At 37.8% G+C, this 57,671-nt stretch carries 45 protein-coding genes (2 of these 45 only partly in view); 7 read left to right on the forward strand and 38 right to left on the reverse strand.

The window, feature by feature from the left end:
* From LY60_RS01280 to LY60_RS01305, 6 genes are all read right to left on the reverse strand, one after another.
* A protein-coding gene (locus tag LY60_RS01280; RefSeq protein WP_145078896.1) for a potassium channel family protein crosses the window boundary here: on the reverse strand, nt 1-500 show its 5' portion. 337 nt of this gene lie to the left of the window's left edge; 500 of the gene's 837 nt are visible here — the first part of the coding sequence; the start codon lies at nt 498-500; its stop codon lies beyond the left edge, outside the window.
* 269 nt (nt 501-769) lie between these two features.
* Nucleotides 770-2,896 carry a DNA gyrase subunit A gene (locus tag LY60_RS01285; RefSeq protein WP_145078899.1) on the reverse strand — a complete coding sequence of 709 codons (2,127 nt, stop codon included), beginning with the start codon at nt 2,894-2,896 and terminating at the stop codon, nt 770-772.
* Nucleotides 2,897-2,905: 9 nt separating this feature from the next.
* The gene (locus tag LY60_RS01290) at nt 2,906-4,852 is read right to left on the reverse strand and encodes a DNA gyrase/topoisomerase IV subunit B (protein WP_410176555.1); all 1,947 of its coding nucleotides are present in this window, start codon (nt 4,850-4,852) and stop codon (nt 2,906-2,908) included.
* Nucleotides 4,853-5,311: 459 nt separating this feature from the next.
* On the reverse strand, nt 5,312-5,818 hold the full coding sequence (locus LY60_RS01295) for an L-2-amino-thiazoline-4-carboxylic acid hydrolase (protein WP_019227407.1): 507 nt from the start codon (nt 5,816-5,818) through the stop codon (nt 5,312-5,314).
* 24 nt (nt 5,819-5,842) lie between these two features.
* Nucleotides 5,843-7,138: a hypothetical protein gene (locus LY60_RS01300; protein ID WP_145078905.1), complete on the reverse strand. Its 1,296-nt coding sequence runs from the start codon at nt 7,136-7,138 to the stop codon at nt 5,843-5,845.
* Nucleotides 7,139-7,482: 344 nt separating this feature from the next.
* A complete protein-coding gene (locus LY60_RS01305) occupies nt 7,483-9,243 on the reverse strand; it encodes a sigma 54-interacting transcriptional regulator (RefSeq protein ID WP_212633434.1) in 1,761 nt (586 codons plus the stop codon).
* Between the two features lie 313 nt (nt 9,244-9,556).
* Here LY60_RS01305 and LY60_RS01310 point away from each other — a divergent pair, with 313 nt between their 5' ends.
* A complete protein-coding gene (locus tag LY60_RS01310; protein WP_145078910.1) occupies nt 9,557-10,810 on the forward strand; it encodes an L-cysteine desulfidase family protein in 1,254 nt (417 codons plus the stop codon).
* 249 nt (nt 10,811-11,059) lie between these two features.
* Entirely contained in the window at nt 11,060-11,992 is a 933-nt protein-coding gene (locus LY60_RS01315) for an EamA family transporter (RefSeq protein ID WP_145078914.1), read from the forward strand.
* Between the two features lie 166 nt (nt 11,993-12,158).
* On the opposite strand, the gene LY60_RS01320 is transcribed toward LY60_RS01315, so the two are convergent.
* The 8 genes from LY60_RS01320 to LY60_RS01355 form a co-directional block, all read right to left on the reverse strand.
* A complete protein-coding gene (locus tag LY60_RS01320) occupies nt 12,159-14,075 on the reverse strand; it encodes an FAD-dependent oxidoreductase (protein ID WP_145078917.1) in 1,917 nt (638 codons plus the stop codon).
* A 200-nt stretch (nt 14,076-14,275) separates the two neighbouring features.
* Nucleotides 14,276-15,565: an MFS transporter gene (locus tag LY60_RS01325; RefSeq protein WP_145078920.1), complete on the reverse strand. Its 1,290-nt coding sequence runs from the start codon at nt 15,563-15,565 to the stop codon at nt 14,276-14,278.
* Nucleotides 15,566-15,632: 67 nt separating this feature from the next.
* Nucleotides 15,633-17,150: an FAD-dependent oxidoreductase gene (locus LY60_RS01330; RefSeq protein ID WP_145078923.1), complete on the reverse strand. Its 1,518-nt coding sequence runs from the start codon at nt 17,148-17,150 to the stop codon at nt 15,633-15,635.
* A 39-nt stretch (nt 17,151-17,189) separates the two neighbouring features.
* Complete coding sequence (locus tag LY60_RS01335) at nt 17,190-17,834, reverse strand: NADH-ubiquinone oxidoreductase-F iron-sulfur binding region domain-containing protein (protein WP_145078926.1); 645 nt, start codon at nt 17,832-17,834, stop codon at nt 17,190-17,192.
* Nucleotides 17,831-19,915 (reverse strand): FAD-dependent oxidoreductase, encoded by a 2,085-nt coding sequence (locus LY60_RS01340; protein ID WP_145078929.1) that lies wholly within the window; start codon nt 19,913-19,915, stop codon nt 17,831-17,833. Before LY60_RS01340 ends, LY60_RS01335 begins: the two co-directional genes overlap by 4 nt.
* Nucleotides 19,912-21,141, reverse strand: coding sequence for an L-lactate MFS transporter (locus LY60_RS01345; RefSeq protein WP_145078932.1), 1,230 nt, complete (start codon nt 21,139-21,141; stop codon nt 19,912-19,914). Before LY60_RS01345 ends, LY60_RS01340 begins: the two co-directional genes overlap by 4 nt.
* A gap of 41 nt (nt 21,142-21,182) precedes the next feature.
* Complete coding sequence (locus LY60_RS01350; protein ID WP_145078935.1) at nt 21,183-22,340, reverse strand: thiolase family protein; 1,158 nt, start codon at nt 22,338-22,340, stop codon at nt 21,183-21,185.
* A gap of 379 nt (nt 22,341-22,719) precedes the next feature.
* Complete coding sequence (locus LY60_RS01355) at nt 22,720-23,997, reverse strand: MFS transporter (RefSeq protein ID WP_170226067.1); 1,278 nt, start codon at nt 23,995-23,997, stop codon at nt 22,720-22,722.
* A 258-nt stretch (nt 23,998-24,255) separates the two neighbouring features.
* Between LY60_RS01355 and LY60_RS01360 the strand changes: the two genes are divergently transcribed.
* Nucleotides 24,256-25,173: a LysR family transcriptional regulator gene (locus LY60_RS01360; protein WP_145078940.1), complete on the forward strand. Its 918-nt coding sequence runs from the start codon at nt 24,256-24,258 to the stop codon at nt 25,171-25,173.
* A 12-nt stretch (nt 25,174-25,185) separates the two neighbouring features.
* On the opposite strand, the gene LY60_RS01365 is transcribed toward LY60_RS01360, so the two are convergent.
* The 4 genes from LY60_RS01365 to LY60_RS01380 all read right to left on the reverse strand — a co-directional run bounded on the left by LY60_RS01365 (nt 25,186) and on the right by LY60_RS01380 (nt 29,143).
* Nucleotides 25,186-26,088: a phosphate acyltransferase gene (locus tag LY60_RS01365; RefSeq protein WP_145078943.1), complete on the reverse strand. Its 903-nt coding sequence runs from the start codon at nt 26,086-26,088 to the stop codon at nt 25,186-25,188.
* Nucleotides 26,089-26,096: 8 nt separating this feature from the next.
* A complete protein-coding gene (locus LY60_RS01370; protein WP_145078946.1) occupies nt 26,097-26,933 on the reverse strand; it encodes a beta-keto acid cleavage family enzyme in 837 nt (278 codons plus the stop codon).
* A 42-nt stretch (nt 26,934-26,975) separates the two neighbouring features.
* The gene (gene buk / locus LY60_RS01375) at nt 26,976-28,100 is read right to left on the reverse strand and encodes a butyrate kinase (protein ID WP_145078949.1); all 1,125 of its coding nucleotides are present in this window, start codon (nt 28,098-28,100) and stop codon (nt 26,976-26,978) included.
* Nucleotides 28,101-28,252: 152 nt separating this feature from the next.
* Nucleotides 28,253-29,143, reverse strand: coding sequence for an enoyl-CoA hydratase/isomerase family protein (locus tag LY60_RS01380; RefSeq protein ID WP_170226068.1), 891 nt, complete (start codon nt 29,141-29,143; stop codon nt 28,253-28,255).
* A 175-nt stretch (nt 29,144-29,318) separates the two neighbouring features.
* On the opposite strand from LY60_RS01380, the gene htpG reads away from it, so the two are divergent.
* On the forward strand, nt 29,319-31,160 hold the full coding sequence (htpG, locus tag LY60_RS01385; protein WP_145078956.1) for a molecular chaperone HtpG: 1,842 nt from the start codon (nt 29,319-29,321) through the stop codon (nt 31,158-31,160).
* 36 nt (nt 31,161-31,196) lie between these two features.
* On the opposite strand, the gene LY60_RS01390 is transcribed toward htpG, so the two are convergent.
* Nucleotides 31,197-32,219 carry a hypothetical protein gene (locus LY60_RS01390; protein WP_145078960.1) on the reverse strand — a complete coding sequence of 341 codons (1,023 nt, stop codon included), beginning with the start codon at nt 32,217-32,219 and terminating at the stop codon, nt 31,197-31,199.
* A gap of 177 nt (nt 32,220-32,396) precedes the next feature.
* Between LY60_RS01390 and LY60_RS01395 the strand changes: the two genes are divergently transcribed.
* Nucleotides 32,397-33,158, forward strand: coding sequence for an SDR family NAD(P)-dependent oxidoreductase (locus LY60_RS01395; protein WP_145078963.1), 762 nt, complete (start codon nt 32,397-32,399; stop codon nt 33,156-33,158).
* A 333-nt stretch (nt 33,159-33,491) separates the two neighbouring features.
* Here the strand turns inward: LY60_RS01395 and LY60_RS01400 are convergent, their stop codons facing one another.
* The 6 genes from LY60_RS01400 to LY60_RS01425 all read right to left on the reverse strand — a co-directional run bounded on the left by LY60_RS01400 (nt 33,492) and on the right by LY60_RS01425 (nt 41,108).
* A complete protein-coding gene (locus tag LY60_RS01400) occupies nt 33,492-34,682 on the reverse strand; it encodes a quaternary amine ABC transporter ATP-binding protein (protein WP_246145338.1) in 1,191 nt (396 codons plus the stop codon).
* Nucleotides 34,679-35,545 carry an ABC transporter permease gene (locus LY60_RS01405; RefSeq protein ID WP_145078966.1) on the reverse strand — a complete coding sequence of 289 codons (867 nt, stop codon included), beginning with the start codon at nt 35,543-35,545 and terminating at the stop codon, nt 34,679-34,681. Before LY60_RS01405 ends, LY60_RS01400 begins: the two co-directional genes overlap by 4 nt.
* Nucleotides 35,546-35,568: 23 nt before the next feature.
* Nucleotides 35,569-36,576 carry a glycine betaine ABC transporter substrate-binding protein gene (locus LY60_RS01410; protein WP_145078968.1) on the reverse strand — a complete coding sequence of 336 codons (1,008 nt, stop codon included), beginning with the start codon at nt 36,574-36,576 and terminating at the stop codon, nt 35,569-35,571.
* A gap of 521 nt (nt 36,577-37,097) precedes the next feature.
* The gene (locus LY60_RS01415; RefSeq protein ID WP_145078971.1) at nt 37,098-37,796 is read right to left on the reverse strand and encodes an alpha/beta hydrolase; all 699 of its coding nucleotides are present in this window, start codon (nt 37,794-37,796) and stop codon (nt 37,098-37,100) included.
* 263 nt (nt 37,797-38,059) lie between these two features.
* Nucleotides 38,060-39,706 (reverse strand): N-acyl-D-amino-acid deacylase family protein, encoded by a 1,647-nt coding sequence (locus LY60_RS01420; RefSeq protein WP_145078974.1) that lies wholly within the window; start codon nt 39,704-39,706, stop codon nt 38,060-38,062.
* A gap of 22 nt (nt 39,707-39,728) precedes the next feature.
* Nucleotides 39,729-41,108, reverse strand: coding sequence for an MFS transporter (locus tag LY60_RS01425; protein WP_170226069.1), 1,380 nt, complete (start codon nt 41,106-41,108; stop codon nt 39,729-39,731).
* Between the two features lie 100 nt (nt 41,109-41,208).
* Between LY60_RS01425 and LY60_RS01430 the strand changes: the two genes are divergently transcribed.
* Nucleotides 41,209-42,129 carry a LysR family transcriptional regulator gene (locus tag LY60_RS01430; protein WP_145078980.1) on the forward strand — a complete coding sequence of 307 codons (921 nt, stop codon included), beginning with the start codon at nt 41,209-41,211 and terminating at the stop codon, nt 42,127-42,129.
* Nucleotides 42,130-42,293: 164 nt separating this feature from the next.
* On the opposite strand, the gene dapF is transcribed toward LY60_RS01430, so the two are convergent.
* The 13 genes from dapF to LY60_RS01495 form a co-directional block, all read right to left on the reverse strand.
* A complete protein-coding gene (gene dapF / locus LY60_RS01435) occupies nt 42,294-43,133 on the reverse strand; it encodes a diaminopimelate epimerase (protein WP_145078983.1) in 840 nt (279 codons plus the stop codon).
* Nucleotides 43,134-43,144: 11 nt separating this feature from the next.
* Nucleotides 43,145-44,443 carry a diaminopimelate decarboxylase gene (lysA, locus tag LY60_RS01440; protein ID WP_145078986.1) on the reverse strand — a complete coding sequence of 433 codons (1,299 nt, stop codon included), beginning with the start codon at nt 44,441-44,443 and terminating at the stop codon, nt 43,145-43,147.
* Nucleotides 44,444-44,716: 273 nt separating this feature from the next.
* The gene (locus tag LY60_RS01445; protein ID WP_145078990.1) at nt 44,717-45,631 is read right to left on the reverse strand and encodes a S66 peptidase family protein; all 915 of its coding nucleotides are present in this window, start codon (nt 45,629-45,631) and stop codon (nt 44,717-44,719) included.
* A gap of 22 nt (nt 45,632-45,653) precedes the next feature.
* A complete protein-coding gene (locus LY60_RS01450) occupies nt 45,654-46,187 on the reverse strand; it encodes a spore maturation protein (RefSeq protein WP_145078993.1) in 534 nt (177 codons plus the stop codon).
* Nucleotide 46,188: 1 nt separating this feature from the next.
* Nucleotides 46,189-46,821, reverse strand: a complete 633-nt coding sequence (locus tag LY60_RS01455) for a nucleoside recognition domain-containing protein (protein ID WP_019227391.1) — start codon at nt 46,819-46,821, stop codon at nt 46,189-46,191.
* A 366-nt stretch (nt 46,822-47,187) separates the two neighbouring features.
* Nucleotides 47,188-49,053: a sigma-54 interaction domain-containing protein gene (locus LY60_RS01460; RefSeq protein WP_145078995.1), complete on the reverse strand. Its 1,866-nt coding sequence runs from the start codon at nt 49,051-49,053 to the stop codon at nt 47,188-47,190.
* A gap of 252 nt (nt 49,054-49,305) precedes the next feature.
* Nucleotides 49,306-50,658, reverse strand: coding sequence for a transglutaminase family protein (locus LY60_RS01465; protein WP_145078998.1), 1,353 nt, complete (start codon nt 50,656-50,658; stop codon nt 49,306-49,308).
* 189 nt (nt 50,659-50,847) lie between these two features.
* Entirely contained in the window at nt 50,848-51,165 is a 318-nt protein-coding gene (locus LY60_RS01470) for a zinc-ribbon domain-containing protein (protein ID WP_145079001.1), read from the reverse strand.
* Between the two features lie 32 nt (nt 51,166-51,197).
* Nucleotides 51,198-52,472, reverse strand: a complete 1,275-nt coding sequence (locus tag LY60_RS01475; RefSeq protein ID WP_019227387.1) for a UDP-N-acetylglucosamine 1-carboxyvinyltransferase — start codon at nt 52,470-52,472, stop codon at nt 51,198-51,200.
* Nucleotides 52,473-52,664: 192 nt separating this feature from the next.
* Entirely contained in the window at nt 52,665-53,498 is an 834-nt protein-coding gene (yycI, locus tag LY60_RS01480) for a two-component system regulatory protein YycI (protein ID WP_145079004.1), read from the reverse strand.
* Nucleotides 53,499-53,514: 16 nt separating this feature from the next.
* Nucleotides 53,515-54,900 carry a hypothetical protein gene (locus LY60_RS01485; protein WP_145079007.1) on the reverse strand — a complete coding sequence of 462 codons (1,386 nt, stop codon included), beginning with the start codon at nt 54,898-54,900 and terminating at the stop codon, nt 53,515-53,517.
* Between the two features lie 14 nt (nt 54,901-54,914).
* Nucleotides 54,915-56,702 carry a HAMP domain-containing sensor histidine kinase gene (locus tag LY60_RS01490; RefSeq protein ID WP_145079010.1) on the reverse strand — a complete coding sequence of 596 codons (1,788 nt, stop codon included), beginning with the start codon at nt 56,700-56,702 and terminating at the stop codon, nt 54,915-54,917.
* Between the two features lie 36 nt (nt 56,703-56,738).
* Nucleotides 56,739-57,422, reverse strand: coding sequence for a response regulator (locus LY60_RS01495; RefSeq protein ID WP_019227383.1), 684 nt, complete (start codon nt 57,420-57,422; stop codon nt 56,739-56,741).
* A gap of 198 nt (nt 57,423-57,620) precedes the next feature.
* On the opposite strand from LY60_RS01495, the gene LY60_RS01500 reads away from it, so the two are divergent.
* Nucleotides 57,621-57,671: the 5' portion of a S8 family peptidase gene (locus LY60_RS01500; RefSeq protein WP_145079013.1), read on the forward strand. The gene runs 1,119 nt beyond the window's last position; 51 of the gene's 1,170 nt are visible here — the first part of the coding sequence; its start codon is at nt 57,621-57,623; the stop codon falls past the right edge of the window.

Raw genomic sequence — 57,671 nt, forward strand, 5'->3', positions numbered from 1 at the left:
GTTATGCTGAACACCCCCGGACTTGATTCACCGGTGTTGTGCTCTGTGACGCTGATTCTAAGCTCAGGATTGATGAGAGGTTCCTTGTTTGTGTTTATGACTCTGAAAATAAGTGTATCTGTTTCAGAATTATATATTATGCAACGGGAAAACTTAATGAGATTTCTTGGATACAGCATTTTAATGGACAATATTGAAATCATGAGAGCAAAATAAACCGCTGTTATGCCTGAATGAATTATAACCAACAGTTTGCCCAGCACAGTGAGGGGAACAAAATCACCATATCCAATGGCAAGGGATGTCACAAATGAAAAATAAACATAGTCAAAAAATGATGTTTCTGCTGCAAGCACTTGGAAAATGTAATAAAGCACTGAAAATACAAGGTTGATTAGTGTGTAATAGCAAAGCATCTTTGCAAGCACAACTGCCATGTGCTGATTTCTTATTTTGCTCACCCAACCCAGACTTGTTTTTTTAGGATATTCTTTCCTCATGTGCCACCTCACGATTTTTTAGCCTTTATATTATATCCGTAATAAAATATTTATTTCAAATATGATGTAATAAAAAAACAGCCCCTATGGACTGCGAGATTGTATTCAAACTAATATTATGCAAATTGATTAACATCGGCAATTGTCGATAAATTTGAAATCACATTTTGTAGGGGAGGACCTCGTGTCCTCCCGCATTTAATAGATCAATAAACCCGGGCGGACACAAGATCCGCCCCTACGTCTTGGTGAATACAGGTTTTATTTTGTTACAGCAATGAAATTTGTTCTTCTTCTGGGATTTCCTTGTGAACAATCTGAATAGATTCAAAGTCATCCTTGTTGGTGAATATTTTCTTGCCCTTGGCTGTTCTCTTTGAAAGGGGCATGAGGTTCTTGTAAATGTTTATTGTTTTTTCCTTGCCTCTTAACGTCTTATAAACAATTGTGTCCTTCTCGAATACTTCCTTCACAAATAAAAGTTCATTTTCTTCTGTGAGGTATGGCTTGGAGCTTCTTGAAGTTAGGAACTGCTCATAGCTTACAAGCTTTGCAAATCCGTCCTTTGTAATATACAACAGCTCTCCTTCTTTTCCCTGAATGAACACATGCATTATGTTGTTCTTGAGTGGAAGGTAATTTTCAATTGCAATTCCCTTAAACTTTGCATCTCCCAGTGTAAGAGCACCAGGTTTAATGAGGATGCTTTCGCCCAGGTTTGTTATTACAACAATTCTGTCTGTTTCCTGAAGTTCCTGGTTTATGATTCCCGGTTCAGTCATTTTGGTCCTTGTTGTCTTGATGTAGAAGTTTTCATCTACAAATACATTGTATGTCTTCTTTTCTTCAACAAAGTCCATTGTGATATCTGTAATGTGAGTCTTTCTTTCTTCAGGGAAGTCTTTTTTTATTGTCTTAAGCTGTTTCTTGATTTCGTTTAATATTTTCTTGTCTGAAGAAAGGATGTCGCTTATGCGCTCATTTTCTTTCATGAGCTTGTCGCATTCCTGCTGTATTTTCAGTGTGTTTATTTTGGAAAGCTTACGAAGCTTTGTGTCAAGAATTATGTCTGCCTGAACTTCCGTGCAGCGGAATTTTGAAATAAGCTGTTTGTCAGACTTTGATATATCATCGTAATCAGAAGTGTCCCCGTACATGAGGGCATTCATCATGTGTCTTTCTGCTTCTGCTTCAGTGTCGCCAGGTGCCTTTGTTGTTATTTCGTATATGAGTCTGAGGTTTGCCTTTCCAAACAACAGTCCGTTGTATTTTTCAACCTGCAGTTCTCCGGATGCAAGAATTTGTTTGTTCTTTTTCACATAAAGATCGTTCTGGTACTTAAGGAACACTTCAATATATTCATTCAAGTTGAATGTCTTAGGTTCCTGGTTAAGTATGGCCAGCATGAATACGGACATGTTGTCTTGCAGCTTTGTGTGCTTGAACATGTAGTTTATTACATATTTTTCGTCCGTGTCCTTTTTCAGCTCCATGACTATTCTTATTCCTTCTTTGGAGCTTTCATCTCTAACTTCTGTGATGTTCAGTTCTTTTCTTTCATTTGCCGTGTCTATTATTTTGTTCAGGAGATTTTCCTTGCTGCCGCTGACAGTATAAGGAATTTCTGTGACAACAATCTGCTTCTTGCCGTTTTTAAGTTCTTCCACATGGTACTTGCTCCTGAGTTTTACAGCGCCCTTGCCTGTGGTATAAATGTCTATGAGATCACTTTTGTTTGTGATGATGGCACCGGTTGGAAAATCAGGTCCATGGAGTATCTCTAACAGTTCAGGTATTGAGGCCTCAGGGTTTTCTATTTTATATATTATTGTATCCAGCAGCTCCGTCAAGTTGTGCGGTGGAATGTTGCTTGTCATACCTACTGCTATACCTGATGTTCCGTTAAGAAGCAATGCCGGTATCTGCACAGGAAGAACAACAGGCTCATAGAGAGTTTCATCGAAATTCTTTCTCATGGGCACAATGTTGTACTTCAAGTCTTCCAAAAACAATGTGCTTATGGGAGATAACCTTGCTTCCGTGTACCTCATGGCTGCTGCACTGTCACCGTCTATGGAACCGAAGTTTCCGTGTCCTTCAATGAGAGGGTGGGTGTAGTTGAATGTCTGAGCCAGTCTTACCATTGCTTCATATACAGAAGCATCTCCGTGGGGATGGTACTTGCCCAGTATGTCTCCTACGATTCTTGCGCTTTTCTTGAATGCCGATTTAGGTGAACATCCCAGCTGGTCAGCAGAAAACAATATTCTTCTGTGAACAGGTTTTAGGCCGTCTCTTATGTCCGGAAGTGCCCTGCTCACTATTACAGTCATTGCATAATCCAGATATGACTGTGCTATTTCATCTTCGTAACTTACATTTATAATTTCATCCATGGTTGCTCCTTATAAATCCAGAATTGCTCTGTCGTAATTTTCTTCAATGAACTGCCTTCTTGGAGGAACCTTGTCCCCCATCAATGTTGTGGTGATTTGTTCCGCTTCCATTGCATCTTCAATGGAAACTCTTTTGAGCTTCCTTGTGGCAGGGTTCATTGTTGTTTCCCAAAGCTGGTCGGGATTCATTTCTCCGAGGCCTTTGTATCTTTGTATCATGTAGCTTTCAGTATTTTTTGTGGTTTTAAGCCACTTGGCGAAATCACTGTCGTCATAGAAATAATTTAATGTTTTTCCCTTTTGAGCCTTGAAAAGAGGAGGCATGGCAAAATAAACGTGTCCTTCATCAATTAATACTCTCATGTATCTGTAGAAGAAAGTCAGTAACAGCGTCCTTATGTGGGCACCGTCAACGTCGGCATCTGTCATTATTATTACTTTGTCGTACTTAAGTCCTGCAATGTCTTCTGCTCCCATCTGCACGCCTATGGCATTGGCAATAGGAAGAAGCTTCTGGTTTGAGGAGGCTTTTTCCTCAGAAACTTTTTCAACGTTCAGGGATTTCCCGAACATACTGAATATTGCCTGGAACTTTCTGTCTCTTCCTTCCTTTGCACTTCCTCCCGCAGAATCTCCTTCAACTAGGAATATTTCTGTGAGAATTCCCTTGGCTTTGTTGTATGACTGCTGGCATGAAGCAAGCTTCTTGTTACCTACTGATGGCTTTCTGAGTGCATTTTCCTTGCTCTTGCCTTCAGATACTCTTATTTTTTCAAACTTCAACGACTGTTCTATTATAGTTTTTACTAGCTCCAGGTCCTTGTCAAAATAAACTTCCAGCTCTTTTGACAAAAGTGTTTCTACTGAAGTTTTTACAAAAAGATTTCCAAGCTTTGACTTTGTTTGACCATCGAACTGAGGATTTTTAACTTTCACGTTTATGATTGCATTAAGTCCAGTCCTTATGTCTTTTCCGTCCATGGTTGAGTTCTTGTTTTTAAGCATGTTCAGCTGGGCTGCAAACTTGTTTATTGTCTTTGTGAGGGCTGACTTCATTCCTGTTACATGAGTTCCGCCTTCAATTGTGTTTATGTTGTTGCAGAAGCTGACTATAACTTCATTGTAATCCTGAGTGTGCTGCATTGCAAATTCAAGGTAGCAGTCTTCACCCTCAGCTGTTATGCTTATTGGAGTTTCATAAAGCACATCCTTGTTGCTTGTCAGGTCCTTGATGTAGCCCACAAGTCCTTCTTCTTCGTGGAAAACATCCTCTGTGCTGGGATTAACAGATTTGTCCACAAGAGTCATGGTAAGTCCCTTGTTCAGGTATGCAATTTCCTTAAGTTTTTTTATGATGATAGGTTTTTGAAATGTGATATTTTCAAAAATTGTGCTGTCAGGCATAAAAGTGATTTTTGTTCCTCTTTTTCTGGTAAATCCAACGGACTTCAGCTCACCGTTTTCAAGTTCGGTTATTGCATTTCCTCCGTCTACATATTCGTCCACGTAGTGCTTGCTGTCCTTGAAAACCTCAACCTTCATGTATGATGAAAGTGCATTTACAACCGAAACCCCTACTCCGTGGAGTCCTCCTGAATAAACATAGTTGTCGTTGTTGAACTTTCCTCCGCTGTGCAGGACGGTGAGCAGGATTCTCTCAGCGCTTACTCCCCTTGGATAAATTGTCTTTGGATACTCCAGGGTGTTGTCGTGAAGTTCTGTTGGCATTCCTCTGCCGTTATCTTCAACGGAAACAGAGCCGTCATTGTTCAACGTTATTGTTATATCTGTACAGACTCCGGCCAAATGCTCGTCCACCGAGTTGTCAATTATTTCCCATATTAAGTGATGCAGTCCTTTTGAACCGGTGCTTCCTATATACATACCAGGCCGTACTCTCACCGGAGCTAAGCCTTCCAATACAGTTATGCTTTTAGCATTATATTCTTTAACCAAAATTTTCATTCCCTTCAACAAAATCGAAATATTATAACACAAAAACAGAACCGATAAAAGAACTGTCGTTTATATATCGGTATCAATAGTGTAAATATTAATCATTATAAAATAATACTATCACAATTTTCAGATTATTTCCAGGGAAATGTTGAAATTCTCATAAATAATATGATTATCACCGTGTAATACTTCTTTACAACATACCATATCAATACTTTAGGTTGAAGACAAAGTAAATTCCGACCGTGTCATTCCGAGGGCGCAGCCCGAAGAATCTCATCTTTTCAATACTATGAGATCCTTGCTAACGCTCAGGATGACAAAGCTGGGTTTTTCAGTAATTAGAATAAATCTTTTGATGATATTCAAAAAGCAAAGAGTACCTCCCATAATAACCAGAGGTACTCTTTGCTATATCACTTTGGTAGGTTTTTCCTGATCAAGTAAATAGGCAAATTATTTTTTTCTGTAAAAACTTACTTCACAAACATCATTTCCTTCAGCAAGTGTCTTGCCGAGCTCAAATTCAAAATCATCGAATTTGCTGTCAATTCCTCTGTCACCGCACATTGCAACATCGCACACTTTAGCAAGGAATTCTCCTTCAAGGCCTATCATCTGCCATGCTGTAAGAAGAGGACAATAATTGTATTCCAGCTTCAGAACTTCTTCTGTAATTTCTTTAACTTCAATTTCGAATATTTTTTTAATATCATCGGTGAAGAATGTATTTCCAAATGAAACCAGGCTTCCTGGCACATCCATTCTTTCTTTTATTCCTTCGCCGTGAATTAATCCTGTTTTAAATATTGCTTCTCGACCTATTGATTCCCAGTCAAGACCTTTGTCTTTGGCTTCCTTTAAAATAAGTCCCATCCACAGTCCTCTGTGAACAATTGCGTTTCTTAATTTGTTGATTTCCTGGTTGTCAGTATTTTTTGGTTCGTTTTTAATAATGCACATTTTATAATTCTCCTTATATAATTTTTAGAAAAACATACTTGCAAATAGTCCTGCTATGATAACCGAGCCTGATGTTGCGCTTACAAATCCTGAAACAAGCGTCTTAGGCAGGAAATGGTCCAGCAAGAGTTTAAATTCTTCTTCATTTTGTCCCTGGAGCTTTGCTGATTCATTGCTGAGTACATAGCTTGCAGGGAAACCGCCTGCTATTGATCCCAATCCTATTGCAAATGACATTGCTTTGCTTAATCCAAGTGCTTTTCCTACAGGAATGGACAATAGAGCTATTCCAACAGTTGCCAGTGATATAAGCACTGCAAATGTAAATGCTATAGATTTTAGCACATCAGGTGTTACGCTTTTTAATCCTGCAAATACAAACATCATTATTATTGTGATGAACAAGCCAAAGCTTCTTGATAATTCCAACGGTTTTCTTTCAATGAATCCCAATTCAGTTCCAAGAACTCCCATGAGCAGGCAAAATACATATTTTGATACGGCACCCTTTGTAAGAGCTTCCAAATAACCTGATATGATTACAAGAACCAATGTTTTTAACAATACAATTGCTTCTGTCTGATATTCTTTTGGAGTTTCAGGAAAAATTCTGTATTTTCCCTGTCCTGATACAGCTGTCTTTGTTGTGAACTGATTTAAATCAAGCTCTCCGGCTCTGTACTTTTTCAATACATTTTGTCCTTCGATTTTCAGGCAGTAATTTATGAGAGGGAATCCCACAAATCCCTGCAAAACATACATTGCCATGGCTATTATGAACAAAAACTCATTATCCTTAACAGCTCCCTGCATAACTATTGCCGATACAAGTCCTCCTGTAAGAGGCGGAGTTGATACAGCTGCAATTTCAGTTCCCACTATCATTCTTCCTACTGTCATGACCATGAGCACTATACCGGCCATTCCTGCAAATGTAACTACAACTGTCTTCCACTGAGCTATGAGCTCATCCTTGTCTAGCATTGTTCCCAGGTGTGTTACCATGATCATTACAAATAATCCCGGCATGTTGGGAGCAATTCCTGCCATAGCTAAAATGTCCTGGGGAAACAATGTCCAGAAGCCTACTATAAACAAAGCCGCTGAAACAAAAATTGATGGAATGAGAGCTTTAGTCTTTATTGACACTACTTCTCCCAGTGCCAATGCCACAAGCATCAGCATGAAGGCATCCTGTGTTGTTAGCTGAGATTGGCCAGTCATAGGCTTATAAAATGTGAAGTAACCAATTGATAATGCCATTAACAATCCTACAACAACCGCCATAGTAATTCTTTTTGAATTTAATTTTGAATCCATTACTTTCTCCTCCGTTTAATTTTGTATTTGAAGACTACATTCATCTGTGAATATAGTGCTTCATTTTTCTGTATCTATTAAAGCAATTATTGTGCCACATAAATAAAATTTTTAAAAAAATTATTTATTGTTGAAAATCAGCCATTTATAAAAATCAGGGCTAAATAAACAGAAAAATAAAATACACAGTGATTATTTTTCGCACTGTGTATTTCTCATTTTGATAAATTTAAACACTTATAGCTTGTAACGCTTTTTTTAATTTCTCATTTTGATAAATTTATATTGTAATGTGTGTATGAATGTCTGTTTTTCAAATTTTATTCATTTCTCATAATGAGAAATTACAAATTGTATTCCTTTATTTTTCTGTAAAGAGTAGCCATGCTTATATTCAGAGCTTCTGCTGCCATAGCCTTTCCGGTGACACTGTCACCATATACCATCAATGCCTGTTTTATAAGCTTTTCTTCCATTTCCTGAATAGGCACAATAGAGACGTGTCTTGCTGCAACGCCTTCAGTATCCAGGATTTTTTGAGGTATGCTGTTCATTGTAATATATGAAGTTGTCTCCATGTTTACAGAATACTCAACAACATTTTCCAACTCCCTGACATTGCCCTTCCACTTGTTGTTCAAAAGAACACTTTCTACGTTAGAAGAAAAACCTTTAATGTTCTTATTTAGCTTCTTGTTGTAAACTTTGAGCAAGTACTCAAGTATAATTTTAATGTCTCCTTTTCGTTCTCTTAAAGGAGGAATGTTGATGGGAATGACATTGAGCCTGTAATACAAGTCTTCTCTGAATTCACCGGCTTCAGCCATTTTGTCAAGCTCCTTGTTTGTTGCTGCAATCACTCTTGTATCTATGGGAATACTCTTGTGACCGCCAATTTTTTCAATGGATTTTTCCTGCAGCACCCTCAGCAGTTTTGTCTGAAGATGCAGCGGCATGTCACCTATTTCATCAAGAAAAATTGTGCCGCCTTGAGCAAGCTGGAATTTTCCGGGCTTGCCTCCCCTTACAGCTCCTGTGAACGCACCCTCTTCATAACCGAACAACTCGCTTTCAATGAGATTCTCCGGAATAGCAGCACAGTTAAATGCTATGAATGGCTTGTTTTTTCTGTTGCTGCTTTCATGAATGGCTCTGGCAAAGAGCTCCTTGCCTGTACCGCTTTCTCCCAGTATGAGTATGGTGGAGTTGCTGTTTGCAACCATCTTTGCTTTTTCCTTCACCTTAACTATTTCTTCGCTGTTTCCTATTATGTCATCAAATGATGTAGTCACATTGCTCAATGACATTTCATTTATAACCTTGTAAACATCGTCCATTTTCCTGAAAGTTAAAATGGAGCCTGCACTTTTTGCCCCAAGCTGTACAGTCTTACCTGAAATGAGAGCATGTAAGTCATTGTTATTTTTATTTATTGATATTTCAATATTGCTGAATTGTTTATTTTCCTTAACCAGCTTCTTTACATATGATTGAGGCAAGACGTCATAAATTCTTTTTTTCATTGATTCTTCAGGGGTTAACCCCAATGCATCATTTATGACAGAGTTTGTGTACACAATGTAGCCGTTTTCATCTGCAGCAATGACTCCTTCATCAATTGAGTCCATTATGGATAAAAGTTGATTTTTGATAACCTCAAGCTTGTTGGAAGCTTCCTTTTCCATGAGTTTGCTCACGATGAGGTCCCCCATCCTGTCCAGAAATTCTATGAGATTTACCTGGTTTTCGAGCAATATTTTCTTGTACTCTTCAGAAATGGCAATAAGCCCAATGGCTCCAATTGCCTGATTGTTGTATTTAATTGGATTGCATATCATTGCCTTAAGCTTGCATTTTCCTTTTTCATCACATACAATGCAGTTTTCGCTTTCTTCCATGCCTGAAATTACAACGGGTTTGCCTGACTTAACAACCTTACCAATGACATAGGTATCCTTGATAATTTTAACTTCCTCATCAAAATGTTTTTTTGTATCTCCTATTTTTTTGAACTCATTGTCGGAAATTATAACGTCCATATTCAAGACGCTTGCAATTGCTTCGGAAATCTTTTGTACTTCTTGACGAATATCAGATAATTTCACAGTTTTATCCTTTCCTTTTATATAGCAGAAATATAAAATATACATCATTATATCATTTGATATTAATTCGTCAATGATTTTAATCATCTAGACTATTGACAAACCCCAACGTTGTCATCCTGGACGATAGTGAAGGATCTCATCTTTGTTGAAAACATGAGATTCTTCGGCTGCGCCTCAGAATGACAACGTCCAAATATATACTTTGTCATCAAACTGAATGATTTTAATCATCATTCATTCATCAAAAATTTTTATTGGCATGATTTTTGCTTGATGTATTATCAAAATTTATTTTACGGAAGGTGTAAACATGTTTGAGAATTTTATTGATATTTTAAAAGAAGAGCTGGTGCCTGCGCTTGGCTGCACAGAACCTATTGCAATTGCATATGCAGCAGCTAAAGCAAGAGAAGTACTGGGTGAATTTCCGGAAAAAATAACTGTGGAATGCAGCGGAAATATTATTAAAAATGTAAAGGGAGTAACTGTGCCCACAACAAATAATTTAAAAGGAATTGATATAAGCGCCATTTTAGGTGTAGTTGGAGGCAATGCTTCAAAAAAACTTGAGGTGCTTTCAGAAGTAAAGGATGAACACATTGAGAAAACTAAAGAATTAGCAGAATCAGGCATATGTGAAGTTAAGCACATCAAAAATGTTGAAAATCTTTATATCAATGTAATACTCAAAGCAAAGGAGCATGATGCTTCTGTCACAATATCAAACGGACACACAAACATTGTAAAAATAATGAAGGACGGCATGATTATCCTTGAAAATAATGACAGTGTGGTTCAGGAATCAAAAATTGACAAGTCAAACCTCAACATAAAAAACATTTATGAGTTTGCTGAAACGGTGGATGTTAATCTTCTGAAGGATGTACTGGATAAGCAAATAGAATACAACACCAGAATTGCAGAAGAAGGACTTAAAAACAAGTATGGTGCAAATGTTGGAGAATCCCTTTTAAAATACTATGGCAGTGATGTCAAGGTCCTTGCAAAGGCTTATGCAGCAGCTGGCTCTGATGCAAGAATGAGCGGCTGTACTCTTCCCGTTGTCATCAACTCAGGCAGCGGCAACCAGGGTATTACTGTTTCCATTCCTATAATCGTGTATGCTCAGCATTTGAACGTTGGAATGGAAAAATTGTACAGAGCATTGACATTGAGCAACCTTATTGCAATTCACCAGAAAAAAGGCCTGGGAAAACTATCTGCATACTGCGGCGCTGTAAGTGCAGCATGCGGAGCTGGAGCGGGCATAGCATACCTCCACGGAGAGTCCTTTGAAATAATAACAAGAACCATTACAAACACCATTGCCAACGTATCAGGAATTGTATGCGACGGAGCAAAACCTTCATGTGCAGCAAAAATTGCTTCCTCCGTTGATGCTGCCATAATGGGATATCACATGGCAATAAACGGCAACACATTTGCATGCGGAGAAGGTCTTGTAAAGGAAGACATTGAAGAAACAATCCACAGCATTTGTAAAATGGGCAAGGATGGAATGAAGGAAACAGACATAGAAATAATAAATCTTATGATAAGCTAAAAATCAAAAAAATAAATAAGGCTGTTGCAATAGTGATTATTATCGTGTCATCTGAGGGCTTTTGCCCGAAGAATCTCATGTTTTAACAAAGATGAGATCCTTCGCTAACGCTCAGGATGACATGAATATACGAATGCAACCGGCCTTTTTGTTAAATTAATAACTTCAGCCTCTCTATTGCCAACGAAAATGCGGATGTGTATAATGAATACAAATGATAATTTAATAATAAGTTGGCAGGGGTGGAAAATGAAGAAGAAAGACATGTTAGTCGCGTTGCTGGTAATAATAATCTGGGGAGCAAACTTCACGGTAATAAAGCTTGGCCTGGGCGGGGTGCCCTCCATGCTTCTTGTTGCCTTAAGATATTTAATAACAGCTTTTCCGGCAGTCTTTATTGTCAAGAAACCAGATACAGAATGGAAATATATAATACTATACGGATTGTTTGTGGGCGTGCTGCAGTTTTCATGCCTGTTTTATGCCATGGAAATAGGAATGCCTGCAGGGCTTGCTTCAATAGTTCTTCAGTTCCAGGCTTTCATATCGCCGGTTATGGCAATGATTTTTCTGAAAGAAAAAATCAAAACAAAGCAAGTGGTGGGTTCCTTGATTGCAATGTCAGGACTTATTATAATTGCTACGGCAGCTGTATCAGGAGGAATTTCTGCCATACCTCTTCCGGCAATAATCCTGACAGCATGTGCGCCAATATTCTGGGCAGCCTCTAACATAATTTCAAGGATTGCTTCGGAGAAGGCGGCTGCAGAGGGCAAGAAACTTGACATGTTCAGCCTTGTGGTCTGGTCTGGACTCATTCCCCCTGTACCCATGTTCATATTTGCTCTAATTTTAAACACTCCTCAGGAAATTGCAGGTGCAATATCAAATCTAAACGGAATGTCCATATTTGCTGTTTTATACCTGGCCTTTGGAGCAACACTTTTTGGCTACGGTTTCTGGAGCAAACTCATTGTGAAATACCCCATGGGAAAGGTTGCGCCTTTGTCACTACTGGTTCCCATAACAGGTCTTTTGACTGCAAGAATAGTACTCTCAGAAAAACTTACTGCCATGCAGTGGCTTGGAGCAATTGTAATCCTGTCGGGACTCGTTATAACAAACTTAAGTCTGGAATCGGTAAAAGGATTGTTCACAAAAAAATCCTCTGAAATAAATTAATGCTCCTCGGGTTAATGAATATCAATAATTGCCAGCGAACTCAAAATCATATTTCGTAGGGGAGGACTACTGTCCTCCCGCAACCCCAGGCTAACACAAGATCCGCCCCTACGATTTGTGAAAATTAGGTTTGTAAATAATTAAGCCCGGCAAGCCGGGCTTTTAATTATATGTTAATTCCTGCAAAGTATCCTTCTCTTACTGCCATTTCAACTGTACGAGCTCTCACACAGTCACCTGTTGCCCAGTAAGAATCAGAAATTCCAACAAAGCTGTCTGATAATTCTGTCATTGGTTTCATACCTGCTGCTAATATTATACTGTCAACTGAAAGTCTGTGACTTTCACCGTCCTTTTCATATGACACGTAATCTTTTTGTATCCCAGTGCACCTTGCTCCTGTTATTTGTTTTAAATTAGTCTCCTTAGAAATCTCATCCATCAAATCTCCTCGGTGGGTTATGGAAGCATCAGGTGCCAGCTCACTGCGCATTTCTATAACAGTCACTTTTTTTCCCATCTTTGCCAAATGCAGTGCAGTTTCGCAGCCAACCTGACCTCCTCCAATTACAGCTACATTGCTTCCAAGACTGTCCTCAATTCCATAAGATTTTATTGCATTAATGCAATGTTCAACACCCGGTATGGGAGGAACTAAAGGTTCAGCTCCAACAGAGACAATTACATGATCATAACCTTCAGACTTAAGCAGCTCAGGTGTTGCCTGGCACTGTAAACACACGTTAATATCAGACTTTTCCACCTGGGCAATGAGGTAATTTTTAAATTTAGCCAAAGAATATTTAAAATCAACTTTTGTTGCAAACTTTAGAGTTCCTCCAAGGTTTTCGGTTTTCTCAAAAATTGTTACATCATGGCCACGGCTTGAAGCAATCAGGGCTGCATACATCCCTGATGGGCCCCCTCCAACGACAGCCACTTTTTTCTTTTCGCCTGCAGTCTTAATCATGCTGTCCAGATGGTGCATCAACCCAATTGTAGGATTTACAGAGCACTGGAAGTAATGTCCGTACACAGCGCTGTCGTGGCACCTCATACATTTAATGCAGGGAACAACGTCCTCAGCCTTGCCGGCAAGACTTTTCGGAATAAGATCAGGATCTGCTATTAATGCTCTTGACATTGCTATGAAGTCTGCTTTTCCTGAAGCAATGATTTCCTCTGCATCCTCAAGACTTCCGATTGCTCCGATGGCTGTTACATAGGATTTGATTCTGCCCGATTTCTTAAGTGCTTCTGCAAGATAAACATTCGGATTGGGCGGCAGAAAATCACAGGGATGTGTACGGCACATGAGCTCCGGAGTAATCATTCCGCAGCTGGCCTGGACTATATCTGCATATTTTTGAAATACTTCTGCAATCTTAATTCCTTCCTCCAGATCAATTCCGCCCTCTTTAAATTCATTGACTGACATACGTATTTCAATAATCATATTGTTGCCGACTTTTTCTCTGATGGCTTCAAGAATTTCAACCAGGTAACGCACCCTGTTTTCAAAACTTCCTCCATACTGGTCAGTTCTTTTGTTTGTAAGCGGTGACAAAAATTGAGCAATAGGTATACTGTGACCAAAATGAAGAAGAATTCCATCAAAGCCAAGGTTCATCAGCATCTCTGCGCAATGTGCATATGCTTCCTTGTAGCGCATCATTTCACTTATGGGAATTTCACGACCTTTGGTTGCCATGTCCATGAGCAAGCCCCCTTCAGAGGCCACATACCCACCATCAAAAATTCCAATAAGTTCCATGGACGCTTTTGCTCCATAAAAATGAATTCTTTCAGCCAGCTCTGCAATTCTGTTCATTGAATTATGCTTGTATAAATCCCATGCTGCATGCTCACCATCATCTGTTACCGGCAAAAGTTTTGCACCGGCACAGACTACAATACCTGCACCTGCTCTTGCTCTTTGAACAAAAAAGTTCATGGCTGATTCGTTCGGATAAGTTTCTCCGTTTGAAGCTGAGTGAATTGTTACCGGAGCAGCTATAATTCTGTTTTTTACCATGTGCTTGCCGATTCGAATGGGACTCATTAAATTCTTATAGCTATTCATATTTACCTCTTTTCAAAATCAAACTAACACATATCTGTTAGTAAGTTTAGACAAAGTTAATATTCAACAATGTATGGGAGGACTACTGTCCGGGCGGACACAAGATTCGCCCCTAAGGTTTGTAGAATAAAGATTTGTCAATGATCTGACTAACAGATACCAGACTATTAGTTTGATTATTAATTTATTTATATTATTGTTTATTTAGCTTCTGCTTTAGCATAGTCTCTGTCTGCGGCATTTGCATCCGGTATGTTTTTCATTGACAAAATTGTAACAAACGATACAAAAAGCAATCCTATAAGTATATAATATGCTGTTGTAAGTTTTCCTGCCTGGTTAAACGCACCCATAAATGTCAATGCAAAAGCCATAGGTATAGCCTGTATTGTCATTATCCATTTGTTGGCAGCCATATATTTCTTACGTCCATAAACATATGATGTTACACAAGGATGCATTGTAGGCATTCCTCCTGTCATACAAGCAACTCCAAATGCCCATATTGCCATAAGGGCGTTATTTCCTCCTTGAGGCATTATTGCAAGAGGAACGACTGCGAAAAAGTAAAGAATATTTAATACTAAAGATGCTTTAATTGAGCCAAGCTTATCATCAATCCATCCAAGAACATAGCTCATTGGAATACCCGATGCTGCTCCTATTGAAAGCCAGAATAAAGCCTTGCTTACAAAAAGATTTGGAATGTCTTCAGGAGTACTTAGACTTATGTATCTGACAGCCATGTATGACATCATACACATGATTATGAACTGAAATATTCCATAAGATATTATAAGTTTCCATGCTCTTGAATCAGTCACTATATTCATAAGTGTTACAGCTTCTCCTTCTTCTTCTTTTTCAGAAGCAGGCGCTTTATCTGCTCCGTCAGGATATAATCCAACTTCTTCAGGAGTATCTCTTAAGCCAAATGCTGTTACAAGTGCCACAACAAGAAGTGCTGCTGCAATTATTATGTATGTATTTAAACCATAACTGTTTACCAGTGAAGTCAACAGACCTATACCCACAACAGACATCAGAGGACTTCCGGCTGTGATTATACCTAAAACTCTTCCTCTGTACTTAATAAACCAGTTAGCGGCAAGCAGGAATCCACCCATTTGAAGAGGGACAACCAAGACACGCACAACAAATAATCCAATTGCATACAGTGTATAATTCGTACCTGCAAAAGATATTCCTACACATCCTAATGCCAACGCAAGGATGCTGAGCACCAAAATTTTTCTTGCACCGTACTTAACAAATGCGGCACCTATTATTAAATAAACTATAATTGTTACTATAGCACCTATGGTTACAGGATTTGTAATTTTCAAATCATCCCATCCATATGTGGATTGCAAAAATGGAGTCAATATATTCAAATGATCATTTTGAAGTCCTGAGTATAAGAAGTTGTACAATACTCCTATAATTAGAAAAACCAGGGCATATCTCATAAATTGCTTATTCTTAAACATGTTAATCCTCCAAGAGTTTAGTTTTTATTTTTTGAAAACTATACTTTAACACTTTCAACACATGATATTATTGAAACTCATCTGAATCCATATATTCAACAGCACTGTAACCTGCTATTCTCCCGCTGTTGACTGCAAAGCTCATTGTATTTCCCGGAAGGAAGAAGCAATAGCTGTCGCCGTAGATGTTGCAGGCATCTGTACCGCATGCGTATAGTCCCGGGATTTTAATTCCCTGAGTATTTAAAACCTCAAGATTGTCATTTGTCTTTACTCCGCCAAGGCTGCCGTAACCTGCAGGATAATGTATTGCTGCATAATATTTTCCGCCCTTTAACGGTTTCATATATTTGTATTTTTTAAAGAACATTTCATCAGAAGTAGAACAACCTTCGTTGTATTCATCAACTGTCTTTTTAAGATTGTTAAGATTTATTCCGGTTTTTTCACAAAGCTCTTCCAATGTATCAGCTTCAAAAATATTTACCAGATGTTTTTGCTGTTCGTTGTGAAGCTCGCTTAAGCCTGCACTTTCTGACTGTCCGCCGCTTAAATATGTCTGAAGTTCTTTTTCCCATTTATCAACTGTCTTAATATTGTGATGTATTGTCACATAATCAAGCCCTGTTTTCCTGTAGGTTTCAAGTATACTGTCATCGATAATTGTAAAGGCTTTTCTTTCTCTTTGTAAGGAAATTGCATTTCCGGTATAAACAGTATTGCTCATGAGCTCTTCGTTGTAGAATCTTTTACCATCAAGATTTACCATGAGATTAGGCTGACGCATTGTTTCACTTAAAGTTTTAAATACATCTGTTACACCCGGCGTTGTATATGTCAGTTCCATTGTTGAGTCAACTTTGCCTGCTCCGGCTTCCCAAAGCATTCTAAGTCCTTCTCCTTGTACACCCGGAATTCTGAATGAATGCAAATCCTTACCCCATTCATATCCCAATATTTCCTGAATCATTTTGGGGTTGTCTCCAAATCCGCCTGTGGCAACAATAACTGCATTACATTCAGCTTCAACTTTTTCACCGTCAGCAGTTATAAATTCAACACCTGTTACATAGCCATTATCTGTCATAATATTTGTTGCTCTTGTGTTGTAAAGTATTTCTACGCCTAATTCTTCAGATCTTTCTGTCAATGCACGGAACATGTTTGAAGCAGCTCTTTCAGCCGGTACATTGCTTCCTTTTGTTTTGACAATATGCCATGTCTGAGTTGATTTTTCAAAGTATTTATAAGCTCCTAAAAATTCAACGCCTATAGACTCCATCCAGTCAATTGTTTTGCTTGACTGCTCAATGTATCTTCTTACCAGTCTTGCATCAACTCTCCAATGAGTGTAATTCATCAAAAGATTGAATGCATCTTCTTTAGTGAAGTCTACTAACTGCGCCTTTTGATACTTTGATTCTACTGCAAAAATACCCATTCCCATATTTGCAGCTCCGCCAGTTGTGCTTCCCTTTTCAAGCACTATAACACTGGCTCCTTTTTCAGCAGCTGCAACAGAAGCTGTTATTCCCGATGCACCACCTCCAATTACAATTACATCAGCTTCATATCTTCGACTCATTTTATTACCTCCTCTATTTTAATTATGAGCTTTAACTTTTTAACCTCTTCTTCGACGTCTCATTGTTGTTCCTGATTGGTCTTCTGATTTTTCTTCTATGCTTCCAACAGGAATTGGTTCAGTTGGTAATTTTGGCTTTATGGCGCCTGCTTTTTTAATTGCATTTTTTGGACAAACATTTATACATTGCAGTGATTTGCTGCAAAGCTGTGTGTCAATTACATGAATCATATTTTCTCCGCCCTGTATGGCCTTTGAAATGCAGCTGAACATACACTTGCCGCAGCCATCGCAAAGCATGGGGTCAACATATAATGTGTACATACCTTTGCATACAAGATTAGAACATATTTTTCTTTTCTGGTGTTTTTCCCATTCGTCTTCATGGGACTGAAGAAGCTCTATACATGTGTTTGAAGCTTTTCTAGTCATTTCACAGTCTGCATAGTTTTTTGTATTTTCAAGAAGCTCCTGTAAAAGCTCCATATCCCCGTTCTTGCCATTACCTTCAGAGATGTCCTTCATTATTTCGTAAATCTGCCATGTTCCTTCCCGGCAAAAAACAGTTTTTCCGCATGATTCTTTTCTGACAGAATCCATGAGTTTGGTACAATAATCAACAACGCAAGAGTTTTTATCTGAAGAATCCCAATCTGGAAAATCAATTGTTTTATCACAAATCATTTTGCTACCTCTTTTACTCTTTTATAGTGAGGATCTACCCAGTACCTAACCTTTTGAATATCCAGCCTCAAATCACACTGCAGACAGCGCCCGCATTCCTCTGTTGCTTCAAATCCATTATTAAAAATATCTTTTCTTTTTAATTTTGCGAAATTTTCTTTTGTTCCAATATGTGAATTCTTTTTAGGTCTTTCGTAGAATTGTTCTGAAATGTCCCCATCTCCTCCCAGGTACATATCTATGTTCATAGCTGCATCACGTCCTGAAGCAATTGCCTGAACCACTGATTTTGTGCCATATGTTACATCACCACAGGCAAATACACCTTCCTTGCTTGTCAGCATTTTGTCGTTTGTTTTCGCAAATGTTCCTTTTACAAGTTCAACTCCAAAATTGTCTGAAAGTTCAGGTTGCTGCCCTGTTGCAAAAATCAAAGTATCAGTGTATTGTTTTGATTCTGAATTTTCAATAACATCAAGCTCAAGGCCCTTTGATGAAAAACTGAATCCTCTAACATCAACAAGATTTAAAGCCTTTACATTTTCATGTTCTGACTCTATGCCAGACATGGATTTGCTGTTTAATATTTCAATTCCTTCTTCTAATGCCGCACTAACTTCTTCCTTGTCTGCAAGCATTGATTCTCTGGCTTCAAGGCATACAACGCGAACATTTTTAACACCCATCATTTTAGCAGTGCGGGCGCAGTCAAAAGCAACATTGCCTCCACCATATACAGTAACAGAATCTCCTAAATTTACAGCAATTCCTTCATTGGCCATTCTGCAGAAATCTACGGCATCTATGGCATTTGACCATTTGTTGTTGTAAACAGGCGGTCTTTTTCCGGCACCTGCACCAAGAGCTATAAGGGTTGCATTGTACCCTTTGTCTTTTAAATCATCCAATGAACTTATTTTTGAATTAACATAAAGCTTTAAATTTTCTACCGTCAATATTTGCAGTTCGTTGTTCACAATTGCTTGGGGCAGTCTGTACTTTGGAATTCCGTAGGATAACATTCCTCCTGCAAGTTTTTGACGCTCATAAACATCCACTTCATATCCCCTTTTAGCCAGATAATACGCTGCTGTCATTCCTGATGGTCCACCGCCGATTACAGCAATCTTTTTCCCATTTGGCGTATTGTATTTTACTTTTGATTTCCATGTTTCTTTTTTGTCATTTTCAACTGCAAATTTTTTGATTTCTCTTATAGAAATAGCTTCGTTTAAATGTGTTCTTTTGCAGCCTGATTCACAGGCATGAGTACATATATATCCAAGAGAATGAGGAAATGTTAATTTTTCTCTGATAACAGACACTGCCTCCGAATATTTGCCTTCATTAGTCAACCTTATATATTCAGGTATGTCAGTATGTGCAGGGCAATCATTTTTACAAGGAATCATAGCCATATTTCTTGGTGAGTCCTTGGAAAAAATCCCTTTCACGTCCTGTATGGCTCCTGTGGGGCATACTTCTACGCAGGCACCGCAAAATCTGCAGTCAGAATCAGTCATAAGCTTATCCCCAACAGTATTTATGTATGTTTCACCGTTTTTCTTATTTATTGAAAGAGCCTTTACCCCGCGATATTCCTCACATACTCTCACACAGCGGCCGCACTGAATACAACGCTGCATTTCCTTTTTAATGAGTTTGTCACTTTGAGCAATTCTGATATTTTCTTTTTCTATTTCTCTCAGTCTTGAGTGAGCTACTCCCATGTATTGCATCAATGCCTGAAGTTCACAATTCAGATATTTGTCACATGATGTACAGTCCTTTGGATGACTTGCCAGCATCAATTCAAGAGCTAAATTCCTAAGCTTTGTCACAGCTTCTGTCTTTGTGCTGACTACCATTCCTTCCTCTACCTTTGTTTCACAGCTCTGCACGATGCCATCCTTGCCTTTGATTTCAACAGAACATAGCTTACATCCCCCAAGGGGAGTTAAATCCGGATGATAGCAAAGATGTGGAATGTATATTCCCGAATCAAGGGCTGCCTGCAAAAGGTTTTGACCCTCTAAAGCTTCAATATTGTGTCCGTCAATACATAAACTTACTTTATTCATACTTTACTCCTTACCATATTTGAATAATTGTTTGAGGATAAGAACTTCAAGAGCATTGTTAATACAAAACCTGCAGCGCTCATAACTGCAACCGCCATAAAAGCCATATCGTAGCCGTCACTTAATGTCTTTGTCCATGCAGCAAGCTGTGGACCTATAACACCTGCTATTCCATAGGCAACATATAAGAATGCATAATTTATTGAAAGATTCTTAATGCCGAAGTTGTCAGCGCATATTGGTGAGAACATGGATGTAAAGCCCCCGTAACAAGAGCTTATTGCAAGAAGTGATGCATTAAATACCATTCCTCGTGACTTTGTAAGCAATACCATCGCACATCCTATGACTGTAAACAAGACAAGCATAACATTGTATCTGCCGAGTTTATCTGAAGCCAGACCAAAGCCAAGTCTTCCCAGAGCATTAAAAATTGAAATGAATCCTATTAAAAATGCAGCTTGTTCTGGTGTCATCTTTTGAATTTCCTGAAGCATGGAAGAGGCATGTCCTGATATCATAAGGCCTGCTGTTGCTCCGAGAGTCAATGCAATCAAAATAATATAAAATTTTCCGGTCTTGAGCATCTCCTGCCAGGTATAATCTTTTACTGACACTGCATTGTTTGTTTTACTTTTTTTATCAGACTGTAGATTAAAATCCGCAGGAACGTCCTCAATTAAAAATGAAACCGGTATCATAACAACAGCAAATATTGCAGCTAATATTCCGAATACGTAAAGCACCCCGTACTGTTTAGTAAAATAAGCTGCAAGCGGAGCCCAAATAATTGAACCTCCACCATAAGCACAAGCCAACAAACCTGAAGCCATACCTGTTTTATCGGGAAACAAACTTGTGCTGTACGACATTAAACATGGATAAAGCATGCTGATTCCAACACCCACTACAACTCCATAAACTATATATAAATAACCTATTGAGCTGGTAAAAACTGTAGCTGCAAGTCCCGCAAAATATATTCCCATGCCAATCCAAAGATATTTCCTGACGCCCAGAATCTTTTGATATTTCCCTATAAAAACAGGGGCAAGAGTTGATACAAGTATTTGAATTGTAAAGGTAAGAGAAATGGTTTTAAGTGCCCAGTTGAAATTTTCCATAAGGGGCTTTTGAAAAACGCTCCATGTATAACCTATGCCTGAGCACAATGCCAGAACCATGGCTGCTGCTAAATTTCTCCACCTTCTATTTTTGTAGTCCATTTTAAATCTCCTTTTATGTTATACTTGAAGATAATATGAGATTATTCTTCTACAACCTCGATGATACATGCTGCTCCCATTCCACCGCCTATACACATGCTTACAAGGCCATAACGTCCTTTGACAGCTTGTAAATAGTTAATTGCTTTGCCAAGAAGTATTGCACCGGTAGCTCCTAAAGGATGCCCTAATGCAAGGGCTCCACCTCTTGGGTTGACCTTTCTTCTGTCAAGTCCTAGCTCGTCGATTGTAGCAATAGCCTGAGATGCAAAAGCTTCATTGAGTTCTATAACATCAATATCATCTAAACTTAGATTTGTTTTCTTAATTGCTTCTTCTATGGCATAAATAGGTCCCAATCCCATATAAGCAGGATCTAATCCTTCAACAGAAAAAGTCATGAACCTTGCAATTGGTTTAATCCCTAAGGATTTTGCCTTCTTTTCAGACATGAGAACCACAAAGGCAGCACCGTCACTTCTCTGAGAAGAAGTAGCAGCTGTAACCAGACCATCTTCTTTAAAGCACGTCTTGAGTTTTGCCAAATCTTCCATGTTAGTTCCCTTACGATAGCATTCATCTCTTTTGAAAACTGTAGGATTACCTTCTTTATCAAATCCGTTTACAGGAATAATCTCATTATCAAACAAACCATGTTCCACAGCTGTGGATGCCTTTGAATGGCTTTCAACAGACATTTGTTCCATTCTTTCTCTTGTTATTCCATATTTTTTTGCAACATTTTCAGCAGTTATGCCCATAGGCATATACGTGTCGGTTTTATCCAAAAGCCATGGATTTAAAAATTCAGGAGACTCTGACAAAACAGGACAGCTCATGGATTCCACACCGCCTGCAACAACTACATCCTGCAGTCCGCTCATAATCATAGAAGCACCTGTGACTACTGATTGAATTCCTGATGCACAAAATCTGTTGACTGTTTGTCCCGGTACCTCAGCAGGAAGACCAGCCCTTATAACCAAATTTCTTCCGGGATTCAGTCCCATTTTTCCTTCAGGGATTGCACAGCCCACAATAACATCATCAATGTCATCTGCTTTTAACTGAGGAACCCTTTCAATAACTCCCTTTAAAACTTCAGCTCCAAAATCTATTGGATTAACGTTTGCCAAAGAACCGCGGCCTGCCTTTCCGATAGCCGAACGTCCATAAGCTACAATTACACAATTTTCCATTTTTTAGTCCTTTCTTGGTTGTATGAATAAAATATCTTAAAAATAAAATTTTCCTATTATGAATGTATTATAGAAATATATTTGTGGATTGTACAATTCAAAAAATGCATTATAAAATTAACAAACTTTGTTATTTATATTTTGACAAAGTATGGTATAATGAAAAGTGGTGATGAGAAATATAAAGAAAAGTTAGCATTTAAACAACGCGCAATGCTTTCATTTGAACGTTTGAGAAGTTAACATATTTAAAAGCTGTTCTGCACCGAAAGAATGTCGTTATATTAAGCATGTTGCTTGAATTATTGTATAATATTTATCATGTTGCAAATAAAGATGACTCATATTTAATAGAATCATCTTTATTTTTTTGGAATTATTAATCTTCTACTTCCTTTGGACTATCATTAAGCAGCAGCATAGCAATTATTGAAATAACTTCTATTCCCATAAATACCATGTAGGCACCTGTAAAAGATCCTGTAATGCTTATGGCTATAGCTAGTACTATAAATGCAAAGTTTCTGATAACTCCTTGAATTGTATTCATTACTGTGAATGCCAATGGAAAATCTTTTCTTCCAAATATAGTTGCAACCATTGATGGAGGGAAATTGGCGTTTCCTCCTATAGCTCCGCCTATCATAATAAGTGAAATATATAAACAAAGAGTGTTATCAATTAAATTAAATCCAATACCTATAATATACCAAACAGCAAAATACAATGATGCTTTCTTTGTTCCCCATTTTTGATCCACAACTCCCCAGCCATAACTTCCTGCAAGTCCTATTATAGCTGCTATAGTCAGCATCATTATAGCTGTATTCAGTTCATAACCTCTCTCCATGAGTCTTGGAACCAGCTGTGACATAACCCCAACTGTAACCATACCGTTAATGCCATATGCTATTGCCATTAACCAGGTTTCCTTAGTTTTAAATACTTTGGCATAAGTAAGTTTTGGTATTTCCTGCGCAACTTTTTTTATTTTTATTTGATCGAGAGGCAAGTTATCAGGTGTGCATCCGGCTTCCTCTGGAGTTCCCTTCATAAATATCTTAGTAAAGATAGCTAATAATATCATAACAATACCGATAACTGTTACAGACATATTCATACCGCCAAATCTGACAGCAAGAGCATTTAACAAAATAACTATTGTTGCAGATGCCATATTCATGCCCATAGTTGCCCATCCGAACGCTAATCCTTTTTTCCTTGGGAACCAGTTTGCCATGTACACATTTCCTGCAATGTTGCTGAATCCATTGACTAAAGAAACCATAAGCGTCAATGAAATTCCATATGTAACTATGGTATTGGCGTGTCCGTACCAAATGGTCGCAAGGCCACCCAACACAAGGCATAATATAGCAGTGAACTGTGCTCCTTTTTTTGCAGCAAGCCATCCATAGAACATACAGGATATTAAGGCTATTATTCCTGCCGGAGTTGATAAAGCTAAAACCTGATTATAATCCATTCCATGCAGCTGACTTAATCCAGGCACCAATACATTTAACCCGTCAACTGTCATTCCCGTCATGAAGTAATATAAAACACCTACATAAATTATTACACCCCAACCCTTTTTACCAAAATTGTTGTTTACCTTTTCAGTTTCTATTCTTTCAATTGAATTATTAATTTCCATAATAAGTCCTTCCATTTTTATGTATTTTTAAGTATTTATTTAACAGCAAGACTACCATTTTAATAATGATATTTTTGAATATTTTGTACTAAATAATACACAATTACTTGATAATCAAAGCATTTAAAACGTATTCCCAATCATTATAGCAGTTATTTTCATATCCTTCATCTCATTTATAGATTTAATTCATATTGTTCAATCCTAAAAATTGTGATATAATTGTTAATATTTTATTTGTTGTGAGAGGATGATACCATGAATCTTGAAACTCTTCAATACTTTCAATATATTGCCAAATATAAGAATATCACTAAAGCTGCAAAGCATTTTTTTGTAAGTCAATCCACCCTGAGCCGTCAAATGATGGCCCTTGAAACTGAGCTTGGCGCACAACTTTTTATAAGAAATAATAAAAATATTGAACTGACAGAAGCAGGCAAAGTATTGATGCGGGACTGTGATCTGTATATAAAACACATACAAACTATAAATGATAACGTTCACGCAGCTGCTCAAGGAAATTTAGGAATCCTTAGAATTACTTCACCAGGTGAGCTTTGCAAGACATTTTATGATTCATTAATATTATTTCAGAAGAAATTTCCAACAGCTGAATTAGTAGTTGAGGCTTATGACTTCAATGAAATTCCAACAGCCATTCAATATGGCGTGTACAACGTGGGATTTACTTTTGATTTTGCAACAACAACCTACGAAGAAGAAATTGAAAGCATCCCCATAGGAAATGATGATTTTTCTGTAGCTGTGTCATCGAAATTGTTCCCTAACCCAACTATTGATTCAATTCCTGAAATTGTAAAATCATTGCCCTTGATTCTTCCTTACTACACAGAACCGCCGTTTTTAAAGCGTATTATCCATGAACTTCAACATTATTCAGGAGCAAAGAAAATAAAAACAAATTATATCAATACAACAGACTCAGTTATGCTTAATGTTTCATTAGGATTAGGCTACAGCATCATTCCAACTTGCGTGTCCAAAGCCAAAAGCGGCATGGAGAACATTTCTTATATTAAGCTTGATGATAACTTTGCAAAAGGTATTATAGTTATGTTGTATAAAAAATCTCTGTCTTCAGAACTAGTTAACAGCTTTGTAGATATTGTGAAAGAACTTAGCAAAGATTTTATTTTAGGGTCTGAGGATTAAATTTCCTCAGCCCTAGCTAAGCATAGTGCATAAAAGTATGGAATACAGCTTTTCATTCATGCTTGCGCTTCTTGATGTTAGAACTATTGGAATATCAGCTCCCAATAGGCACCCGGCCATTATATTATCCCCATCAGCATTCCATATTTTACTCATAACATTTCCCGTAACCATCTGAGGAACTAAAAGCATATCCACATCTCCTGCATAAGGTGAAGAATAGCCTTTTATAGCTGCAGATTCTTTGCTTGTGGCCAAATCAAAAGAAATAGGACCTTCCACTACACAATTTCCTAATAATCCTTGAACAGACATTTCTTTCAGCTTTTGAGCTTCTATTGTTTCAGGCATTTTTTCACTGACTGTCTCTACAGCACATAAGGCTCCTACAACCGGCTTAGTGTAACCTAACTTCATGAGGGCTTCCGTGCAATACATGATAATCTTTTTCTTGTCCTCTAACGTCGGATACGGTATTACAGCACAATCGCTCATTGCCAGCAGCTTATGGTAACTCTTTAGCTGCATTAGTCCAAAATGCGTAATGAATCCTCTTTTATTTAATCCTGTTTCTTTATTAAGTATTGGTCTTAATAAGTCTTTGGTCTCTATTTTCCCCTTTATTATGAAGTCGCCTTCACCCATGTGTATCAGCTTGACTGCAATCTCAGAAGGATTAGTATCCTTGCTGCAATTGACAATCTTATATTCTCTGTCTGCATAGTTCATTTCTTTAAGCTTGTTGATTATATCTTCCTCTGCACCAACAAGAACAGCCTTAATAAACCCTTTTTCCTGAGCGAGAAACACAGCCTCAAGTACATGCTCATCACAAGCTCCGGCAACAACAGCTCTTTTAACAGGACTGTTTGAGACTGCAAGCTTTTTCAACAACTCATCAAAACTTTTATACATAATATCACCTATTTCTTTTTTATTCCCAGTATCTGCCTTGCTTCATCAGGTGTAGCCGGTTCTTTTCCAAATTCTTTTATAACTCTTACGGCTCTTTCTACAAATTCAACATTAGTTCCTAGTTTGCCTTTGCTGTAATAAACATTATCCTCAAGACCAACCCTGATATGACCTCCCAGTGCCAACGCAGCATACATAATTGCCAAGTGCTGCTTGCCCAATCCAAAAGCAGACCATGTTGCATTTTTTGGAAGCATATCGCATAAGAACTGCAGATTTTTAACTGATGCTTCCATACCTCCCCCAACTCCGAGCACAAACTGATAATGACATGGAGTTTCAAGGACTTCTTTCTTAACATAGTAGTTAACAATATTCATAAATCCTGAATCAAATATCTCAAGCTCAGGTTTTATTCCAAGCTCCTTCATTTTAAGTCCAAGAGGTTCAAGAAACTGTGGTGCGTTATCGAAAATTCCAAATGGCATCCAGTTAAATGATCCTGCATCAAAAGAAGCCATTTCAGGCTTAACATATGGGAGGTGAGCCATTCTGTCCTCATAGTTTGCCCTGTTGTCACCGGAAGTTGTGCAGTTAATAACAACATCACAGTCTGTTCTTTGTTTTATCAAATCAACAGTCTTCTTAAATTTTTCCTTATCCATGGTGCCAATTCCTTTATCATCTCTCATATGTAGATGTACAACTGCAGCACCTGCCTTCCAACAATTGTATGCATCCTGTGCTATTTCCTCAGGAGTAAGCGGTATTGAAGGATTTAACTCCTTCGGTGTCATTGCTCCCGTCAAGGCAGCTGTTACTATAACTTTATTTTCTAATTCCATAATTACCTCCATTGACTTAATGTTTCAAATTATTTTGCTTTTCTATGCCAGTTCATTTGGATTATTTATTATATCTTCAATTGAGCTGTATCCCTTAGGATAATAAATGTAAGGATGAACCTGTTCTTCGTTGTTAAGCACCCTTAGGCCCCCGGCAGCAAGTGCTTCCATTTCCCGTTCTCCCGGTATAACTGTTACAGGAGCTATGAAAGACACCTTTTCCTTAATCCATTCAGTTATTCTTTCACTGTATGCAACACCGCCTGTCAGGATTATCTGATCAACATTTCCGCCTCTTACTACGCACAGCTGTCCAATACTTTTTGCAACCCCATATGCCATTGCTTTTAGAATCAGTCCTGCTTTTTCATCGCCCTCATCTATCAGCTTTTCCACATCTCTCACATCCTGTGTGCCAAAATATGCAACAAGTCCTGATTGACCGCAAAGATACATTCTCATCTCTTGCAATGTTTTATTGCTTTTATAGCAATAATCCGCCAAATATCTTGTAGGAATTGCACCGGCTCTCTGAGGCGACATAGGTCCCTCATCATCATATACCCAATCAGCTATGCGCCCATGATCATGAAATCCAAGGGTTATACCCCCACCAAGCTGTACTATGATCAAATTAAGATCCTTGTAATCTTTTCCCATTGATTCTGCATACGTTATTCCTGCCATTTTAGTATTTAATAAATGAGCTACAGGCATGTTAGTAATCTCAGGAATACCTGTTATTTTTGCTATTTCATCTGCTGAATCCACACAGGTTGGATCATAAATAATCACAGGAACATCAAGTCCTTTTACCAGCTTATCAGCTATTAAACAGGATAAGGTTGATGCATGCTGCGCCTCAGGTGCATAAGTAACAGATGCAATCATCAATTCATTTACTTCATATGCACCATCATATGGAACTGAAGGAATAGTCCCTGCTCTTGAAACCACTATGTCGAAATCTTTTGGATCAAGATTGTTTTCCTTTAAGAAATCTTCTACCTGATTAGTTCGAAATTCAAGTTGATCCAGTGTTTTTGGCATTTCTTTCAGCTGCTCTGCTGTTATTGTAAGAGAAGACTTACACATCATCTTATCATCTTCAAAATAAGCTACCTTGGTTGAGGTAGAACCACAATTTATAGTAAAAATTTTTTTCATAAAACACCACCTGGTTTATTTTTAAATATGGGGCTGTTGCAATGATTATTATGTGTCATTCTGAGGGCATAGCCCGAAAGATCTCATCACTTCAAAAGATGAGATCCTTCGCTGCAGCTCAGGATGACACATGAACAGTCTAATTTTTATTATTATCTTATTTTTCCTTGTAATGGTGGATCAATTTTACCTTCAAGGCCTAAATACTTAATCATAGACAAAAGCTCGGAGTGAAGCTCGTCCGCACAGAACATTCCAAACATTTCAGTTCCGAATGCCATATCCAGATCATCAGCAATTCTTTTCTTCCAAGGTCTTCTTACTAATTGAGAAGTAAGTCTTCTTGCTACTCTGTTCTGAGCCATTAGCATGTCAGCAATTTCATAAGCTCTGTCCATGAGTTTTTCTCTTGGAACAATTTCAGATACCAATCCCAGACGAACAAGGTCTTGTGGATACATTTTATCGCCTGTCATCAAATACCATGCTGCAAATCTTGGAGGCATTAGCTCCATAAAGCAGCTGTGAATGCCATCTCCAGGCACATTGTTTGTTCCGGGCAGCATATGTGGATCAAGTACAACGATATCATCTGCTGCAATAGCTAAATCACACATTAATGCCAGCTCAGTGTGTCCGCCGGAACCGCTCAATACTCCCAGTGTAGGAACTTCAACGTCCTGAATCATTGTTATAATCATTCGGCGTCCATCAACAAACATATGATTATATCTTGTCAGTCCAGGATCATCTCCTTCTGGAGCCCAGCTTGCAGCTTCAAAGTCTGTTACCCAAATATTTCCTGTACCTGTGAATATGATCATTTCTGTTTCACGATCTGTTCCAAGCATTCTCCACAATTTACCTATGGCATCATGTAACTCCATTGACCATATTAATGGACCGCCTTTGCAGTGCATGCGTACTGTTACAACTCCATCCTCTCTTCTTGTAATTATGAAATGCTCCTTGAACATTTCCTGAATTTCTTCAAAGCTAGGCCATTTCACATAGCTTGCATTAGTGATTCTTTCTTTTGACATATTATCCTCCAAAATTTTAATAGACATTTGTCTGTATAACGCATTATAAAAATTTATTCGCGGATTGTACAATTCAAAATATGCATGATATATTTCACAAACTTTGTTTTATGTATCTCCTTTTATTTGATATAATGATTAAAGTTCATTCAGAATTAAAAAAGCGAGGTATTATATGAAACAATCAGGAATGCTGTCAATTGAAAGCAAAAACATATTTAACATACTAAAAAAATGGTTATACACAGAACAGGATATTGTTTTCAGAGAACTGATATCCAACGCATGTGATGCTGTAGAAAAATTATCAAATATTAAAAATATAAAAGGTGATTTATCCGAATATAAAGGCGTTATTTCTGTTACATTAGATGCAGACAAGCAATGCATCATAATCAGCGACAACGGTATAGGCATGACAAAAGAAGAAGTTCAAAAATACATAAATCAAATTGCTTTTTCAGGAGCAACTGACTTTATTAATAAAAATAATCAGGCCGGAAGCGAAACTATAATAGGTCATTTCGGTGTTGGTTTTTATTCTTCATTTATGATAAGCAATCATGTTGCCATAGAAACAAAATCTTATCTAGAGGATGCAAAGGCTGTCAGATGGGATTGCAATGTGGACATGTCATTTTCTATGAATGAAGGAAAAAAGCTACATACAGGTACAGATGTCATACTATATCTTGATGACAACAACCCTTACTTAAAAAACCCAAAGCTTATCCTTGATATAATTAAAAAATACTTTGTTTTTTCAAAAACAGAAATATATTATGAAGCTCCTGATATACAAAGACAGCTTGTAAACATACCAGAACCTGTTTTCAGGTTAAGCAGCAATCTAATTAACCCGGAAGAAATGAATTTATTTTACAAAGATTTTTTTGATGACGTGTTTGATCCGTTATTCTGGTTTAAATTTGAAAGTATTGATTTAGGATTAAAAGGAATATTGTTTTTCAGGAACACAAAGAACAATACAGAAGAATTAGATGGAAAAATAAAGGTATACAGCAGAGGGGTCTATATAGGAGAAAACATAAGAGAGCTAATACCAAAATTCGTAAACCTTCAAAGCGGCATTATTGAATGTGACAATCTACCTCTTGTAGTATCCCGCAGTACAATACGAGATGAGGATTCCAATGATAATGTAGTGTCGCTTATATATGAATGCCTTGCACAGGAAGTTACTATTTACATTAATGAAATGTTTGAAAAACACAGGGAAAAGTATGAAGCTTATTGGCCGAACATCAATGCCTTTGTGAAATACAGCATACTTCAGGATAAAATATTTGCTTCTGTCATGGCCAGAAAAGCCATATTTATGGATTTAACAGGAAGATACTATACTATTAAAGAATATGTTGAAAAATTTGAAGGTTCAGAAGACAATGTAGTATATTATTCCTCAGATGCAGTTGAGCAGGCATACTATATAGGAATTTTCAAGCGTTGCGGCATGAATGCGCTGTTGTTTGATCATGTTATTGACCAGCCTTTTATGAGAAAATATGAGGTTCTAAATCCTTCCTTAAAATTCATAAGAATCGATTCAAACATTGAAGCCATATTCAAAGGAGAAATAAAGGAAGAGGACAAGCAAAATTCAGAGGTTGTTTCTGATAAAATCAAAAGTGCCCTTGGAGACAGGCTTGGAAATATAGAATTAAAAATAACAAATATTCAGCACGAAAGCATATCAATGCTGATCATCAATGATGAAAAAGCAAGAAGAATGGCTGACATGATGGAAATTTACGGACTAATTAATGCTAATAATTTTTCCGCCAAAGAGCTGCAGTCAAAAAGCACTTTGCTTATAAACCTGAACAATGAAATTGTCCGATTCATCCTTAACTCAAATAATGAAGAGCTTCAAAGCATTGTAATTAACCAGCTTTTTGACTTAGCCTTATTGAACCAGCAATCTTTAGAGCCTGAAGATGTTGAAAATTTCGTCAACAGAAGCGAAGAATTGCTTGTACGAGCAATAAGAAAATAAAATAATGCAGCCTGAATTTTGGGCTGCATTTTTGTTTTATGAAATTGTTTTGAGCCACTCCCTGACCATTTTTACTTTTTCCTTATGTTTTGTGGATTCAATAATTATAAGTAAATCTTTTATGTAATCAATGTAGTCCCCATTCTTATGAATAGAATAAACATTGATTAAATAATTTATTGATTCGGTTATTTCTTCTGCCACGTCTTGAAGCATGTTCCTTGAGATTTTTTTTATTATCAGATTTAAATTGCCTGTGGTAATATTATAGACTGTTTCTTCAAATTTTTGTGATTCACAGCAATCCTGTATACCAGAATATATTCGCAGCATGTCCTTTGTCATGTCTCTTGTCCATGGCTTTTTCTCCGTTGTAAAGTATAGAGAAAGAAGCTTGGCAAGATAGATCCATTCTTCATAGGTTGTGCTGTGAATATCTGCATTTATATAATGATCAGTCTCCACAATATAGTGATATATAATTCCTTTGTTTACTGCTGTTTTAAGCTCATTCTCGAAAAATTTCTCGCTCTTGACAGTATCTCTTTTGTAAATTGAGCGAGTGGAATTCTGCATGTACTCTTCAAATGTCAGCTCTTCAAATCCAACAGGGCAATCCTTTATGCTATGAACATCAACTATGTCTGGAATATCCCTATGTTGCTCATGGAATGGTTCTAAGGAATACTCCCCTTCCATATAGTTTAGAACCTCTTTTATTTCAGTTCTGTCGTAATATGTATAGCGCTGATTTCCCTTAAGCTTCACAAGAATCATTTTTAACCCTAAAAGGTATTGTCCATAGTCTTTTTTCTCCAGGTCCCTGTAGGCCATCTCAAAAATACTGCTGTAGGACAATCCGGTTATATCCATTCTGAATACAAAATCATCAGCAGCAACATAATATTTCTGGTCAAATATTGGTTTTGAAAAATATTCATCTTGAATGTATTGAACAAGATTTATTAAATCTCTTGTAATCATATAACTTCCTACAACGTGGAGTTTTGTCATATGTTCATTAATATTCTGTTTATTTGTCTTTGTATCATTGTCCATTTGAAGCTCCTTTTTGACAAGTATATAAGCATTATATCAGAGTTATTTCTGCTTTTCTATTATGTACTTGAAACTTATCCATACGAATTTAGCATTATACAATCCGCTTTAATTTTGCTATAATACAAAAATCCAACAACATACAGTTCTTAATAATATAAAACAATGGAGGCAAATATGAAAAGGCTTGAAAATAAAATAGCCATAATTACCGGTGGAAATTCAGGAATAGGCCGTGCTACAGCAGAACTTTTTTGCAAAGAAGGTGCAAAAGTAGTTATAGCATCAAGAAGGCATGAAAAAAACGAAGAAACAGTGAATGAAATTACAGCCCAAGGCGGAGAAATTATGGCTGTAGAAGCCGATGTTTCTAAAATGGAAGATTGCCGAAAAATCGTTAATGAAACAATCAGAAAATATGGACAAGTAGACATTTTAGTAAATAATGCAGGTATTGCAGACAGACATATGCCTATAAATCTTTGCACTGAAGAATGGTATGAATATGTGTGCAGAGTTGACCAGTTTTCTGTTTACTACATGACAAAGTATGCTTTGGAGCATATGGAAAAGAAAGGCAAGGGCTCTATAGTTAACGTATCTTCCATTGGAAGCCAGGGTGTAGCCGGCATTTCATACAGTGCAGCTAAAGCAGCAGTAAACAGCATGACTAAAAACATAGCACTCCAATATTCTCCAACAGAAATTCGCTGCAACGCAGTTGCTCCGGGACCTACACCAACAGAGCTTAATGCACCGGAACAGTTCAAGCTTTTTAATCAGGAATTTGCAGCAGCCTGCGCAAAACACTTAGATGTTGAGCTTCCGGAGGCTCAGGCAAGCGATCAGGCTGAAGCAATTTTATTCTTTGCCAGCGATGCTTCAAGAGCAGTAACAGGACAAATATTGTACGTTGACCACGGTACTTCATTATATTAATGAGTCACCGTTTGATAACAAAGTTAATTAAATTAATAATATCAGTAATTGTCAGTAAACTCGAAATCATAGTTCGTAGGGGAGGACCTCGTGTCCTCCCGCAACCCCGGGCGGACACAAGATCCGCCCCTACGGTTTGTGGAATCGGGGTTTGTCAATTGTCTGAGACTCAACATATAAAAATTATTTAAATGAATTAATATTGGAAATTGTCATCAAACTCGAAGTCACAGTTCGTAGGGGAGGACCTCGTGTCCTCCCGCAACCCCGGGCGGACACAAGATCCGCCCCTACGATTTGTAGAATCTGGGGTTGTCAATGGTCTGTGGAAAATTAGGTTTCTTCTCGCTCTGCTAGAGATGAAAGCACCGATGTCTTTGTCACAATACCCTTTAAAACTCCTCCTCCGTTCAGAACTGCAATTGGATACTTTGCTTCTGCTGCCATGGGAAGTATCTCGCTTAGAAGAGTGTCTTCGCTTGTGGTCATGACATCTTTGTTTATTACGTCAAACAGCTTCAGGTTTTCCTTTCCTGCCCTTAATGCATCGTCTATTGACACTATTCCCTTGTACACCATCCTGCTGTCCACAGCATATGCAGTAGACACAGAATTTTGCTGCATTTCACGTATTGCATTCTTTGGCGAATCACTTTCCCTCACTAGACATGACGGTGTAATCATTATGTTTTTAACGCTGAGCACCTTTGTTTTATCAGCACTGTCTATGAATTTCTTGACGTAGTCATCCACCGGATTCGTGGACATATTTTCCGGAGTGTCTATCTGTACAATTTTGCCGTCCTTCATTATGGCAACCTTATCTCCCAGCTTAAATGCCTCATTGATGTCGTGGGTTATGAAAATAACTGTCTTTCCCAGCTTCCTTTGTATGGAAAGAAGTTCAAAGTGCATGTCTCTTCTCACAAGAGGATCAAGTGCAGAAAACGGCTCATCCATGAGAAGGACTTCCGGATTGCTTGCCAATGCTCTTGCAAGCCCCACTCTTTGCTTCATTCCTCCGGAAAGACTTTCTATGGATTTATGTTCCCACCCTTCAAGTCCTACCAGTCGTGTCATCTCAAGGGCTCTTTTCTGGCGTTCATCTTTAGCTGTACCCTTGACTTCCAAACCATATGCAACATTGTCCATGACGTTTCTGTGTGACATGAGTCCAAAATTCTGAAAGACCATGGAAATTTTGTTTCTTCTGTATTCCAGAAGCTCAGACTTGTTGAATGTTTCAATATTTCTTCCTTCATAAATTATTTCTCCGCTTGTAGGCTTCAAAAGCTGATTGAAACATCTTACCAATGTTGACTTTCCGGAACCCGACAGTCCGATTATGACGAAAATCTCACCTTTTTTAACTTCAAAGGAAACATCCCACAGGGCAACGGTCACTCCTGTTTTCTTATACACGTCATCCTTGTTTGAGTTTTCCTTCATCATTCTTGAGGCTTCTTTCTTGTTTATGCCATAAAGCTTTGTAATGTTTTTAACTTCTATTATGTTGTCATTCACTGTTCAGCCACCTCTTTCTTTTTGATTAAGCCCTGTGTGAGGCGGTCGAAAATAATGGCTATAATTACTATTGAAATTCCAGGCAGCAGTGCTTTGCCCATTTCTACACGGTTTGTGGCAATGAGTATTTCAAGTCCCAATCCTTCTGCACCAATCAATGCGCAGGTAACAACCATTGACATAGCCATCATTATTGTCTGGTTTACTCCTGTCATTATTGTGGGCATGGCTTGAGGTATCTGAACTTTCACAAGCGCCTGCATCTTTGTAGATCCAAATGCAATGGCAGCTTCCTTGACCTCCTTGTCAACATGCATGATGCCGTGGCTTGTCATTCTGACCATGGGCACTATGGAATATATAACTGTTGCCAGAAGAGCAGGCATGATTCCTATGCTGAAAAGCATTACTGCAGGAACCAGGTATACAAATGACGGCATGGTCTGCATCAAATCCAGTATGGGCCGTATTATGTTTTCAGCACGCTTGCTCATGGCTACAAGTATTCCCAATGGAAATCCAAGTATCAGTGATATGGCCACAGCAGCTATTACCACACTGACAGTATCTATCATGTGTGACCATAAACCGCTTGCCCCTATAAAAAACATCATGGCTCCGTACAACAATCCCACATAAATTTTCCTGCTGACTCTGTAGCCAAAATATATGACAACTATAATAAGCACGAACCATGGTATTGAGGAAAGTACCCAGTTGATACCCTGTATGCTCCTTATAGCAACGGACCGTATAGCCCCAAGAATACCCTCATTATTTTTACTGAACTGCTTAACGGCATCGTCTATAGCAGATCCAATATTAAACTGCAGTGACTGAGGAAACGAATATATGCTGTTCATATGTGTCATTCCTTTCAGGTTTATCATTCATTGAGATATGCTCGTACCATTTCAGCATTTTCTTTAGGAAGCCATTGGTCAAGAAGACTGTCATTTTCCTTTAACAGCCATTTTGCAGTATCCTCGTGTGTTGCCTTTGTTTCATCAAGATATGCCAGTGCTTCGCTTATAAGCTGACTTCCTGTCTTGTATTTTTTAAAAAATTCAATCAGGTCCGGAGCCTTTTCTGCAAATTTGCTGCTGCTTACTATTTTAAGCTCCTGCTTTGGAAACTCACACTTACCTTCCATAAACAATACCTTGTCATATGGAGCATCCTCAAGCAGAACCAAATCCAGCTTACCGCTCACCCATGTAGGCTCATAGCAGTATCCTACCCAAGGCTCACCAAGGTTGTATGCAGAAACAAGGGATGCAAACAATGTTGCTTCACTTCCTAACCTTGTGTAGTTGTACATTTTATTGAGTCCGTAGAATTCGTATTTTTTATACAGAACTTCGTCTGCCATCCATCCTGGAATCGAACCATAAATTCTGCCCATTGTTTTGTCTTCGTAGTCCTGGAAAACATCAGGATAATTTTTAAGATCTTCAACTGTTTTCAAATCAGGGGCCATTGGTTCTATTCCACGTTCCTTGTCCCCTTCAATTACATAACGAGGAACATAAAGGCCCTGCGCACTGTCAGGAACAAGCACGCCAACATCCACAATATCTCCATTTTTGACATCTTCCGGATAGCTTGCAACATTGTCTGTCCAGCTTTCAATATCCAGATCCACATCGCCAGATATTATAGCCTGCCAGTTCATGGTTGATGAAGCAGCTGATGTTTCAAATACATAACCTTTATAACCATGTTCAACTATTATTCTGGCGATTTCATTATGTAGTTTTTGGCTGTCCCAGCCGTTATCTGTAACAACTATTGTCACAGGCTCCTTTGATCCTGTTGCTGCATTTTGCGTACATCCTGCAATAACAACAGTCATAACAAGAAGCACTGTAAAAAGCCAATACAATTTCTTCATAAAATCCCTCCATTCAATTTTTTTATATAGAAACCAAATGTAAATAGAAATAGATGGCTTGTTACGAAGCATTATTCTCTACGTTTGTAAATGTTAGGCAGCAAAACTTTATAAGATACTTCGCTTGCAGATGACGTAAACAGGTTTTGTCAATAGTCTAATGGGTAACAAAATAAAAGTTTTTTTACAAACCATTTTCTAATACATCTAGTACTATTTTATCCGGCAAACCGTTTTTCAGAAAATCCAATAAACCTGAAGCATAGCCGCAGTATGTTTTAATTTTTTTAAGTTATGAGTAATGAGTTATGATGCATTAAAATACAAATTATTTTAAGGCCAGAATGATAATTTTGATGTCATAATGCTTAATATTAAATAAGCATTAGATTATGTGACAGTATTTACTGTAAGAAAATTGTATAATTATTTTACAGCAATTTCCTTACATTTGTCAACCCTTAATGAAAAACACAAAAAAAGAAGCCGTTTTTAAACGCTTCTTCCTGCATTTATGAAATTCATTTTTTATTTGAAAACATTGAATAAATAAAATTCTCCACATCGCAGATAATCAGTGGAGCAGTGTTGCTTTTTAGAATTAAATGGCCGCCTTTATCGTAGTATTTAACTTGCTTTATCTCAGATGAAATGTTATCCATAATATAGGCTGCACTTTTAATCTTGACTGTGTCGTCGTCTTTGGCCTGTATTGCGAAAAACGGCACATCAATTTTCTTAAGCTTTGTCTTGGTAATGTTTAGAAGCTTAAGGAAATTAAGCATGGACACCATGGGCGATGCTTTTTGAGCGCTGAGATACCTTCTGATATGCTCTGACTTTTTGTATTTTACATCCTCTGCAATGTTTTGAGCCACTCTTTTCAGTTCCCAATAATAAATTGGAGTATTGATTGTAACAATTGCTCTGACTCTGTACTTGCATGCAAGGTTAACTGCTATGAGCCCTCCCATGGAAAATCCTATGAGGACAATATCGTCTGTTTTCTGCCTGAGCCTGATAAGTTCCGTTTCAGCTGAAGCAATCCAATCATGGTATGTGGCTTTTTTCATGTGTACTCTGTTTCCAGTATGCCCCTTCAGACGTGGACATGACACTTTGTATCCTTCTTCCTTTAGGTGTTCCGCCAGCGTTTCAATTTCGTGTATTCCTCCACCGAAACCGTGAATCACAAGACATCCTGTTCTATTTTTTTCCATATATACCTGCCGATTCAGCACATTATTTTTTTAATTATATTATAACACATAACTAATTATACGGAAATAAAAAAACTACAATCTAATATTGCAGTCAATTGATGACAAAGTTGTTTCAATAATGTATGGGAGGACTACTGTCCTCCAATAGCATTATTGAGATAATGACACGGGCGGACACAAGGTCCGCCCCTACGATATGTAGAAATAAGGTTTATTAAGGAGTCCGGTGGGGACGGTTCTTCCTGACCGATCTATTTTCGTCATCCCATGTTTATGAATGAGCTCATTTTTGTTGAAAATGTGAAATTTTCAGACAAATCTTTACTCTGTCTTGCCTTCAGCAATGCTCCATTTTTAATTCCCAGATACTTGTCATGTTCCACGGCAATTTTTCCGTTAACAATTACAAAATGTATTCCTTCATTTTGAAGCAGCGGCTGCTGATAATCTGAATGGTCAATTATTCTTTCAGCATCGAAAAGAACAATATCTGCCTCCATGCCCACATTTATTTCTCCCTTGTTCTCCAAGCCATAAAATTTAGCCGGAAGCGAAGTCATTTTACGTATTGCTTCTTCAAGAGTCAGCACATGCTTTTCTCTAACATATCTTCCCAGTATTCGTGGAAATGTTCCTATTGCCCTTGGATGTGTCATGGGCATTCCCGGAACATACAGACCGTCAGTTCCGAACATGCACAAAGAATCTGCAACCAGAGTTTCCACATCATCTTCCGACATAGAAAATCCTATATAACCGGCACCCAGAGAATTTTCAGTCAAAATTTTTATAAATGCATCAAATGGCTGTATGCCAAGATAATCAGCATATTGTTCTATTGTCTTACCGATGGCGTCCTTAGTATGAGCAGCATCAAATATGAGTATTCCATCATATCCGCATGAAGCAAGAGGGCTTTCAAAGTTCTTGTCCGGGTTGAATATGGATTTTTTAAGCTGTTCGTGATTATTTACGTCTTTCAGATATGTTATAATATCATCCTGGTCCATTTTTTGCACATTTGGCGGAAGTGTTGATCGTATAAGTGTCGAACTGGCTGCATATGGATAGACGTCATGCATAACCGGTATTTTGGCATTATGAATCATGCTGCACGTGTTTTTGACCTTCCCCCAATTGTTTTTTCCGCTGGCCTTATGGTGCGATATATTTGCTCTGGCACCGGAAGACTCTGCGATCCTTATTGTTTCTTCGACGCACTCTTCAAGCTGATTTCCCTGATCCCTTATGTGAGAAGTGTAGATTCCTCCATATTGACCAACTACTTTACAAAGAGCTTCAAGTTCACTGCTGTCAGCAAACATGCCCGGAGCATACATGAGTCCGCTTGATAAGCCAAGGGCTCCTCTTTTCATTCCTTCATCAACCAATTCAGTCATTTTTTCAAGCTGTCTTGCTGTAGGTTTTTCCGGTGACAATCCCATAGCAGCCATTCTGACTGTTCCGTGGGGAATGAAATAAGCCATGTTTATACCCAAAGGAAGTGTGCTCATATAATCCAGGTACTTGCCGAATGTTGTGAAAGTATTACTTTCAGCATAAATCGGTGCACCCTGGCTCTTGAAATATGATGTATACTGACTTATGTATTCAGAACCTACGGGAGCCGGTCCCAATCCGCACTGACCGCATATTTCAGTTGTTATGCCCTGGCACAACTTTGATGATCTATCGGGATCAACAAATGCAAACATATCAGAGTGACCATGCACATCAATAAATCCCGGTGAAAGCACAAGACCATGTGCATAAATTGTTTTTTCTGATGGTTCATTTACTTCACCTATTTTTACAATTTTATTATCCTTTATAGCAACATCACCTTTATATGCAGGATTTCCGGACCCGTCAATGATGTCTGCTCCTTTTATTAAAATATCAATCATAATTACCTCCTGTTTTTAGATGTCAAGACAGAAGCTGTTCTGCAGCAAGTTCTTTTTCCCTGCTCATTTGTTTTACAGTTTCTTCAATTGTAATTTTTGCTGCGCAGTAAAACATAACAACAGACATAGCAAGTGACGTCCACCCGATTAGACCAATTAGAGTTGTAGTTACAGATTGCGGCTGAATTTTTAGGTCAGCATTATAGCCTGCCATCTGCAGGGATATTCCGATTATAAGAGTTGTGATAGATGTACCGCACTTGTTCAGGAAACCCATGAAGTTAATGACCATGCTGTCAATTCGGCGATTGTTCTCATACTCAACATGGTCTGCTACTTCCGCACGTGTTGTACTGAAAGTAACAATGTTGAGGGCAACTGACAATCCCATGATGAACGCATTTACATACATGGCAAAGACATTCATAGGGAAAATCAGAAATGGTATTTTGCTGATGAATATTAATGCTGCACCAAGCATCATGGCTCTGCGTCTGCCAAGGGCTTTGTCCAGTCGTTTTATAAATGGTAATGCTATGATTGACCCAACAGCAAACGCAGCCATTACATAAGTTGTAAGCCCTGAATCCTTAAAAACATATGAACAGTAATAAACCAATGTAGATGTAAGCAGAGCGTTGTTGACAAAATACAGTGTTGAAAATGCAGTGTTCCATCTAAAATTGTAATTTTTCATGACAATAGTGAACGACTTACCCAGAGAAAGCTTTTCCTCATTTTCATTTTTTGGTTTAACGCGCTCACGGGAAGTAAAATATGAAAAAAGTGCGCCGGCAATTACAAATACTCCGATTACAGCTGCTGCAAGCGGAAAACCACGGCTTGGGTTTATCATGTCACCATTGGTGTCAACACCGGAAAATATACGGACTAAAGGCCAGCACAGCACACTTGCCAAAACTCCACCAAGACTGGCTCCCCCAGAAGTATATGTGTTTATGCTTATGCGTTCCATTCCGTCAGAAGTAGCCAGTATGGGCATGGCATATGACGGAAGGCGTAAAAATGTTGTAAAAGAATAAAAAACAACATATATAAACATTCCATAAAAAGGCTTCATGTTCTGTGGCATATTAAAAGGCATAAACATCAGAATTGTAGTTATGGCCAGCGGAACACATATGTAAAGCATGTATGGTCTGACACGTTCACCGTTTTTGAATCTGTGGTTGTCAGCAAAATGGGCGATGAGCGGATCATTGATACCGTCCCAAATAACGCCAAAACTGACTATAGCCCCGGCAACAGCCGGAGATATTTTAAAAACATTTGTGTAATAGAACAAGATAAATGTGCTTACAAACTGGACGACTATATTGCATGAAATCGAAAATGAACCGTAGCCGAGCTTTTCTGCCAGACTGATTTTTTGATTATTCATATTCATCCCTCCTTATTTTAATTATAATACTTGACTAGTATAAACAGTTAATATATATTTTTAATTAGAAGTTATAAGCTATACTTATAAGGTGAGGGTTATGCGTCTAGATCAGATAGAACATGTAATAAAAATTGCTGAATGCGGCTCAATGAATAAGGCCGCAAAAAACCTGTATTTATCACAATCAAACTTGTCACAATCCATAAAAAACCTTGAGGAAGAAGTTGGACAGCCTATTTTTAACCGTACAGCCAAAGGTGTAGAGCTGACAAATTTCGGCTGCGAGTTTCTAAACCATGCCATGGCCACGTACAGTCAGTTTCGTCTCACACAGGAATTTTGCTCGACTTATGGCAAAAATCCATCACTGACATTGTCTGTTGCATGTCAGTACATGCGTTTTGCTCATTTGCTGTTCATGCAGCTGTGCAGCAAGTACAACAGTCATCACACCGAATTTTCTTTTTTGGAATGCTCATTCATAGATATTGTAAACAATGTGAGTTCACATAGGGCAGAAATCGGCATATTGCTTTTATCTCAAAACCACAAAAAAATAACATTGCATTTGTTAAAATCACGAGGACTATCCTACCACCCTATTCTTGCCTGTCCTGCATCAGTGACTGTAGGAAAAAACAGCCCCCTGTACTCCTTCAGCGGCTCCGGTGTCACTTTGGACATGCTGAAAGATTATCCAATTGTAATGTACACAGACACGAATTTCAACTTTTCTTCAGAATTGGAGGATATTGAAATATATAAACGAAAGAACCGTATAATAGTATCTGACAGAAGCACCATGCACGAAGTGCTGCAAAACACAAATGCCTATTCAATTGCAGCATATACAAATGCCTATAAAAAAATCGAATATTATGATAATATCCGGGCATTTGAATTGCTTGATGACAGGTTTTCTATAGAGCTGGGATGGATTAGCAGCATCAGCCACCCTGTTTCAGAACTTGCAAAAGAATACATAGGAATGATTGAAGACCTGCAGAGATTAGGTTAATATTTCTTCGATATAATAAATGGGGCTGTTGCATTAGTGATAGCATCGTGTCATTCTGAGGGCTTTAGCCCGAAGAATCTCAGAATTCAAAAGATGAGATCCTTCGCTCAACGATCAGGATGACATGAATACACTTAATGCAACAGTCCCATTGCCATTTAATATTATAAAACTAAATCTTCATCCAATATTTCACCGGTTGCTACTATGTTTGTATCTCCTATGAGGTAGAGTTTATGAACAACATTGCCTGTTCTTTCAACTTCCACAAACAATTCGCCTCCTGAAACTATGATTTTAACTTTGTCACCTTTCAAATAACCCTTAAGTATTAAGGCAACAGCTGCAGATGCCGAACCGGTTCCGCATGCCAGCGTTAAATCTTCCACACCTCTTTCGTATGTCTTGACCAATGCTGTATGTTCATCTAAAATTTCAAAAAAGTTCACATTGGCACCCTTTGGAAACTTTTCATAGTATCGGATTTTCTTTCCTGTCTCAAAAATTTCTTTGTAATCTGCATGAGACAGTCCTTCAAATTTTACAACAGCATGAGGCAGTCCTGGATTACCTAATTCAATGTATGAACATTCATATTTGACACCATCAATTTCCAAATCATTTTCAATCTTCACTATCTCAGGTTTGTTAAGCAGAACCTTGACCTGTCGGCCTTCAAGAACCTCGGATTCTACAATTCCTGCTCCGGTTTCAAATTTCATTTTTCTGCCTGCAATGTTGTTGATGTAGGCGTAACGGGATATACACCTTGCACCGTTGCCGCACATTTCTCCTATGCTTCCGTCCTGATTGTAAAAGCGCATTTTAAAATCAGCATCTCCATCGGGATAATCAACCACCATGAACCCGTCTGCTCCCAGGGAAACTTTTCTCTGGCACAGCTTTTTTGCTATTGCCGGTATTTTTTCCACAGGCAGTTTTAAAATCATGTTGTTTATGATTATAAAATCATTTCCTGCTCCCTGCATTTTGGTAAACTGCATAATGTGCCTCCTTATTTCAATGAATCAGGTATTATCTCATTTTCTATCATATGCTCGTAGCTTTGTCTTTTTACTATTATTTCTGATTTTCCTTCTTTAACCAGCACTGTGGCCAATAGAGGATTTTTGTTGTAGTTGCTTGCCATTGTGTAGCTGTAAGCTCCTGTTGAAAACACCGCAAATATGTCTCCTCTTTTCACATCTGCAACCTGTGCATCACGGATGAGGACGTCTCCAGATTCACAGCACTTGCCGCATATTGTAACTGTTTCTGTCTTTGGTTCTTCTGCCTTGTTGGCAACTATTCCTTCATACTTTGCCTGGTAAAGTGCAGGTCTTATATTGTCGGTCATTCCACCGTCAACCGAAACATATTTTCTGATTCCTTTTATGTCCTTGATTGTTCCTATGGTGTAAAGAGTTATTCCCGCTTCTCCAACTATGCTTCTGCCCGGCTCAATTACAATCTCAGGTCTTTCGATTCCTATATCCTTAGAAAACTGTTCAATTTTTTCCATCATTGGGTCCAGGAAGTACGCATATGGTTTTTTATGGTCTGCTTCTGTGTATTTGATTCCAAAGCCGCCGCCAATGTTAAGCTCTGGAGTGGCATAATCATATTTTTCTTTTGTGTCCTTAATGAGCTTAAGAACTATGTCCAACGCCTTAAGGTGAGATTCATTGTCATGAAGCTGAGAACCTACGTGGAAATGAAATCCCATGAAATTTGCATATGGAGATTTTATTGCATGCTCTATGGCTGGAAAAATCACTTCATCATCCAGCGGTATTCCGAACTTTGAATCCTTTTTACCTGTTACAATGTAGTCGTGTGAATCGCTTTTTACTCCGGGAGTCACCCTGTATAAAATGTTTACTTTTTTCCCTTTTTCCTTGCAGATTTCTTCAATTAAATCAAGTTCGTCAAGGCCGTCAACTATTATTCTTCCTATGTTGTAGTCAATGGCAAGCTGAAGTTCTTCAATGGATTTGTTGTTTCCGTTGAATTCAATTTTTTCAGCAGGAAAATCCGCCTTCATTGCTGTATACAGTTCTCCTCCTGAAACAACGTCCATGCAGAGACCTTCTCTTTCAATTATTTTGCACATGGACAAAGTCAAAAATGCCTTTGAAGCATAGGCAGCTCTTGTCTTTTCATATTTATTGAGAAATGTATCTCTGATTTCTTTACATTTTTCAACTATAGCTGTTTCGCTCATTACATAAAGCGGTGTTCCATATTTTTTAGCAAGTTCAACTGTATTACATCCGTCAAAATACAAAGTGTTGTTTTTTATTGTTCTATCCATTATCATTATCTCCTTTTTAATTTTATGGAGTTATTTACAATTTTAATTAGTATAACTTAATCTTAATATAAATGCAAATATTATACCAAAAAATTTATATATTCTCAACTATTTTAATATTTTTTACCTCAAAATGCATAGGACTGTTGCACCAAATTTTTTCATGTCATCCTGAGCGTTAGCGAAGGATCTCATCTTTTAAAATTATGAGATTCTTCGGGCAAAGCCCTCAGAATGACACGATAATAATTACAATGCAAACAGCCCCATTATTTATATATTGAATTTAATTGATTTTGTTCTTGTGTCAATAGTGCAGTTTGCTCCCAGCGGTATTGTTGACATTGGGAAGCAATGGCCTGACTTGATGTTGTACATAACCGGTTTGCTGTAATCTGCAAGAACATCCTTAAGCATTTCAACAACTGTATATTCACTGTCACTTTCGTTGACACAATCTGTAAAATCTCCGAAAATTATTCCTGCTGATTCTTTCAGTTTGTTTGAATATTTAAGCTGGTACATCATTCTGTCCAGTCTTCTTACATTTTCTTCAACATCTTCAATAAATAAAATTTTATCCTTTGTATCAACTTCATATGGTGTTCCTATCATGGAAACAAGAAGAGATAAATTACCTCCCACAATTGTTCCCTGGGCACAGCCCTCAACCATTACCTTGAACTCTTCACCCTGTGGGTTATCAAGCAGTATTTCATCTTCCATGTTTAGTGCCTTTTCGAAGCTTGTTCTTGTGAAATCGTCGTAGGAATTAAGCATGTTTGATTTAACCATGGGGCCGTGGAATGTTACAAAACCACATTTCTGATTGAAATTCACGTTCAAGTTTGTAACATCGCTGTATCCCACAAATATTTTGGGATTGTCTTTAATCATTTCAAAGTCTAATTTATCCATTGCATGAGAGCTTGTATCCCCGCCTCTTATGCACCATATGGCTTTTACTTCCTTGTCGCCAAACATTTCATTGATATCTTCTGCCCTTGACTTTCCAGGACCTGCAGAGTATCCGTGCAATGACTGGTATGTACACTTTCCCATTTTAACCTTGTATCCCATGTCTTCAACCAGCTTTTTGCAAGCATCAGCTTGTTCTGTGGTTACAGGAGAAGATGGAGCTATTATTGCTACTGTATCGCCTTTTTTTAGCTTATCAGGAAAAAACATTTTGTTACCTTCTTTCTGTCAATTAGAAAACTATGTTTGTGATAACTGCTGCAGCTATTAAGCTTATAGCATCAACCAGCAATCCTACAGACAATGTGTGTCTTACTTTTGTAATTTTTGCAACTCCGTAATAAACAGCTATGCAGTACATTGTAGTTTCTGTTGAACCCATAGCAACTGAAGCCATTCTTCCTATTAATGAATCCGGTCCATATGTATTGAACAGTTCAACCATCATTCCTTCAGCGCCGCCGCCTGAGAGGGACCTCATGATACCCATTGGCAGAACTTCTGCAGGCAATCCTATTAAATTTGTTACAGGGCTCAATAATTTAACAACAAAGCTCATTGCTCCTGAGGCTCTGAATATTCCTATAGCAGCAAGCATTGCAACAAGGTATGGTATTATTCTTATTGCTGTATCAAATCCTTCTTTTGCGCCTCCAACAAACACTTCATAAACCTTGACTTTTTTAATATATCCATAAAGCGGTATTCCCAACAATATAGCTGGTATTGCATATAATGATATTGTATTTAAAACTGTCTGCAGCATATTATCCCTCCTGTACGTTTTCTACATCAGATTTTTCTATATAGTTTTCAACCTTGTATCTTTTCATTTTTCCGAACAATTTTGCAAGTATTATGGCTGAAACCGTAGAGATTGTTGTAGCCAGAATAACAGGTCCGATAACTTCTGTTGCGTTTGTAGAACCTGCTGCTGCCCTTAATCCAATAACAGTTGCAGGTAAAAGTGTTACAGATGATGTGTTTATTGCTAAAAACATAACCATGGCATCTGTTGCAACACCCTTATGTTCATTTAATGTATCAAGTTCTTCCATTGCCTTAAGTCCAAATGGAGTTGCTGCATTTCCCAATCCAAGAATATTTGCTGCTATATTCATTATCATTGCTCCCATTGCAGGATGATCTGCCGGTACTTCCGGGAACAGTTTTTTCATAATAGGGCTTAAAGCTTTAGCTAATCCTCTTATTAATCCTGATTTTTCTGCGATAGCCATTATTCCAAGCCATAAAGTCATTATTCCGATAAGTCCTATTGCTATTTCAACTGCTGTGCCGGAAAAGTTTATGGCTGCATCTGTAACCGCCTGAACATTGCCGGTAAAAATAGCAACTACAACACCAATAACTATTAAACCTAACCAAATTCCATTAATCATTTTTGTTCTCCCTTTTTAGTATTTTTGTCTTGTAAATTTTGCAGGGATTTACAAACCCAATTAATCCTCCCCTCTGAATGTTGAATAATATTTATTAATTATAGCTGTCGAAATATAAAGCAATATGTATGCCAAAAATCAAGATGCAATCAAAAAAATAAATTGCTGAATTTCATTGCAATTTCAGTGTTTATATTTGTTGCAAAAATCCCAACAATTTAATTTGTTCTATTTTGAATGTTGTTTTTTTCCGCATTTGCGGAATAAAAAAATTCGCTGTCATCTGCTTTTCAGTAAAATATTTGTTTTTTCAATAAAATGATAAAATTCCGCAAAACAGGAAAGTTTCCTGTTTTGCGGAATCAATTAAATAATTATATTATGTTTTTTAACCTTTTCATAAAAAGCTGTCTTGCCTATGTCAAGAGCCATAATGGCTGATTTATAATCACCGTTGTTTGCAGCTATTGCTTCTTCAATTGCTTCTTTTTCTGCATCGTTGATTATTTCTTTTAACTTTCTCAGCCCCTTAGCACCTGCCTTATTCTGCTGTCTGTTTCTTTTTACAGCTAAGTGACTTGAAAAAATTGTTTTTCCCTCTGCCATGTTTACTGCTCTTTCAAGAATATTTTCCAGCTCCCTTACATTTCCCGGATAATCGTAGGAGTACAACAGCCTCAATGCTTCACCTGAAATTCCTTTGTCTCCGCAGCCTGTCCGTTCGCAAACTCTTGGAAGTATATTTCTTACAAGAGAATAAATATCTTCTCTTCTTTCTCTTAAGGGTGGCATCCAGATTGGAAATACATTTATCCTGTAGTACAAGTCCTCTCTGAAGCGTCCTTTTTGAACTTCTTCTTCCAGATTCCTGTTTGTAGCAACAATTATTCTAGCATCAATTCTTTTAATATCCTTGCTGCCCACCTTGTAGTAGGACTTATCCTGTAGAACCTGAAGAAGTTTTGATTGAAGGGACATTGAAATCTCACCTATTTCATCAAGAAACAATGTGCCGTTTTGTGCTGCTTCAAACAATCCAATTTTTCCTCCGGTCTTTGCCCCGGTAAATGCTCCTCCTTCATAACCAAAAAGTTCACTTTCCAGCAGTGTTTCCGGTATTGAGCTGCAGTTTACAGCTATAAAAGGATTATTGCAATAGCTGCTGTTTTCGTGAATTGCTTTTGCCAGCATACTTTTTCCTGTCCCGCTTTCCCCCAGTATCAGCACTGTTGAATTGGACTTGGCAGCTTTCAATGCAAGCCTTTTCACGTTGGTTATTTCCCTGCTGTCACCTGCCAGATCAGGCAGCAGCTTCTCGGTAGCCTCCTCATCGCTGAGTTTTCTTTCCATTCTGAAAAGATTTTGCAAAGCTTCGTCACGTTCGCTTATAATTTTTTTGATTTCAGATATGTCCTTGATTATCAACACTGCGCCCGTTCTTTTGCCATTCTTGTCCACAGGATGCAGGGAGCAGATAGTCGGTCTGCCATTTATCTCCTTGTATTCATCTGTATACCTGATGTCGTTCCCTACTGCTGCCTCATAAAATTCCTTAATGGTGGAATTGCCGTTGTGTATTTCAAATACATTTTTCCCAATCACATCAAAAAGCTCTGTATCATTGCCCTTGGACCTGAACTCCTTGCCCTTAAGCAATGCGTTTATGTCTTCGCCCCTTGCTGTATATCCTTTTGTCTGGTAAAACTTCATTTTTTTAGTGGCAGCATCTAAAACAACCATATGACCTATACATTTAACAAATTCAATCTTGTAAGTGTCTTGCCCTGCTGTTACTGCAACTATACCGTTTTCAAAGTCTATGGAAGATGAAATATGTATCCCATGATACATTCCTTCAAGCTCAAGTTTATCATGGAGTCTGTCACTGCTGCTGTATACATATTTTGGAACAAGCCGTCTGTCATCACAGTAGCTTCCTACAGCAACAATGGCATCTCCTGTTTTTATATTGCTGTTTCTAATGCCTATATATTTAAGAGATTCCGGAGAAAGGCCTCCATCATCCTTACCGATGCAGCTGTCTGCAATGATGACAATATCACCCTTTTCAATTTTTCCTGAACTGTGGCTGTACTCGGGTTTATAGTCTATTCCGAATATTTCCTTTGCCTTGCTGTTGTATATTTGAATGATTCCCATGGTGTCAATGAATATAAAGCCGTCATGTATCATGTCCGTAAATTGTCTTTCAAAACTGTCTTTTTCAAACATAGTTCCCATCCATCATTTAATCTTTTTGTTAATAATATCACTATTTTTGACTTTGTTCAACTGTTTGAAATAAAAGAACCTGATTCTTTTGAATCAGGTCAGTTTGATGCAATTAATAATATTGGTAATTGTGGTGATGTTGAAATCTAAGTACGTAGGGGAGAGTCTTGTGCTCTCCCGCAGATAACAATTTATTGTTTGTATTAATCAACGGGAGGACAGTAGTCCTCCCCTACACCTTGAAACAAGTTATTACAATTTTTTCATCTCTAACAGCTGGTATTCTACTTTGAACTCTTCTCTTCTCAGGCCTCTGTCCTCATATTCGCATTCACCCACCTGGTTATCGTAGGGGTCATGACGCCAATATTTTTTAGGAGGATCAAATTCATGCTGGAATTCTGAGTTTGCAACCATCCTGAATGGGTCCAGGTTTCCAAAGTAAAAATTCCATTTTTCAGTGTTTCCGTTTCTTAAAGCTCCTCCCCCAAATGAAGGATCTGCAAACAGCCACCCAAAAGGTTCCACATAAAACTGTGTCCAGTCGTGAGGTCCTATGTGCTGTGGAGTAACTGCCAATCCTGACTGCCATCTTGCAGGAATTCCCGCGCATCTTAACAGCGTTATGAACAACAGCCCCTGCACACCGCAGTCACCTTTCAGGTTTAATGCCGCGTATTCAGGAATATTTGTTATGGTGGAGTATGCCCTCATGTAGGAATACCTCACGTTTTGTGTTATGTAGTCGTATATTTTTCTTGCCTTGATGAGAGGATTTGTTTCATCTCCTACTATTTCATTTGCAAGTTCTCTTATGTACGGTGTGAACATGATATGTGGTTCTTGTTCCTCTGTAAAGAACTTTGGCTGCTCTTCCGAAACCAGTAAAGGATCAGGGTTGTTGTATGTAAGAGTGCTCTTAAAGGAATATTCCACTGAAAATTCCTGAGGCCCTTCCAACTTTGTTTCAAAATATGCTGTTCTTTGAGGATAGTCAACTGATGACATATATTTTGATTCAGGTGTAGTACTGATTATTTTAATGTCTGATTGCTGGCATTCTATAGGCAGCGGCATATGAACTTTTATTATTTTTCCAAGTTTGTCACCGGGATTTTTGATCTTCACTGATGTCTTCATGCGGATGAAGTATGAAGCGCTTCCGTTTTCTTTTGTGTCTTTGATGTTGTCGTTTAAGAACTGACCTCTGTCGTCATTTGAAACGTTGTTTTTAAGCCTTGCTTCAATATCTGGTCTTGTCTTCACAATGGAGCCGTAAAAGCTATCGTTAAATTTAACTTTTCCATCAACCAAAATCCAGTCAGCCTGGGAATTTTCCTGCAGCTCTTCCATTTCTTCTTCCGTGAAGTCCTTTATGTTGTCCTGCATGATTTTCAGTGCCTGTTCAAATGAATAAGGATATTCACCCTTTATGGTGGTGAGTATTTCTTTTTCAATTTCAAGCCTTTTTCTCATGGCAACAGGTATTTGTTTTTCAAGGCGCAAGTCTATGAGTTTCTGTGCCCCTTCAAAATTTCCGCTGCACTTTAACTTCAGTATATCTTCAGGAAGATTTACCTTTAAGTACTTTAAATCATTAAACATGTTTTCCCCCATGATTATTATATTTAATTATGCAAAGGCATCATTATAATACTGCTCAGACTATTGACAAACCCCGGCGCTGTCATCCTGAACGATAGTGAAGGATCTCATCTTTATTGAATATGAGATTCTTCGGGCTATGCCCTCAGAATGACAACGTCGAAAGTTACTTCGTCATCAACCGTAGCATCATAATGCTGCTTCAGTACCGTGACAATCATTTTCTGTTAAAAGTTCCAAATCCTTTTCCAGCAAAAACACATTATGTCCTTGTTTTCTTTTAATCATGAATCCTTTTTCTCTGTTTTTAATCAAGTAAACATTATTGCAGCATGTGGATACTGCAAAAAACTTTTTCTTCACTATAAAAAGTGGTATGCAGAAAAATCTGAGAACATGGTATTCAATATATGCCTCATACCGGCCGTATTTCCCACAAAAGCTGCATAATATGGGCTGGTAGAAGTCCATGTTTTCCCGTTCAACATATATGTTAAAAAAAGACATATTATCAACTCTTTTTTATTTTTTATATTATATTAAATCAGTTCCTCTTCCTTGACAACTCTTTTTATTTTTGCGCCTAAATTCATAAATTTATTTTCTATATGTTCATAACCTCTGTCAATATGATGTATGTCCGTTATTTCAGTTAGTCCGTTTGCAATCAGGCCTGCAATTATAAGGGCTGCACCTGCTCTTAAATCCGTAGCTTGTACCACCGTTCCCTTCAATTCAGGATTGCCTTTTATCCATGCCTGCTTCTTTGTGTATTCTACGCTTGCACCCATCTTCCTGATTTCATTCACATACTTGAATCGGTCCTCGGATACCCCTTCCACCACTGTGCTTTCACCGTTGACACTTGACAAAAGAACTGTCATAGGCTGCTGCAGATCTGTTGGAAATCCAGGGTACGGCAAAGTCTGTATATTTACTGGAACAAGTTCCTTATCGTAAAACACTCTCATGGAATCTCCGTATTCTTCAATTCCAACACCCATTTCCTTCAGCTTTGCAGTCACAGGCTCAAGATGCTTTGGAATTATATCGTCTATTATGATGTCTCCCTTTGTGGCTGCAGCGGCAATCATGTATGTTCCGGCTTCTATCTGATCAGGAATTACCTTGTATGTGCAGCCTGTAAGTTCTTTCACTCCGTTTATTCTTATTACGTCAGTTCCTGCACCCTTAATGTCCGCTCCCATTGAATTCAAAAAGTTCGCAGTGTCCACTATGTGCGGTTCCTTTGCAGCATTTTCTATAATAGTCCTACCTTCTGCATAAACTGCTGCCAACATTATGTTTATGGTAGCCCCTACGCTTACAACATCCAGATATATCTTTGCACCAATCAGCTTATCGGCTTGTACATTTACTCTTCCTTCGGGGGTGATGTCAACAGTTGCTCCCAGTGCTTCAAAACCTTTTATGTGCTGGTCAATGGGTCTGTCTCCTATGTCACATCCTCCCGGCAACAGAGAAGAAGCCTTTTTAAATCTTCCAAGCCCTGCTCCCAGCAGATAGTATGAAGCTCTCATTTTTTTCGACAATCCGTTTTTAAGATAGCATTCGTTAACTTGAGATGCATCAACATAAATGGAAGTGTCGTCTATATGTTCAGCCACTGCGCCCAGTTCCTTCAATATGTCAATGAATACATTGACGTCTTCTATTTTAGGAACATTTTGAATGATGCACTTGCCCGGGCAGAGCAATGTGGCCGGTATTATGGCAACAGCAGCATTTTTAAACCCTCCGATATTAACTTTTCCTTTTAATTTTGTTCCGCCTTCTATAACAAATTTAGACATAAACAATTCCTCAATTCTGTTTTTTTATGTATTTAAATTGACTGGCAATGATATACTCAATATTACAATTTTATTACATTCATCATAATATGATATAATATTTTTTGTTTTTTTTCAACAAAATAAAATATATACGTTTATTAAATATTGGTTATCTTTCACTGTATTTTCCAATTGCGTAACTATTTGTAATCAATCAGCGTTTGGAAGGTGTTTTTGAGTACCATCACTGAATATAACTTTCCACGCGGGGTCAGAATTTATTCTTGCAATGTACTGCCAATTCTCATCTTCCGTGCTGTAATATGTCATTTCAATTTTAATAATTTCTTTGTCTGAAACATCATCGTATGTCAAAAGCCTCATTAAAGCTTCGACGGCAGTAACTGTCCTAACTTTTTCAGTTATTTCCTTGACATGATTTATTCGCTGCATTTCAAACTTGTAAATACCATTTTCATCAGCGTAAAAATTCATGTATGAATTTTCCATGGAATAATCGTTGTAACTTTGCGTAAATGAATAAACACATGAATCTTCAGCTACATATGTGCGGTTTTCAGTATATCCTTCCATGCTGATGTTTTTTTCTTCAACAAAATCATTTATGAGCACTGACATTTCATCTTCGGTTGGATGTTTCCCCTGTATTTTTTCACGAATAGTGTAGCTCAGTTTTTTTCCGTTTATTATTTCAAGTGTTTCTCCATTATCATTGTTGTACACATACACATCTTCAACTGCTTCTACACCGCTTCCCAGATAGTTTTGAATAAGCTCATTGTTTATATCTATCACTTCATATTCAGTATCAAGTAAGGGCATAACGTATGTCTGTTCCGGTATTTCGCTATTTATTGTTATATTTTTCTGTTTAAGAAGCTCTTCAACGCTCTCAACAAACTGCTCATCATTCATGACATTATAATCTTCCGTATATGCGTTGCTGAAGTATGATGCCAATAAAATGATATTTAAAATAACAAATGCAATTATAAGTATTGTGTTTGACTTGTTCCAATCCATATATTCATCCTTTTCATTACCATTCTTCAATCAATGCGCCTGTTGTGGCGTTGAAAATGTATCTCTTGTTGTTTGTTTCAATAACCCACACCACTCTTAGCATCTGTTCCTTTGAAATTCTTGCAAGGTCGAAGTATCCCAGGTAAATGTTGTTGATATCCTTAATCATTTCAATTTTAATGGGTTTAATTTCAGAAACCGTTCCTTCTGCTGTTACACTTTCACCTGTGTCAAGGTTTCTGCTTATTACTTCAACTGCAGGTAGAATCTGAGTATTGTTCATTTTGTCCATTTGCGAATCATCTATGTTTCTTATGAACCTTTTGTACGAAACAACTTTGTTGCCTACCACATCAATCTGCAGCGCTGTATTTTCCCTTACCTTGCTGAACAATATAGGTCTTTCAAGAATTTTGTATGAAAATGTGTATCTGTAGCCGTAGTTCCCTTCATGCTGAATGCTTTCAAGATTGCTCAGGTAGACATCCTTTGGAAATCCGAGAAATTCTTCTGTGAAGTTCACAGCTGCAGCAAAGCTTTCATATTGGTCTGTAACGCTGTTCGGGTCAAACACAGCATCATAAAAATCAAGAAGACCTTCTTCATTAATTTTAAGAACTTTTTCTGTTCTGTAGGTGTATACAAGATTTCCGCTTACTTCAACGGATTTTCTCACATAATCGTAATTGTTTTTAAAATAGTCCTTTGCAATTTCATTGATTCTATACGTATCGAACACATCAAGCTCTGACTGCACAAACACGGGATTCATTGCAGAAACTTCAAGAGGAACCGGAACCTGCACCGTTTCATCGCCTATTTTTTGATCAAAGGAATATTTCGTTTCACTTTCGAAATCAAAATTTTTGATTATGTCCAAAAGCTCAGATGTATCAATATTGTCTCCTTCTATTTTCACAGTGTTGATTCCGTCGTAAAAATATAAGGATTTAGTATTTTCAAGATCTACTATTACATTTTTGATATTTTTTACTGCTTTGTTTATTTCAGCATTTTCCAGCTGCATGTGCCCTGTGAATATTTCTGAAGGTATGTTTGTGCTGAAGTCAAACTTAAGATATTCTTTAGGAAACGCGGCAGATTCAGTAACGCTGCTTTTATCATAGTTTTGAAAAGCATCGTTAATAATGTGCACCGTCTTTCCCCACATATCGAATTTGTCCGTATATATGACAGTATAATTTTCCTTGTATTTAATTATATTCTTTATAGGTCTTACAACTTCCCATATATCTGCAACAATAATGTCGTCAGGAACATTGTCTTCTGTGTCTGCGCTGCTTATAAAGTCAGGCAACTGAAGCCATACATAGCTGCTTAAATAGACACATACTACAACCATTACAAACAAGACTATATTTTTAATTTTTTTATGTATCATATATGCCTCTTTATTTAAAATAACTCTGGAATTTTAATAATCATCTCAGTTCCTTTGTTAATTTCGCTTTTTATGGCAATGGTGCTGTCATGGGCATCGGCTATTTGCTTTGCTATGGAAAGTCCAAGACCTGTTCCCCCCATATCTCTTGTTCTAGCCTTATCCACCCTGTAGAACCTTTCAAAAACTCTGGATTGATCTTCGGGAGGAATTCCAATTCCGTCGTCCTTGATGCTCACAACTACGTTGTTGTCTTCCCTGTAAGCAGAAATATACACGTTGCCGTTTTCAGGTGTGTACTTGACTGCATTGCCTGCAATATTTAAAAGTATCTGCTCAAAACCGTCTCTGTCAAATAATATGTGCATGTCTTCAGGAATTTTACCCAGCTGAAGGTGAATATTCTTATTCTTGATTTGAATCTGAAGTTTTTTAAGCACCTGGCTGACCATGTCGCTTAAGCTTAAATTTTCCTTTTTCCACTTAGTCTTGGAATAATCCATTCTTGAAAGCCTTAAGAGGTCGCTTACAAGTCTTGCCATGCGGTCGCTTTCCGAGTTGATGACAGTCAGAAAGTCCACGGCAATCTGTCTTTCTTCCAATGCTCCATCAAGCAAAGTTTCCGTGTAGCTTTTTATTGTTGTTATTGGAGTTTTAAGTTCATGTGAAACATTGGCAACAAATTCTTTTTGAAGCTTGTCAATCTTGTATTGTTCAGTTATATTCTTAAATACAATAATTACGCCTCCAATTTCATTTTTATTGTTCATGAAAGGAGCGTAATCAATGTTATATGTTTCTCCGTTTTGTTCTAAAATATCGGTGCCATGGTAGTTGTTTTTCTTCAAATTATTCAGCATCATTTTGTCCTTGACTCTGACAATGGCAGAATCGTAGTCTTCATCTTCTTTCTTCAAAGAAAGAAGTCTTTCTGCTACTGGGTTTGCGTGAACTATGCTTCCTGCTGCATCAACTGTAAGAACCCCGTCAGCCATGTACTTGAATGTAGTTTCCATCTTGCTTTTTTCCTGCTGAAGTTTAGACATCGTCCCTTTAAGCTCATCAATGAGAAAGTTGAATGTGTTTCCAAGCTGTCCGATTTCATCGTCTGACTTTACATCTACCTTGTGGTCAAAGTCACCCTTTGACATTTGTTCAGCCTTGGCAGTAAGGTCCTTGATTGGGCCTGTTATGCTGGATGACAAAATAAGACCAAGGAATATGGTGATGGCAAGCGCTATTAAGGTAGCCTTGGACATTATGTCCCTGGACTCATTCACGGTGTCGTAAATGTATTCTATGTTGTTAACAAAATAGATGAATCCTTTGATGCTTCCATCAGCGTAAACAGGATATGACATGTGATAGTAAGACGGGTCTTTTTCTCCGTCAAACTCATCGGGAGGAGCAATGTGTGCAGGGTTTCCATCCATTGACTTTGCAAGTATGTAGTTGTTTATTTTATTTGTGTTCAATGCACTTTGCCCTATGACTTCTTCAACACTGCCTGCTATTATTGTTTTCTTCTCATCATTCAATATTACATACAAGTCTTCATTGTATCCAACCTGAAGGCTGTTTATGCTTTTTTGAATTTCCTCTGTTTTATCTTCCCACATGTTCGATTTCAAAGGGTCAGATGACGCTATGATGAACCTTATGCGGGAGTCCATGTTCTTGGAGTTCATCTCCAGCTGTATTTCCTCCAGCTGATCAACAATGTAAATTCCAACTATGGACATGGAAAGAAAAACCAGCAAAAAATAAATTAATACAAATCTCCACTTAATACTTTTAAACATAATTGCACCTAAGGCCGGAGTCACCGGCCTGTCTCCCTATTTGCTCTTGAAGTAATATCCTGTTCCTCTTTTTGTGATTATATACTTGTCTTCTTCAGTTTCAATTTTTTCTCTGAGTCTTCTTACGGTAACATCCACGGTTCTTAAGTCACCGAATTCATATCCCCAGACTTCCTTCAAAAGATGTTCCCTGTTGAAAACCCTGTCTGAATTTTGAAACAAATATTTTAAGAGATCAAATTCTCTGTTTGTAAGATCAATAATTTGGTTGTCCTTGCTGACTTCGTACGTATTCATATCAATTGTAAGGTTTCCTACATTGATTATTTTGGACTTCATTTCTTCATTGACATTTGAAAGTTTAACACGTCTTAAGTTTGCTCTCACCCTTGCAACAAGTTCCTTGTTGCTGAATGGTTTTGTGATGTAGTCATCAGCTCCCAGCTCAAGTCCGGTTATCTTGTCATTTTCTTCTTCTTTTGCTGTAAGCATTATGACAGGCATAACATATTCCATCCTGATTTCCTTGAGAACCTCAAATCCGTTTTTCTTGGGAAGCATTATGTCAAGTATTACAAGCTCCGGATTCAATTTATGAACCACTTTGAGAGCATCTTCGCCGTCATATGCTGTCTGTACTTCAAACCCTTCTTTTTGCAAGTTGTACTTAATTATTTCGGCTATGGGTCTTTCATCATCCACTACTAATATTTTAGGCATAAATTCCTCCATGTGACAATTATCATTAAACAACAGAAAAAATAGATTGTTGATGCTAAAATGGACAGCATTCTTTCATTGTACTAATGCTTATCCAGTGTACCTATGTTTATCCATTGTTCAAATATTATACCATGTTTTTCAAAAATGAACACCATCTTTATTTATAAGCATAAATTAATTTAGGTGGTGAATATAATGAAAAATCATATAGATTACAATAAACTCTGTCCAATTATACAAGGGCAG

The sequence above is a fragment of the Sedimentibacter saalensis genome (genome assembly GCF_007830175.1).
Lineage (GTDB): Bacteria > Bacillota > Clostridia > Tissierellales > Sedimentibacteraceae > Sedimentibacter > Sedimentibacter saalensis.

Coding starts and splice junctions, on each gene's coding strand:
- LY60_RS01285 (WP_145078899.1), bottom strand. CDS start 2,896: ATGGATGAAATTATAAATGTAAGTTACGAAGATGAAATAGCACAGTCA.
- LY60_RS01295 (WP_019227407.1), bottom strand. CDS start 5,818: ATGTGCATTATTAAAAACGAACCAAAAAATACTGACAACCAGGAAATC.
- LY60_RS01300 (WP_145078905.1), bottom strand. CDS start 7,138: ATGGATTCAAAATTAAATTCAAAAAGAATTACTATGGCGGTTGTTGTA.
- LY60_RS01310 (WP_145078910.1), top strand. CDS start 9,557: ATGTTTGAGAATTTTATTGATATTTTAAAAGAAGAGCTGGTGCCTGCG.
- LY60_RS01315 (WP_145078914.1), top strand. CDS start 11,060: ATGAAGAAGAAAGACATGTTAGTCGCGTTGCTGGTAATAATAATCTGG.
- LY60_RS01320 (WP_145078917.1), bottom strand. CDS start 14,075: ATGAATAGCTATAAGAATTTAATGAGTCCCATTCGAATCGGCAAGCAC.
- LY60_RS01325 (WP_145078920.1), bottom strand. CDS start 15,565: ATGTTTAAGAATAAGCAATTTATGAGATATGCCCTGGTTTTTCTAATT.
- LY60_RS01330 (WP_145078923.1), bottom strand. CDS start 17,150: ATGAGTCGAAGATATGAAGCTGATGTAATTGTAATTGGAGGTGGTGCA.
- LY60_RS01335 (WP_145078926.1), bottom strand. CDS start 17,834: ATGATTTGTGATAAAACAATTGATTTTCCAGATTGGGATTCTTCAGAT.
- LY60_RS01340 (WP_145078929.1), bottom strand. CDS start 19,915: ATGAATAAAGTAAGTTTATGTATTGACGGACACAATATTGAAGCTTTA.
- LY60_RS01345 (WP_145078932.1), bottom strand. CDS start 21,141: ATGGACTACAAAAATAGAAGGTGGAGAAATTTAGCAGCAGCCATGGTT.
- LY60_RS01350 (WP_145078935.1), bottom strand. CDS start 22,340: ATGGAAAATTGTGTAATTGTAGCTTATGGACGTTCGGCTATCGGAAAG.
- LY60_RS01355 (WP_170226067.1), bottom strand. CDS start 23,997: ATGGAAATTAATAATTCAATTGAAAGAATAGAAACTGAAAAGGTAAAC.
- LY60_RS01360 (WP_145078940.1), top strand. CDS start 24,256: ATGAATCTTGAAACTCTTCAATACTTTCAATATATTGCCAAATATAAG.
- LY60_RS01365 (WP_145078943.1), bottom strand. CDS start 26,088: ATGTATAAAAGTTTTGATGAGTTGTTGAAAAAGCTTGCAGTCTCAAAC.
- LY60_RS01370 (WP_145078946.1), bottom strand. CDS start 26,933: ATGGAATTAGAAAATAAAGTTATAGTAACAGCTGCCTTGACGGGAGCA.
- buk (WP_145078949.1), bottom strand. CDS start 28,100: ATGAAAAAAATTTTTACTATAAATTGTGGTTCTACCTCAACCAAGGTA.
- LY60_RS01380 (WP_170226068.1), bottom strand. CDS start 29,143: ATGTCAAAAGAAAGAATCACTAATGCAAGCTATGTGAAATGGCCTAGC.
- htpG (WP_145078956.1), top strand. CDS start 29,319: ATGAAACAATCAGGAATGCTGTCAATTGAAAGCAAAAACATATTTAAC.
- LY60_RS01390 (WP_145078960.1), bottom strand. CDS start 32,219: ATGGACAATGATACAAAGACAAATAAACAGAATATTAATGAACATATG.
- LY60_RS01395 (WP_145078963.1), top strand. CDS start 32,397: ATGAAAAGGCTTGAAAATAAAATAGCCATAATTACCGGTGGAAATTCA.
- LY60_RS01405 (WP_145078966.1), bottom strand. CDS start 35,545: ATGAACAGCATATATTCGTTTCCTCAGTCACTGCAGTTTAATATTGGA.
- LY60_RS01410 (WP_145078968.1), bottom strand. CDS start 36,576: ATGAAGAAATTGTATTGGCTTTTTACAGTGCTTCTTGTTATGACTGTT.
- LY60_RS01415 (WP_145078971.1), bottom strand. CDS start 37,796: ATGGAAAAAAATAGAACAGGATGTCTTGTGATTCACGGTTTCGGTGGA.
- LY60_RS01420 (WP_145078974.1), bottom strand. CDS start 39,706: ATGATTGATATTTTAATAAAAGGAGCAGACATCATTGACGGGTCCGGA.
- LY60_RS01425 (WP_170226069.1), bottom strand. CDS start 41,108: ATGAATAATCAAAAAATCAGTCTGGCAGAAAAGCTCGGCTACGGTTCA.
- LY60_RS01430 (WP_145078980.1), top strand. CDS start 41,209: ATGCGTCTAGATCAGATAGAACATGTAATAAAAATTGCTGAATGCGGC.
- dapF (WP_145078983.1), bottom strand. CDS start 43,133: ATGCAGTTTACCAAAATGCAGGGAGCAGGAAATGATTTTATAATCATA.
- lysA (WP_145078986.1), bottom strand. CDS start 44,443: ATGGATAGAACAATAAAAAACAACACTTTGTATTTTGACGGATGTAAT.
- LY60_RS01445 (WP_145078990.1), bottom strand. CDS start 45,631: ATGTTTTTTCCTGATAAGCTAAAAAAAGGCGATACAGTAGCAATAATA.
- LY60_RS01450 (WP_145078993.1), bottom strand. CDS start 46,187: ATGCTGCAGACAGTTTTAAATACAATATCATTATATGCAATACCAGCT.
- LY60_RS01455 (WP_019227391.1), bottom strand. CDS start 46,821: ATGATTAATGGAATTTGGTTAGGTTTAATAGTTATTGGTGTTGTAGTT.
- LY60_RS01460 (WP_145078995.1), bottom strand. CDS start 49,053: ATGTTTGAAAAAGACAGTTTTGAAAGACAATTTACGGACATGATACAT.
- LY60_RS01465 (WP_145078998.1), bottom strand. CDS start 50,658: ATGTTTAATGATTTAAAGTACTTAAAGGTAAATCTTCCTGAAGATATA.
- LY60_RS01470 (WP_145079001.1), bottom strand. CDS start 51,165: ATGTCTTTTTTTAACATATATGTTGAACGGGAAAACATGGACTTCTAC.
- LY60_RS01475 (WP_019227387.1), bottom strand. CDS start 52,472: ATGTCTAAATTTGTTATAGAAGGCGGAACAAAATTAAAAGGAAAAGTT.
- yycI (WP_145079004.1), bottom strand. CDS start 53,498: ATGGATTGGAACAAGTCAAACACAATACTTATAATTGCATTTGTTATT.
- LY60_RS01485 (WP_145079007.1), bottom strand. CDS start 54,900: ATGATACATAAAAAAATTAAAAATATAGTCTTGTTTGTAATGGTTGTA.
- LY60_RS01490 (WP_145079010.1), bottom strand. CDS start 56,702: ATGTTTAAAAGTATTAAGTGGAGATTTGTATTAATTTATTTTTTGCTG.
- LY60_RS01495 (WP_019227383.1), bottom strand. CDS start 57,422: ATGCCTAAAATATTAGTAGTGGATGATGAAAGACCCATAGCCGAAATA.